The following is a 56,675-nucleotide window of genomic DNA, read 5'->3' as shown; positions in this document are numbered from 1 at the left end:
CGCCTCGATCAGCTCGGAGATCAGGTCTCCGTAGCTGAGGCCAGACGCGACCCAGCACTTCGGGAACATCGAGATCGGCGTGAACCCCGGCATGGTGTTCAGCTCGTTGACGACGAGTTCTCCGGAGGGCGTGAGGAACATGTCCACGCGGGCGAGGCCACGACCGTCCACGGCCTCGAACGCGCGGATCGCGGCGTCCTGGATCGCGGCGATCTCGGACTCCTCGAGCTCGGCGGGGCAGACCACATCCACACCGTCGCCACCGAGGTACTTGCCCTCGAAGTCATAGAATCCGCGCGAGGTGAGCACGATCTCGCCCGGGAGCGATGCACGCACGCCGTCTGCGCCCTCGAGCACAGCGACCTCGATCTCGCGGCCGACCACGCCGGTCTCGATCAGGACCTTGTCGTCCTCGGCGAAAGCGATCGCAAGAGCGGCATCGAGCTCGTCAGGCTGTTCGACCTTCGAGACGCCGACACTCGACCCTGCTCTTGCGGGCTTGACGAACAGGGGCAGTCCGAGCTCCGCGGCGGCAGCCCGGACGGCGGCCGCGTCCTGCGCCCACTGCCGCGCACGAACCGTCAGTCCGGCAGCCACGGAGAGCCCAGCGGCACGCAGCGCGATCTTCATGAAGTGCTTGTCCATGCACAGAGCCGAGTCGAGCACGCCACCGCCGGCGTAGGGAACCTCGAGCGTGTCGAAGTACCCCTGGATCGTGCCGTCCTCGCCGTGCGGACCGTGCAGGATCGGCAGCACGATGTCGATCTCGCCGAAGGTCTCGGTTCCGCCGTCGGGACGCACCACACGCAGGGTCCGGTCTCCGCCGGGCTCGGGCCAGAGCACGCGGGATCCGTTGTCCGCCACCTCGGGAAGATGCGCGGCATCCAGCGGGAACTTCGCCGGGTCGTCGTCTTCGAGAACGAATGCACCCTCACGGGTGATCCCCACAGGGATCACCGCGTAGCGGTCGCGATCAATCGCGCCCAGCACTCCGCCCGCCGTTGCGGAACTGATCGAATGCTCGCTGGAGCGCCCTCCGAAGAGCACCACCACCGTCTGCTTGTCCATGGTTGGTCCTCTCACCCTGAGGGGTGTCGTCGTCCGTCGTCAGGTGGGGTGCGATGTCGCGCGGGTTCATCTTCCCGTCGAGCACCATCTTCACCTGTTCGACGATGGGCATGTCCACCTCGGATTCGCGGGCGAGCTGCAGCACCGGCGCGACGGACGCGAGTCCCTCAGCGGTCTGCTGCATCTGCTTCACGACGTCCTGGAAGCTGTATCCCTGGCCGAGCAGGCGCCCGGCGGTGTTGTTTCGGCTGAGCGGCGACTGGCAGGTCGCGATCAGGTCGCCGAGGCCCGCGAGACCCTGCAGGGTCTCGGGGTGGGCGCCGTTCGCGACCGCGAAGTCCGTCATCTCGACGAGACCGCGCGTGATGATCGACGCCTTCGTGTTCTCGCCGTATCCGACGCCGTCGACGATTCCGATCGCGACGGCGATGAGGTTCTTCAGCACCCCGCCGAACTCCGTGCCGATCACGTCGGTGTTCACGAAGGTGCGGAAGTAGCTGTTGCGAGCAGCCCTGGCGACCTCTTCGGCCGTCTCCTGGCTGCGGGAGGAGATCACGGCGGCGGTCGGCTGCTCACGGGCGATCTCGAGAGCGAGGTTCGGGCCGGATGCCACGGCGATACGGTCGGGGTCGCAGCGCAGCTCCTGTTCGATCACCTGGCTCATGCGGAGCCCGGTGGTGCGCTCGACGCCCTTCATGAGGCTGACGATCTTGGCATCGTTGTCGGCCAGCAGCGGACGCAGGGCTTTCAGGTTCTCTCGCAGCGACTGGCTCGGCACCGAGAGGTAGACCTGGTCGACGTCACGCAGTGCGATCGCCAGCTCATGCGTCGCCGCCATCGTGCGCGGCAGATTGATGCCGGGCAGATAGCGGGAGTTGCGCTTGGCCTCGTCGATCTCGTGGGCGAGTTCGGCGCGGCGAGCCCACATAGTGACCTGCGCCCCACCGTCGGCGAGGATCTTTCCGAACGTGGTGCCCCAGCTGCCGGCACCGATCACCGCGACGCGTGGTCCTGCGGGAGCGTTGCGCTTAGGAGTCAAGGCGGCCCGTCTCCTTCTGTCCGTGGGTCGAGGGGTTCCAGCGCTCGGCGGGCGCCTTCTCGTCTCTCAGATCTTCGAGAAGCGCCGTGATCGCGTTCATCAGTCGGTTCGTCGCCTCGTTCAGCGCCGATGCCTCGCCTGCCCGTCCCCGAAGGTCGGAGACGTCGACGGGATCACCGATGATGACATCGACGGGCTTGCGCAACGGCCAGAGGCTCAGCCCCTTCTGGTAGCGACCCATGATCTCCTGGGTGCCCCAGTGGGCCATCGGGATCAGGGGGATGCCGTCGGTGAGAGCGAGCCGGACGGCGCCGGACTTGCCCCGCATCGGCCAGAGATCGGGATCGCGGGTCAGTGTGCCTTCCGGGTACACGATCACGCCCCGCCCGTGTTCGACGAGCTCGGCGGACTGTTTCAACGTCTGCTTCGCAGCCGAAGCGGACGACGAACGTGCCACCGGGATCATCCCCGTGCGACGGAGGATCCACCCGAGCACGGGCACCGTGAAGAGGCTCTCCTTGGCCATGAAGCGTGGAGCCCGACCGATGCGCCACACCGCGAGAGCGACCACGAGCGGATCGAACTCCGAGTAATGGTTCGGTGCGAGCACGTATGCACCGTCACGGGGGAGCTTCTCAGCCCCCGTGATCCGCACCTTCGCCACCAGCGAGATCAAGGGCACGGCGATCGCAGCGACAGGCCAGAAGAAGCTCGGTCGCGTGGTCTCCGTCGAGCGGGAACCCATCGGCGTCACCGGATGACGTCGAAGTCGGCGCCCACGGCATCGAGCTTGGCGAGGAACTTCTCGTACCCGCGGCTGAGGATGTCGACTCCGGACACCCTCGACTCGCCCTCAGCTGTCAGCGCCGCGATCACGTGGCTGTACCCGCCGCGGAGGTCCGGCACGACGATGTCTGCGGCGTGCAGCGGGGTGGGTCCGGTGATGACCGCGGCCTGCTCGAGGTCCCGGCGCGGAACGCGACGGGCTCCGTCCTGCAGTCCGCGGGGGTGCACGACGATGTCCGCGCCCATCTTGACGAGCGCCTCGGTGAAGCCCAGACGGTTCTCGTAGACCGTCTCGTGCACGACCGAACGGCCCTTGGCCTGAGTGAGCGCCACGACGAGAGGCTGCTGCCAGTCGGTCATGAATCCGGGGTGCACGTCGGTCTCGACGATGACCGGCTTGAGCTCGCCGTCGCGACGGAACAGAATCCCATCCTCCTGGATGTCGAACCATCCGCCGGCCTTGCGGAACACGTTGAGGAACGTGAGCATCTCCTGCTGCTTCGCCCCGCCCACGAAGATCTCGCCGTCCGTGGCGAGTGCGGCGGACGCCCAGGATGCGGCTTCGTTGCGGTCGAAGATCGAGCGGTGGTCGTATCCACGAAGCGTCTCGACGCCCTCGATGAGGATGACGCGGTTCGGCTCGTACGAGATGATCGCGCCCATCTTCTGCAGCACCGCGATCAGGTCCATGATCTCGGGTTCGATGGCGGCGTTGCGAAGCTCCGTGGTGCCCTCGGCGCGGACGGCGGTGAGCAGCACCTGCTCGGTCGCTCCGACGCTCGGGTACGGGAGGTGGATGTTCGCGCCGTGCAGTCGGGCCCCACCGGTCGAGAGGCGGATCCCACTGGGCAGCTTCTCGACGATGGCGCCGAACTTGCGGAGCGCATCCAGGTGGAAGTCGATGGGACGGTCGCCGATGCGGCATCCGCCCAGGTCGGGGATGAACGCCTGACCGAGACGGTGCAGCAGAGGTCCGCAGAAGAGGATCGGGATGCGGGACGCGCCGGCGTGGGCGTCGATCTCCTCGAAGTGAGCGGACTCGACGTCGCTCGGGTCGAAGACGAGTGCACCGGGCTCATCGCCGTCGGAGACGCGCACGCCGTGGACCTCGAGCAGCGAGCGGACGACCGCGACGTCGCTGATGGCCGGGACGTCGCGCAGCACGCTGACGGTCTCGCCGAGCAGGGAGGCCACCATCGCCTTGGTCGCGAGGTTCTTAGCGCCCTTGACGTCGACGCGGCCGCGCAGCGGGCGCCCTCCGCGAATGGCGAGGACGTCTCCGGTGAGTGGGGGAACTCCGTCCGGAAGAGCGTCGCGCACAGGTGTCGTCATTCGGAGCCTCACTTCATTCAACGGAATTCGGGGCGGGGTCGCCCTCGGCTCCCCCGCCCCGCCGTTCACTGCTGAACGGGAAGGGTCAGGGGCCGCCACGACTCGCGACGGGCCTCGAACTGCGCGATCTTGTCTTCGTTGCGCAGCGTGAGCCCGATGTCATCGAGCCCTTCGAGGAGCCGCCATCTAGTGTAATCGTCGATCCCGATGTCAGCCTGGATCTCACCGATCGACGCGGTGCGCGCCTCGAGGTCGACGGTGATGGATGCCCCGGGATTCCGGTCGATCTCGGCCCAGATCCGCTCGAGATCCTCTTCAGAGATCGTCGCAGCGAGGAGTCCCTGCTTGCCCGAGTTGCCCCGGAAGATGTCCGCGAAACGCGGGCTCAGGACCACCGAGAAGCCGAAGTCGCGCAGCGCCCAGACGGCATGCTCGCGGCTCGACCCGGTGCCGAAATCGGGGCCTGCGACGAGGACGGAAGCGCCCTGGAAGACGGGCTGGTTGAGCACGAACTCCGGATCCTGGCGCCAGCCGTGGAACAGCGCGTCCTCGAATCCGGTCTTCGTGACCCGCTTGAGGAACACCGCGGGGATGATCTGGTCGGTGTCGACGTTCGATCGCTTCAGCGGAGCGGCGATACCCGTGTGTGTGGTGAACTTCTCCATGGTCAGACCTCCGCCATCTCGTTCAGGTCGCTGGGGCTCGAGAGCGTGCCGCGGATCGCGGTCGCCGCAGCGACCAGCGGGGACACCAGGTGCGTGCGCCCGCCCTTGCCCTGTCGGCCCTCGAAGTTGCGGTTGGAGGTCGACGCGCAGCGCTCCCCCGGAGCGAGCTGGTCGGGGTTCATCCCGAGACACATCGAGCAGCCGGCGAATCGCCACTCGGCGCCGAAGTCCTTGATGATCTTGTCGAGCCCTTCGGCCTCGGCCTCCAACCGCACACGGGCGGAGCCGGGAACGACCATGACACGGACGCCGTCGGCTTTCTTCTTGCCTTCGACGATCGATGCGAAGGCGCGGAGGTCCTCGATGCGGCTGTTCGTGCACGAGCCCATGAAGACCGCGTCGACGGGAACCTCTTTGAGAGGCGTGCCCGGTGTCAGATCCATGTACTCGAGGGCCCGCTCGGCTGCCGCGCGCTCGTTCGGGTCGACGATCTCGGCGGGGTCGGGGACGGCGGCCGAGAGGGAGCTGCCCTGACCAGGGTTGGTTCCCCAGGTCACGAACGGCTCGAGCTCGTCGGCGTCGATGAAGACCTCGGCGTCGAACGTCGCCCCCTCGTCGGTGGGGAGCGTGCGCCAGTACGCGACGGCCTCGTCCCAGTCCTGACCCTTGGGGGCGTGCGGACGCCCCTTCAGGTACTCGAAGGTCGTCTCGTCGGGGGCGACCATGCCTGCGCGGGCGCCGGCCTCGATCGACATGTTGCAGATGGTCATCCGGCCCTCCATCGACAGCGCACGGATCGCACTGCCGCGGAACTCGAGGACGTAGCCCTGACCGCCACCGGTGGTGATCTTCGCGATGACCGCGAGGATGATGTCCTTCGCCGTGACACCGGGACGCAGGGTTCCTTCGACGTTGATCGCCATCGTCTTGAACGGCTTCAGCGGCAGCGTCTGGGTGGCCATCACGTGCTCGACCTCGCTCGTGCCGATGCCGAACGCCATGGCCCCGAAAGCGCCGTGGGTGGACGTGTGCGAGTCACCGCAGACCACGGTGATTCCCGGCATCGTGAGCCCGAGCTGCGGGCCGACGACGTGCACGATTCCCTGCTCGGCGTCGCCGAGCGAGTGCAGACGCACGCCGAACTCCGCGGCGTTGCGGCGCAGCGTTTCGATCTGCGTGCGACTGGTGAGGTCCGCGATGGGCTTGTCGATGTCCCAGGTCGGGGTGTTGTGGTCTTCGGTGGCGATCGTGAGATCGAGCCGACGCAGGGGGCGACCTTCGGAACGAAGGCCGTCGAAGGCCTGCGGGCTCGTCACCTCGTGCACGAGGTGCAAATCGATGTAGATGAGGTCCGGCTCGCCGTTCTCGCCCTTGACGACGAGGTGGTCGTCCCAGACCTTCTCGGCGAGGGTCCTGCGGCGTGCGGGAGCAGTGTCTGCTGCGGGCATGTTCATTGCGTGTCTCCTGAAGCTGGCGGTTCGGCCCACGATGGACTCCGCGACGAGGAGGGGCTCAGAACGAGGTCTCGTCGCGGCCGCTAAGAAGGAGCACGATCCGCATGACGTCAGATTACCACCGCTTCAGCGCGCCGAGTCGCCGCGTGACACGCTACTGTCACCCGCACCTTCGAGAGGCACCCGCATGACCGACGACACCACCGGCTTCGCCACCAGGGCCGTCCACGCCGCGAGGAATCAGGGTGCCGCATCGTCTCGGGCGACTCCCATCTATCTGACCGCGGGCTTCGAGTTCGACGATTTCGATCACGCGGCGAACCACTTCGGAACCGGTGCAGGCTTCGGCTACACGCGCACAGGCAATCCCACGATCCATGCCGTCGAACGCCAGCTCGCCGCGCTCGAGTCCGGAGCGGACGCGGTTCTCGTCGCCAGTGGCCAGGCAGCGGTCGTCACCGCACTCCTGACGGTGGCAGGAGCAGGCGACCACATCGTCTCGTCCACGCATATCTACGAGGGCACCCGCGGGCTCCTGCTCGACAATCTCGCCCGCCTCGGCATCGACGCCACGTTCATCGACGACATCGGCGACCCCGAGGCATGGCGACACGCCATCCGCCCGAACACCAGAGCGCTGTTCGCCGAGTCGATCGCGAACGCCCGCAACGACATCCTCGACATCGCCGCCGTGAGCGCCGTCGCAGACGACGCGGCGATCCCACTCATCGTCGACAACACCCTCGCCACGCCCTTCCTCGTGCGTCCTCTGGAGCACGGTGCCGCGATCGTGGTGCACTCAGCCTCGAAGTTCCTCGCCGGCCACGGCTCCGTCCTCGGCGGCGTCATCGTCGACGACGGACGCTTCGACGCCGAGAAGGCTGGCCACAACGCACCGCACCTCGTGCTCCCCGGGCGCGGGGGTCTTCCGAGCGTCGCCTCCCGGCACGGCGGCAAGGCCCGCATCGCCTATGCGCGCGAATCCGTGGCACCGCGCTTCGGGGCGTCGCCGTCTCCTCTCAACGCCTTCCTGATCGGGCAGGGCGCCGAGACGCTCGGCCTGCGGGTCGAGCGCCAGTCCCGCAACGCTCTCCAGGTCGCACGGTGGCTGGCGGCACAGGATGCCGTCGAGAGCGTCGACTACGTGGGCCTCGAGACCCACCCCGATCACGCGATCGCCCAGAAGTACCTGCACGGCGGCCACGGCTCGATCTTCACGTTCACGCTCCGCGGCGGACTCGACGCGGCGCGCGACTTCGTCGAGAGCGTCGACGTCTTCACACACATGACCCACATCGGCGATGTGCGCTCGCTCGTGTTGCATCCCGGGACGACGAGCCACGCGCACCGCACGCAGGAGGAGCGGGACCTCCTGGGCGTCAGGCCCGGGACTCTGCGCCTCTCGATCGGGATCGAGGACGTCGCCGACCTCATCTCGGATCTCACCCGTGTGCTCGAGCCCGCACGGGAGGCCGTCGTATGAGCAGGCCCCAGCACTTCGGCTGGTTCCTGGCGCGCGGCTTCGGACCGCAGGGCTGGGGATACCCGTCGCTGGACTGGGACTATGACTGGACCCGTCCCGAGATCTACCAGGAGGCCGCTCGGACACTCGAGCAGGCCGGGTTCGACCTCGTCATCATCGAGGATGCGCCCTCTCTCGGATCCGTCGAGACGATCGACCTGCGTGTGCGGCACGCGTTCGGCGGCCCGAAGCACGATCCGCTCCTCCTCGCTCCCTATCTCTTCCAGGCAACCCGCCATCTCGGGGTCGTGCCGACCGTCAACCCCGCGGCATACCTCCCCTATACCGCGGCACGACAGTTCTCGACGCTGCAGCACCTCAGCGAGCACCGGCTCGGGCTCAACGTCGTCACCGACACCGGAAGCGCGCGCCATTTCTCCGCCGCGGACCAGCTCGGCCACGACGCCGCCTACGACCGCGCCGAGGAGTGGCTCGACGGCATCCGATCGCTCTGGCGCAGCTGGGCCGAGGGCGCGCTCGTGCAGGACCGCGAGACGGGGGTGTTCGCCGACGGATCCAAGCTGCACGCCGTCAGGCACCGCGGCGAGCACTTCGCGTTCGACGGCCCCCTGAACGCCGTCCCCTTCACCGGTGGCGAACCGGCGATCGTCTCCCCCGGCGGCTCGGGCCGCGGACTCGGATTCGCGGGCGCCAACTCCGACGTGCAGCTCGCACTCGCGCCGCTGGACGAGACCTCGGTCCGCGCCTATCGGGCGAAGATCCATGAGGCGGCGATCGCTGCGGGCCGCTCCCCCGCCGACATCACCATCCTGTTCGCGATCCAGCCGGTCATCACGGCGTCGCCGGAAGAGGCGGATCGCATCGTCGCCGCATCCGCCCATCCCGACGACGCGGCCCTGATGCAGATCGCTCGCAAGCAGTCGAGCGATCTCGAGACAGATCTGACGGCGCTCGACCTCGATCGACCGCTCGACCGGTCGATCTTCGGAGAGCACGTCTCTCAGGGCAGCATCCGGCGGCTGATCGGCGACCGCGGCGACGATGCCCCGCTGCGCACGCATCTTACGGCTCTCGCCCGCACCGGGAGAATCGCCGACCGGTCAGGGTTCGTCGGAACGGCTGAGGAGTTCGCCGACCTCGTCGAGGAACTCGGCGACTGGGGCAACGACGGCGTGCTCCTGTGGGGCGACTTCCATCCCGTGTCGCTGCACCGCACGCTCGACGAGCTCGTGCCGGTACTGCGACGCCGCGGGATCCTGCGCCGTGAGTACGTCGACGGCGGACTGCAGGCGAATCTGCGCGCGTTCTGAGCGAACGGCGCCAGCGCATCGACTACCAGCCCATGGAGCCGGGCACGCCCTTGAACGGCCCGACGACCGAGGACGTCACCCACCCTCCGTAGAATCCGCCCGGTTGCGGGACGACGGTCTCGCCCCCGACCGTGCACTCGTCCATCGGGCCTGCATAGACTGCGACCCGATCCGCCAGCACCTCGAACCCGGCGGTGGGATTCGGATAGTTCCAGGCCGCTCCCGCAGCCACGAGGGATCCGCCGCGCACGTCGAAATACCGGGCAGCTCCCTTGAACTCGCAGAACGACGAGCCAGGGGCATCCGCGAGCGCTCCGTCGACGAAGTCGGCGATCGGCAGGTAGAACACGGGGGGATGACTCGTCTCGAGCACCCGAACCGCATCGTGTGTGTCGGCGATGAGTTCGCCGCCCAGTCGGATGGTCACATGCTCGGGCACCCGCTCGACCCTCGGCGGACGAGGATAGTCCCACACGGATTCCTGTCCGGGAGCAGGGGTGATCGGGTCGGGTCTGCGCATATCCTCACTGTACGGCGCTGTCCATCGCTCGGCGCCGCTCATCGATCGATGCTGTTCAGACGAGAGCGTGCGGTGTTGACTGAGGCCATGGTCGCTCTCCCCATGTTCCCGCTCGGCTCGGTGCTCTTTCCTCACACGCCGCTGCTGCTCCGGGTGTTCGAACCGCGGTATCTGACGATGATCGGACAGCTCCTCGATCAGGACGATCCGCAGTTCGGCGTCGTGCTCATCGACCGCGGTCACGAGGTCGGCGGCGGTGATCGCCGAAGCAGCATCGGCACGACGGCCAGGCTCGCCACCGTCTCGGCGGATGCCGACGTGCTGCACATCGTCGCCATCGGAACCGACCGCTTCACGGTCGAGCAGTGGATGGACGACGAGCCCTACCCCCGCGCCGAGGTCTCGCCGCTGTCGGAGCTGATCTGGAACGACGCGCTCGCCCCGCTGCGCACCGAAGCCGAGGCGATCGTGCGGCGCGTCCTCGCCCGTGTCGAGGGGCCGTGGGATCCCGAGACAGAGCTGTCGGACGACCCGCTCGCGGCGTCGTGGCAGCTCGCCGCCATCGCGCCGCTCGGAGAGTACGACCGGCACGTGCTGCTGAGGTCGACGACCGTCGGCGCACTGCTGCGTCAGGTCATCGACCTCACACTCGAGGCCGAGTTGCTCTGGTCGGCTGAGTGAGGGGCTCCGCTCCTACTCGACGATCGCCGCCTTCTTCGCAGACGACTTCTCGCGCGACGCAGCGATGAGGCTCGCCACGGTCGCGACCGTCATCGACACGACGATGACGCCGAGAGAGACGAGGTTGTCGATTTCGGGCACCCACTCGACGTGCTGACCGCCGTTGATGAACGGCAGCTCGTTCTCATGCAGCGCGTGCAGGATGAGCTTGATGCCGATGAATCCGAGGATCACCGCGATGCCGTAGTGCAGGTAGCGCAGGCGATCGAGCAGGTCGCCCAGCAGGAAGTAGAGCTGACGGAGACCCATCAGGGCGAAGATGTTCGCCGCGAAGACGAGGAATCCGTTGGTCGTGATCTCGAAGATCGCGGGGATGGAATCGATCGCGAAGATCAGGTCGGTGACGCCGATCGTGATGAACACGATGACCATCGGCGTCCACATGCGCTTGCCGTCGACGGTCGTACGGAGCCTGGCGCCGTCGTAGGTCTCGCTGATGTCGATACGGCGGCGCAGCAGACGCACGATGAAGTTCTCACGCTTGATGTCGTCTTCGTGCTCCCCCTCTGGCATCGCCTGCTTGATCGCGGTGTAGATGAGGAAGGCGCCGAAGATGTAGAAGATCGGCGAGAAGTGCTCGATCACGGCCACACCCACCAGGATGAACGCTCCGCGCAGGACAAGCGCGATGATGATGCCGAACATCAGCACCTGCTGCTGCAGGCGCCGCGGCACGGCGAACTGCGCCATGATGAGCACGAACACGAACAGATTGTCGATCGAGAGGCTGTACTCCAGCGCCCATCCGGTGATGAAGTCCCCTGCGTTGCGCCACCCCGCCACGTTCCCCAGAACCACCGCGAAGAGGAGTGCGAGGCCGACGTAGAACACGACCCACAGCGTCGACTCCTTCGTCGACGGGATGTGCGGACGGAGTCGGATCAGGAGCAGGTCGCCGATCAGGATGATCGTGAGCACGATCATCGAGGTGATCTCGAACCAGACAGGAATTTCCACGGGTGCTCTGCACCTTTCGGGAGGGGTCGGAAAAAGGCCGAAAGTCTCTCCCACGCATGGAATGCGTCGCACGACCGGAGCAGCGGTGACGGTGCTCGTGATGACGGTGGATGCGCTTGCGGGATACTCCCTCTCGCGTCACCGATTGTAGCGGAGCGAAGGCGGCATGGTGGAATGGTGGCGTGACCGCGACTCCCCCCTCTTCCACTGCAGAACACGGCCTCGCTCCCCTCGACACTCCGCCCCGCAATCCGTGGGCGCGGTCGATCGGATCGCTCATCTTCGTCAGCCGCTGGTTGCAGGCCCCTCTGTACATCGGCCTCATCGTCGCCCAGCTCGTCTACGTCGTCGTCTTCATGGTGGAGCTCTGGCATCTGATCGAAGGTGTCATCGGCGACATCTCGCATCTCGACGAGGCGGTCATCATGCTCGCCGTGCTCGGCCTGATCGACGTCGTGATGATCGCGAACCTGCTCATCATGGTCATCATCGGCGGTTACGAGACGTTCGTCTCGCGCATCAACGTCGACGGTCACCCCGACCAGCCCGAGTGGCTCTCGCACGTCAACGCCAACGTGCTCAAGGTCAAGCTCGCGATGGCCATCATCGGCATCTCCTCAATCCATCTGCTCAAGACGTTCATCGAGGTCGGCGGCATGAGCGAGAGCGGGATCAGCACGGACGGCGAGAAGTACACCCCGACCGGCGTCCTGTGGCAGGTCGTCATCCACATGGTGTTCATCGTCTCGGCCGTCGCGCTGGCGTGGATCGACCGCATGTCGCAGCAGACGCTCGCGAAGGCGCACGCCGCCCCCGCACACTGATCTGAGACGATGGGGCATCCGTCGACACTTCCCAGGTGAGAGACACCGAACGGAAACAGGATGCCCGTGCAGACGAGTGATCAGAAATGGGTGGCGCAGGCCGCGACAGGTGACGAGAGCGCCTTCCGCGAGCTGTACCGCGCACATGTCAGACCGGTCTACTGGATCGCCCACGGCCTGCTCGGCTCACCCGCCGATGCCGAGGACGTGACCCAGGAGACGTTCGTCACCGCGTGGCGCAAGCTGCCGGGGCTCGAATTGCAGAGCGAGTCCCTGCTGCCGTGGCTCGCGACGATCTGCCGATTCCAGGCCGCGAACCGGCTGCGACAACGCAGACGCGACCAGGCGAACACGACGGATGCCGTCGATGACACCATCCCCTCGACGATCAGCGTCGAGGAGCAGGTGATCACCGGAGCCCTGGCGGCGCGGATCGCGGCAGAGGTGGGCACCCTGAGCGATCTGGACCGCGAGATCTTTCGCCTCTGCGCCGCAGAGGGTTATGCCTACCAGGCCGCGGCCGAGGAGCTGGGCGTGAGCCACGCGATCGTCCGGAACCGTCTCTCCCGAGTCCGCACCCGACTGCGCGATGCCGTGAAGGAAGCGAGCGACGCATGAACGACAAGACCACCTCCGACGATCTCCCCGAGCTCTCGGATGCCGCGGTGACCCGCATCGAGCGCGCGGTGTTCGCGGAGATCGCGACCGAGCGCCCCCGTGAGACCCCCGCGGCCGCCCGCTCCCGAGCGCGACGCCGCCGCTGGCTGACAGGCACCGGGATAGCCGCGGCCTTCGTCGTGGGCGTCCTGGTCACTCCCCCGATCCTCGGCATCGTGGGGGGCAGCGCCATGAGCACTGCAGGGGGCGGAGAGATTCCCACCGGCGTCGCCCTGGAGGACTCGCGGTCCGACTCCGTCGATCAGAGCGCACCCGGAGCCGCATCCGACTCGGCGGAGTCCTCGAGCCTGGTGCCGGGTGCCGTCGACGTCATCGACCGCGAGATCATCGCGACGGCGAACGCCACGGTGCAGGTGAAGGACATCGGCGACGCCGCCGCCGCGATCTCCGCACTCGCCGAGTCTCGTGGCGGTTACGTCGAGAGCACCGAGATCGGCCAGAGCGTCGCCGTCGACGGCACCTCGGAGCCTGCGCCCTCCGACCCCGGGTACGGCTGGATCAGCGTCCGCGTGCCCTCGGCCGAGCTCGCCGCCGTCATCGACGACCTCGCCGACTCGGGCGACGTGCTCTCGTCGTCGATCTCGAAGCAGGATGTCACCTCCACGGCGATCGATCTGCGTGCGCGCGTGGATGCCACCAGGGCATCGGTGCAGCGACTCACCGAGCTGATGTCCCAGACCGGGACGGTCGCGGAACTGATCGAGGCCGAGGTCGCGCTCACGGATCGCCAGGCGCAGCTCGAGTCCTACGAGCAGCAGCTCGCCTCTCTCGACGACCAGGTCGCCATGTCGAGCCTGCAGGTGCAGCTCACCCGCACGACGCCGCCGACGACCGCCGATCCGGCCGGCTTCGCAGACGGCCTCCTCGCCGGCTGGAACGGCCTCGTGGTGTCGTTGAACGCACTGGTCGTGGCAGTCGGCTTCATCCTGCCGTGGCTCGCCCTCGCCGGCGCGGTCGTGCTGGTGATCTGGCTCCTCCGGCGAGCACGGCGCACTCGTCTGGCAGTCAGCGAACCGCCTGCCGAGGACTGAGTCGCATCCTCCGAAAGGGCCGCCGCTCCCAGTGAGAGGCGGCCCTTTCGTTGTCTTTCCGGGGTATACAAGAAGTCTTGTGGAGAGTCGGAACCGGTTCTACCGTTACGTTCATGGAAGACATCTCGGTGATCACGGCGGTGCACCACCCTCTGCGCCGCCGCATCTACGACTACCTGCTGCTCTACGGCACCTCGCAGGTCACCACGCTCGCACGATCGCTCGGGAGCCAGGTCGGGAGCATCAGCCATCACCTGAGGATGCTCGAACGAGCCGGGCTCGTCGAGCGCGTCGAAGACCCCTCCGGCGACCGTCGTACCAGTTGGTGGAAGCTCGCTCGACGCGGGCTCACCTGGTCGGCGGAGGACTACATCGACTCCCCCGCAGACGCCCTGCTCGCGCGGGAGGCGCAGCGCCAGGGCATCCGGATGCAGATCCATCGCCTTCAGCGGTGGCAGCGCCGTCATGATGATCCCGCCTATGCCGCGTACGACGCCTCGAACACCGAGACGACCGCCTGGGCGTCTCCTGACGAACTCCGGGATCTGAGCGCGCGCCTTCTGCGCACGATGGAGGAATGGCGGGCCTCCGTCGACCTCGAGGACGGGCAGGAGCGCACGCCGATCTTCTTCTTCGCGCACGCCTTCCCGACGATGCCATGAGCGCCACGGCCGAACCCGTGCAGCTGTCGGAGCCGCCACCCTTCCGACGAGACCGCCGTGTGCACGCCTGGATCGGCGTCAAGGCGCTCTCCGACGCCGGGGATGCCCTGTGGACGATCGCCCTGGCCTGGACGGCCGTGCAGACGGCCTCGCCCGCGGTCGCCGGGCTCATCGTCGCCGCAGGGACGATCCCCCGGGCTGTCGTGCTGCTCTTCGGCGGGGTGATCGCCGACCGCTCCGATGCCCGGCGGGTGATGATCCTCTTCAACGTCCTGCGGGTCGGAGTGCTGGTCTCCGTGGCCCTCTGGGTCCTCGCGACCCCGCCGACCGTCGGCGTGCTGCTGTTCGCGGCGATCGCCTTCGGAGTCTGCGACGCGTTCTACGAGCCGTCGGCGGGAACCGTCGCGCGCCAGCTCGTACGCCCGGGCGATCTCCCCTCCTACGGTGCGCTCGCCCAGACCGCGTCGCGCCTCGGCACTATGACCGGCGCGGCGATCGGCGGCGTGCTCGTCGCCTACACGGGGCTCGTGGGCAGCGCGGCCGTCAACGCCCTCACATTCAGTCTCGTCATCGCCTTCATCGCGGTCTGGCTCCGGCCGCGCTTCCTGCTCGCCCGTGCGGCGAAGGAGTCCACCCTGCACGGCATCGCCCGCGGATTCACCCATCTCGGCAGCCACCCGACGACCCGCACCCTCGTCATCGCGCTCTCAGGACTCAACCTCGCTGTCGGTCCAGCGGTGGGGATCGGGCTCGCGCTGCGCGCGCACGACGAGGGATGGGGCGCCCAGGCGGTGGGACTGTTCGAGGCGCTGCTCGGACTGGGTGCGGCGCTCGGCGCCGTCTCGGTCGTGAAGTGGCGACCGCGAAGAGAGGCGTTCGCAGGCTTCTGGGCGCTCGTCGTGCAGGGAGCAGGGATCATCGCGCTCGGCTGGGGACCGGCGTGGACGGTCGCGACAGCGGCCTTCGTCATCGGCGCGACCGCGGGGTACGCCTCGGTGCTCCTGAGCGCCACATTCTCAGCCACGGTCGACACCGCCTACCTCGGCCGGATGGGCTCGATCACCCGTCTCGGAGACGACTGTCTCATGCCCGTCGCCATGGCGGGATTCGGTCTGCTCGCCTCGATCACGGCGGTCTGGGTGCCGTTCGCTCTCTTCGGCGGCACGATGATGGCGCTCATGGTTCTGCCGCTGAGCAACCGCACGTTCCGGCGGCTCACCCTCTCGCCGACGACCTGACCGCGCGCCTGCGGTCGCTCCCGTCGACAGTCTCCCGTCAGCGCTAGAGTCATCGGCATGAGCAGCGCCGCCACCGACTCGACGACCCGCACCGTCCCTGCGGGTCGCGATCTCACCCTCGATCTGGCGCGCGTCGTCTGCGTCGTCCTGGTCGTCTTCGTGCACATCCTGTTCACGGGTGTCGGCCGCGCGCCGGATGGAACGCTGCTGATCGAGCGCACCGTCGAAGCCCAGTCCTGGTTCACTGCGGCGTCCTGGATCGCGAACATCATGCCGCTGTTCTTCGTCGTCGGCGGATACGCGGCACGTGCCGGATGGCGATCGGCGTCGGCACGCGGAGACTCCGCGGAGGACTTCGTGCGCGTGCGCCTGCTGAGGCTCGCGCGCCCCGCGCTCCCCCTGTTCGTCTTCTTCACCGTCGTTCTCGGTGCCACGCGGTTGATGGGGGTCGATCCCGCGCTCGTCGACACGGTCGCGATCGGCGTCGGATCTCCGCTGTGGTTCCTCGCCGCGTACATGATCGTCCAGGCACTCGCCCCGGCGCTGATGCGGCTGCACGAGAGATTCGGCGCGTGGGTGCTTCTCGGCCTCCTCGCGGGCGCCGTGCTCGTGGACACGTTCCGGTTCACCGTGATCGGCGGGTTCCTCGGCATCCAGCCTGTCGCCGGAACGGGCTACGGTCTCGGGCAGGAGCTCTTCGGCATCCCGAACATCGTGTTCGTCTGGCTGTTCGCTCAGCAGATCGGGTTCTTCCTGTTCGACGGCTGGTTCGGTGCGCGCCGCTGGTGGCAGCTGATGCTGCTCATCGGCGCCGGCTACGCGGCGCTCTGGGGCCTCGTGTCGATGGGCGGATACTCGTGGAACATGCTCGGCAATCAGTGGCCTCCGACCACAGCCATGGTCATGCTCGCCGTCATCCAGGCCGCCGCCCTCACGCTGCTGCACGCACCCCTGACGGCGCTCATGAGGCATCGAACGGCCCAGGGCGTGGTCTTCCTGATCGGCTCACGACTCATGACCATCTACCTGTGGCATCTGCCGATGATCATGGTGCTGATCGGCATCCAGCTCGCACTCCCCTTCCCGCTCCCGGCACCCGGAAGCGCCGCCTGGTGGTGGACTCGACCGTTGTTCCTCATCGTCGTCCTCGCCGCCGTCTGGGTCCTGTCGCTCTGGCTGATCCGGTTCGAGAAGGCTCCGGCCGCGGGCCCGGCTCGTTTCTCGTCGAAGGCCGCCGTGGTCGCCGCGGTGCTGGTGTTCATCGCACCGATCATCGCCATCACCGCGTACGGCCTCGACTTCCCGCTCGCCGCGATCGCGCTCGGGTGCACCGGTCTCGCGCTGTGGTTGACGGGGGCGCGCCCGGGCGCGATCTGACCTCCGCGGCGGCCATGCGCTCCGAATACGACGAAAGCCCTCGGAGAACCGAGGGCTTTCGTGTGTTGTGTGACCCCAGCGGGATTCGAACCCGCGTTACCGCCGTGAGAGGGCAGCGTACTAGGCCGCTATACGATGGGGCCGTCTGGCGGAACGTTTCCGTGCCGCGACAACTGTTCAAGTATGCCACGACGATTCTCGCGTCGCCAAATCGAGCCCGACCCTGCTCGATTCCCGGGCGTGGCGCGGCCACTCGACGGTTTGCCAGGGACGCCCTGAAGGAGTTGACTCATCCCATGCGCGTCACGAAATTCGAACATGCCGCTCTTCGCATCCAGCAGGGCGATGACATCCTCCTCGTCGATCCGGGTTCGTTCACCGCTCCCCTGAACGATCTCGCCGGGCTCGTCGCCGTCGTCATCACCCATGAGCACCCCGACCATTGGACACCCGAGCACCTCGACCGCATCCTCCGCGCGGCTCCCGGCACGCCGATCTACGCACCGGCCGGCGTCGCGCGCGGGGCAGACGGGTACGAGATCTCGGTCGTCGCGCCGGGAGACACCGTGGAGGTCGGAGCGTTCTCACTCCGCTTCTTCGGCGGCACGCACGAGGTCATCCACTCGTCTCTCCCGACTGTCGAGAACGTCGGGGTGCTGGTGAACGACGAGTTCTACTACCCCGGAGACTCCTACGCCGTGCCCGAGGGCATCGAGGTCGGCACCCTCGCGGCTCCCCTCGGCGCTCCGTGGCTCAAGATCGGCGAAGCGATGGACTACGTCCTGGCCGTGAAGCCGCGTCGCGCGTTCGGCACGCACGACATGACGCTCTCCGTGGCGGGAAAGACGATGCACCGTCAGCGACTGCAGTGGGCGACCGAGCAGGGCGGCGGCGAGTTCTCGGTGCTCGAGCCGGGCGAGTCGCTCGACATCTGAGCATGGGCGACTCTCCCTCGGCCGAGTACTCGCTCGACGAGGACGGCGTCCGCGCGCTGCTCCGCGCGGCGGCGCCGCAGCTGGCCGATCTTCCGCTCAGTCTCTTCGCCGAAGGATGGGACAACGCGATGTGGAGCCTGGGTGCCGATCTCGTCGTGCGGGTGCCCAGGCGCGCTCTCGCAGTGCCGCTCATCGCGAACGAGCAGCGCGCCCTGCCCGAGATCGGACCGGCGCTGGCGGTGCTCGGCATCCGGACTCCTGCTCCCGTGCTCGCCGGCGCTCCGAACGACGTGTTTCCCCGGCCATGGTCGGTGATCCCCTGGATCGAGGGGTCGAACGCTCTCGCGTCGTCGCGGGTCGAGAACGCGTCTTGGGCACCACGGCTCGCAGAGGCGCTTCGGGCCCTGCACGCTCCGGCCCCCGACGACGCCCCGGTCAATCCCGTGCGCGGTCGGGAGCTGACCACACGCGACGGCGCCATGCGTCCTCGCCTCGATGCCCTCCCGCCCCGGTCTGCGTTGCGCGATGCCTGGGCCGGAGGGCTGGCGGCGACGCCGAGTGTCGAACGGGTCTGGATCCACGGGGATCTCCACCCCGGCAACATCCTGGTGCGCGAGGGCTCACTCGAGGCACTCATCGACTTCGGAGACGTCAGCGTCGGCGACCCGGCCTATGACCTCGCGTCGGCATGGATGCTCTTCGATGCGCCGGGACGCGAGGCGTTCCGGGCTGCGACACGGTCCCGCTACGACGACGCGACATGGGTGCGCGCGCGAGCGTGGGCCGCCTACATCGCGCTCGTGCTGCTGACGCAGAGCGACGACCGACCCGACCACTTCGCCGTGGGTCAGAGCACCGCCGAAGAGCTCGAGTCCGACTGAGCCTGCGCTGCTCGCACTCGAAGGTCCCGGTCGAGGTGATCGCGCTGCTCGACGACGAGACGTCGCAGAGCCGCAGCTGCCGAGGCGTTGTCGGCGATCCAGGCATCCACCGGCGCAAGGCTCGGCGCGGCAGGGAACAGCCCCACCACCAGGCGCCGCGCCAGTTCGATGCTCCGCTCCGACCACGCGTCGCCGATCCTTGCGAAGTACTCGTCGTCTAAGCCCGCGATCAGGTCGCGTCGTCCACCTGCGCGGAATCCGCTGATGACCGCGTCGAGATGATCGTTGCTGAGCGACGCGTCGTTCCACGCGTGCTCCCAGGCCTCGGCGCGCACGGCGGCGTCCGGAACCGATGCGAGGGCGCGGCGCGCGGCGGTACGGCCGCTCCCGGTGTCATCGGCCTGCTGCTCCGCCGCGATCTCCGCCACGCCGGCATGACCCGTCGTCACGAGAGCGGTCAGCAGCTGCCACCGGAGGTCTGGATCGACGACGAGCCCCTCGGGCGTCTCACCGTCGAGAAGCGCGCGGATGTCCCCGGCGCGTGCGTCGTCGAAGGCGGATGCCGCTGCGAGAGCGCGTGCCCACGAGAGCTGCGCGTCGCTGCCGGCATCCGCCGACTGGAGCGCGCTCCACGCCGCCTCCACCCACTGCTTCTGCTCCTGTGCCCTGTCGTCCTCGGCGACATAGTGCCGGATCGCGAACAGCGCGTTCGCGATCACGCCGCCCAGGAGGCCGATGTTCGACTCATGAGGTGCATGCGCCCGCACGATCGACGTGTACCGCGTCGCGGCGAGCTCTCCGTCCCTCGTGGCGTTCCAGAGAGACGACCAGATGACCGCTCGCGCGAGCGGATCCTCGACGGCGGACAGCGAGTTCTGCACGGTCGCCAGCGATGCGCCATCGAGCCGCACCTTGGCGTAGGTGAGGTCGTCGTCGTTGAGCAGCACGAGGGAGGCGTCAGGCAGCTCCACTGGAGTCCGCTCGTCGTGGATGTCGAGCGCGATCTGGTCGCGGCGCACGACGCGGCCGTCGATGTCGTCGTAGAGACCGATGCGCAACCGGTGCGGGCGCGGGTCCGTCTGCACGAGCACGGATGCTCCGTCGGCATCCTTCTCGATCCAGAGCGTCGAGACTCCGGTGGTCTGCAGCCAGGCGCGCGACCACTCGGACATGTCGCGGCCGGACACCGCGCTGAGCTGCACGAGGAAATCGTCGAGTGTCGTGTTACCGAACGCGTTCTGGGCGAAGTACCTGCGCGCGCCGTCGAAGAACGCGCCATCGCCGACGAAGGCGACCAGCTGCTTGAGCACGGCCGCACCCTTGGCATAGGTGATCCCGTCGAAGTTCAGCTTCGCCGCTTCGAGGTCGGTGATGTCCGCGACGATCGGGTGGGTCGTCGGCAGCTGGTCCTGCTGGTACGCCCAGGCCTTGCGGTTGGCGGCGAACTTCACCCAGGCGTCGTGGAAGCGCGTCGCGACTGCGGACGCGTGTGAACCCATGTAGTCGGCGAAGGACTCCTTGAGCCACAGGTCGTCCCACCACTTCATGGTCACGAGGTCGCCGAACCACATGTGAGCCATCTCGTGCAGGATCGTGTTCGCCCGAGCCGCCCGCTGGGCGTCCGTCGCAGCGCCGCGAGAGAGATAGGCCTCGGTGAAGGTGACGAGTCCAGGGTTCTCCATCGCACCGAGGTTGTACTCGGGGACGAAGATCTGGTCGTACTTGCCCCAGGGATACGGGTACGCGAAAGCATCCGTGAAGAAGTCCAGGCCCTGACGCGTGATCTCGAGGATCTCGTCGGACTCGAGGTACTGCGCGAGCGACTGTCGCGCGAACACACCGAGCGCGATGCGCTGATCATCACGCGCCCACTCCCCCTCGACTCGGGCATACGGCCCGGCCGCCACGGAGGTGATGTAGCTCGAGATCGGCAGCGTCGGGGCGAACTCGACGCGCTGCACTCCGACGCCGGCGTCGACGGCTGCAGCGGACTGGTTCGAGAGGACCTCCCACCCTGCCGGCGCGTCGATCACGAACGTGTAGGGAGCCTTGATGTCGGGCTGCTCGAAGCACGCCATGACGCGCCGCGAGTCGGCCGGCTCGTACTGCGTGTAGAGATAGGTGCGGTCATCGACAGGATCGTGGAAACGGTGCAGCCCCTCACCCGACCGGCTGTAGGCCCCGACCGCCTCGACGCGGATCGTGTTCGAGTCCGCGAGATCGCGCACGGCGATCCGGGCGCCGTCGTAGACGACCTCCTGCTCGACGCCGTTGACGACGAGCCGCTCCACCCTCTCGCCGATGAAGTCGAGCCAGGTCGACGAGGTCGTCGATGCGAAGTCGAGCGTCGTGACCGTCGGGAACCCACTGCGAGCCCGCTCGGGCGCTCCGGTCAGATCGAGTTCGACGCGGATGCTGCGAACGGAGATGGCGGCGGATCGCGCCGCGGTCTCCTCTCGAGTGAGGTTGGCGGTGTGCATGTCTCCCATCCTTTCATCCGGCACCGAAGACCACGATCCACCGCGCCTGCGTTGCATTATGCAACAGACAGGTCTAGAGTTGCAGTATGCAACAATTCGACGAGACGGACGCACGAGGTCAGGGCAGCGCGACGGTACTGCGGTCCCTGCTGGCGATCACCCGCCGGGGTCTGGTCGATGCCCGGTCCGGAGAGACGCGACTCTCGATCACCGACCAGTCGATCGTGATGGCCATCGCCGATGAGCCGGGCATCCGCTCGACGGACATCGCGCAGATGTTCCGACTCAACCGTTCGACGGTGTCCCGGCAGCTGTCGTCCCTCATCGCCCTCGGGCTCGTGCAGGAGATGCCTGCGACGGCGGGACGCGGGCGCCCGCTCGCACTCACCCCCGGGGGCGAAGAAGCCTTCCGTGGAACGCTCGACACGCTGCAGCACGTGATCGACACCCATCTCGCGCACTGGTCGGACGCGGAGGTGTCGCGCTTCGCGCACGACCTGCAGCGCTTCGACCGCGGCGACGCCGCATCATGACCCCGGCCCACAAGGCCATCAGAGAAGGAAGAGAAATGAAGAACATCACCGTTCTCGGCACCGGCGTCCTCGGATCGCAGATCGCGTTCCAGACCGCCTTCCACGGATTCGACGTCGTCGCGTACGACATCGATCAGGCAGCGCTCGACCGTGCTGCCAAGCGTTTCGAAGCGCTCGCCGCGCGCTACGTCGCAGACGGCGTCGAGAACGCGGCTGACGGTGGCGCGCAGACGGCCGTCGGCCGCATCCGCCTCACCTCCGACCTCGCGGATGCCGCTGCGAAAGCCGACCTCGTGATCGAGGCCGTCCCGGAGAGCCTGGAGCTCAAGCAGGGCATCTACCGCACCCTTGCGGACGCGGCACCCGCGACGACGATCTTCGCGACGAACTCCTCGACTCTGCTGCCGAGCGCCCTGTCGGAGTCCACCGGCCGGCCGGATCGCTTCCTCGCACTGCACTTCGCGAACGAGATCTGGTCGCACAACACCGCGGAGGTCATGGGCACGCCCAATACCGACCCTGCCGTCTACGAGAAGGTCGTGGAGTTCGCCACGCAGATCGGCATGGTCCCGATCCAGATCAAGAAGGAGAAGGCCGGATACCTGCTGAACTCCCTCCTCGTGCCGTTCCTCGAGGCGGGCGCCGAACTCCTCGTCGACGGGATCGCCGAGCCTGAGGCGATCGACGCGACCTGGCGCATCGGCACCGGTGCTCCCGCCGGCCCGTTCGAGATCTACGACATCGTGGGTCTGACCACGGCCTACAACATCTCGCGCATGGGCGGCGAGAAGCAGCAGCGCTTCGCCGATCTGCTCAAGGAGCAGTACATCGACAAGGGCAAGCTCGGCGTCGCCACCGGCGAGGGCTTCTACACTTACCCGCGCGAGAGCTGAGCCGTCGTCAGCGCCCGAGCAGCCTGCGGATCGCGGTCTCGGGTGACACCGTGAGATCGAGGGTGCGGCCTCGCGCGTAGAGACGGAACACACGCGGGTCGATGTAGCTTCCTCGCGCCACCGCGAGGGTGTTGCCGAGCGCCGAGGCCGTGGCCTGCACTGCCAGGCGCTCGGCACGCCGCCGCTCGTTCTTCGTGTCGAGCCGACCGATACGCGCCAGCGCATCAGCGGCGAGGATGGTGCCGTGCAGCGTACGGAAGTCCTTCGCCGTGAAGGCGGCTCCCGCCACCTCGCGCAGATAGTCGTTGACCTCGCCCGACGTCAGGCGCACCCTCCGCCGCCCCTTCCGGTATGCCAGTAGAGGCGCGCGCGGGGACCCGACAGAGAACTCCGACAGAGCCTCGGCCAGCGGAGCGTCGGTGATCTCGATCGACGCCAGCTGCTTGCTCTTGGCGGGAAAGCTCAGGGCGACCGTGCTTCCGTCGATACGGACATCGCGGCGTCGAAGCGTGCTGAGGCCACGACTGCCGTGCTTCACGAGGTAGCGCTCCGAACCGATCCGCAAGGCGGCGTCGTCGAGCAGCCGGAAAGACACCGCGAGTGCGCGTCCGCGTGTGAGACCGGACTCCCCGATCGCGCGCGTCACCTTGGCCCTGGCCGCAGGCAGCGCCTCGGCCAGCCGCAGCGCGCGGGCGAACTTCCGCTGATCCCTCCCTGTCCGCCACAGCGGATGGTAGAGATACTGCCGCCTTCCCGCGTCGTCGGTGCCGACAGCCTGGATGTGCGCCAGCGGATCGGCGGCGATCCAGACATCCGTCCACGCCGGCGGGATCGCGAGGTCATGGATCCGCTCACGATCGGCCTCCGACACCGTCTCATCGCCGGCATCGAGGTAGCGGAAGCCCGACCCCGAACGTCGACGACGGATACCGGGTTCTTCTCCGGGCACGACTCTTCTGAGTGCCATCCGTCTGACTCCTGTCGGCAGTGTGGGCTCGTGTGCGACCACGATGCCGCGACCGACCCGGCGCGTGAAGGGCATGGCGCTGCGGGGAGGCGACCTGCTAAGCGAACCCCACGGATTGTCGACCGGTACATAGGTCTGCCATTCTCTTGACTATGACGATGTCACTCGAGGAATTCCGTGAGTCCCTGACCAGATCCGATCTGCGCGGCGCCCTCGGGTTACAGCTCACCGACATCGAGGCGCAGCAGGTCGCGGCCGATCCCGCGTCGACGCAGAGCTGGTACTCCTACTGGCTCACCACGATCCCGACTCCCCCGCCGCCTGCGCCGGCGTCGGACGAGACGCCGCCCCCGGCATACGACGCACCGCCTCCCGCGTACAACGCGCTGCCTCCCGCGTACAACGCACCGCCTCCCACATACAGCGCGCCGCCGCCCGCGTACGTAGGTGCTCCGGGTTCCGAGCAGGCTCAAGATCCTGCGTACGCCGCGACGGCTCCGTACCCGGGCTACGAGGGTGCCGCTGGCGCAACAGCGGTCTACCCCGGATTCGCTCCGGCGGCCGACGCCGAACCGCGCAAGAAGAGCAGGGTCGGGCTCTGGGTCACGCTGTCGATCCTCGGCGCCCTGCTGCTGATCGCTGCCGTCGTGGTCGTCGTGGCCTTCACGACCGCCCGGCACTGGACCAAGACCGACGTCCCCGAGAAGCCGGAGACGTTCCACAGCGAGGAGTACGAAACCGGACGCTACGACGTCTCGATGGACGCCGTGAACCCGTGCACGGTCAACCAGGACTGGACGGACTGCACGAACCTCATGGTCGCGACCTACACGGCAGCCTGCGTCGGCGTCGAGCTCACCGAGACGGCCACACTGCTCTGCACCGACTACAGCGGAGCGATCGACGAGATGAGGGCGCTGGACGGCGACGGATACTACGTGGCCACCCTCGGCAGCTACGGCAATCTCACCCGCACACCGGAGATGGACACACGCCAGGTCTCGAACGACGACTACGAGCCCGCGGTGACCCATGAGGCCGTGTGCTATCTCGAGTTCATCGGAGAGTGCGAGTAAGAAGCCTGCCGGATACGACAAAACCCCCGCTCTCGCGGGGGTTTTTGTCTTGCTGGGGTACCTGGACTCGAACCAAGAACAACGGAACCAGAAACCGCCGTGTTGCCAATTACACCATACCCCAAGGGCGAAACCGGAGCCTCGCACCGAGAGTCAAGCCTACCCGAGCCTCGGCCCGAATGCCAAAACGCCGCGCTCCGTCCGGGCGCGTCGCCCCTGATCGCCGCTGCTGCATGACCACCGCTATCACGACCGCAAGAGGGAGAGCACCCTTTCGGAGGCTCTCCCTCTTCACTGCCGCTCGACCTCAGTTCGCGAGGAACTCCGAAAGAGCACGAAGTCGTCGCAGAGACTCGTCCTTGCCCAGCAGCTCCATCGACTCGAACAGCGGCGGCGAGATCCGACGGCCGGTGATCGCGACGCGCGGCGGACCGTAGGCGATCCGCGGCTTGAGCTCGAGCTTCTCGACCAGAGCCTCGGCGAGGGCCTCCTGGACCTTCTCCGGAGTGAAATCGGCCACCGGCTCGAGCGCTGCGACACAGGCGTCGAGCACCTCGGCCGCGTTGGCGGGGAGCCCCTTGAGCGCGTCGGCGTCATAGGACACGTCGTCGGTGAACAGGAAGCCCACCATCCCGGGCACCTCACCCAGCAGCTGAACGCGCTCCTGCACCAGCGGTGCGACGCGGAACGCCATCACGAGCTGCTCGTGCGTGGGCTCGTCGAAGAGTCCTGCGGCCGCGAGGTACGGGATCGTCCGCTCGGCGAAGTCCTTCTCCCCCAGCGTGCGGATGTGGTCGCCGTTGATCGACTCGGCCTTCTTCTGGTCGAAGCGGGCCGGATTCGGGTTGACGTTCACGATGTCGAACGCCTCGGTGAACTCCTCGAGCGAGAACACGTCGCGATCGGGACCGATCGACCAGCCCAGAAGGGCCAGATAGTTCAGCAGCCCCTCGTGGATGAAGCCGCGGTCGCGGTGCAGGAAGAGGTCTGCCTGCGGGTCGCGCTTGGACAGCTTCTTGTTGCCGGTCTCCCCCAGCACCAGCGGCATGTGGGCGAAGCGCGGCACGAACGTGGTGACGCCTGCCTCGATGAGCGCGGCGTAGAGCGCGAGCTGACGCGCCGTGGACGGCATCAGGTCTTCACCGCGGAGCACGTGCGTGATGCCCATGAGGGCATCGTCGACCGGGTTAACGAAGGTGTACAGCGGGATGCCGTTGGGCCGCACGACCACGAAGTCGGGGAACGACCCGGCCGGGAAGGTCACCTCGTCACGGATGAGGTCGACGTAGGTGAGGTCTTCTTCTGGCACGCGGAGACGAAGCGCGGGCTGACGTCCCTCGGCCCGGAATGCGGCCTTCTCCTCGTCGGTCAGGGTGCGATCGAAGTTGTCGTAACCGAGCTGCTTCGCGCGGCCGGCGGCCTCGTTGCGGGCGTCGATCTCCTCGGCCGTCGAGTAGCTCTCATAGAGCGCACCGGTGGCGAGCAGCTTGTCGATGACGCCGCGATAGATGTCATGACGCTCGGACTGCCGGTACGGGGCGTGCGGTCCGCCGACCTCGACGCCCTCGTCCCAGTCGATCTTGAGCCACGTGAGCGCATCGACGAGCTGGCGGAAGCTCTCCTCGCTGTCGCGGGCGGCGTCGGTGTCCTCGATGCGGAACACCATCTTCCCGCCCGTGTGGCGGGCGTAGGCCCAGTTGAAGAGCGCGGTGCGGACCATGCCGACATGCGGCAGTCCGGTCGGCGAGGGGCAGAAGCGGACGCGGACGTCGGCGCCGCTGGCGGTCGTGGTGAGGGGGTGCGGAGTAGCCATATCCCTCCGATTCTAGTTGCCGGTGCGGCACTCCACAGGGGCTCACGGCGGGGGCGGTGAAAGGCGCGACCGGGGGTCACTGTGGGTAACAGTCACTCACCGTGGGAAACAACCCGCGTTCCGTCCCGACCTGCTCCTATCGTTGCCGCAACGCCGGAGGACGGGCGGACACCGAACCCACACGGAAGGGCAACAACGTGACATTCACGGATGCAGTGACGACGGATGCAGTGACGGAAGGTCTCGGCTATCGATGGCGGGACGCAGCAAGACCACAGAGCAGCGCCGACTGGCTCGACCGAGCACAGGAGGTGGCGGACATCCTCGCAGCGGACGCCATCGACCGTGATCGGGCGAACGCGACGCCACGAGCCGAAGTCAGGCTGTTGAAGGAATCGGGGTTGGTGACGCTGTTGGGTCCCCGGGCGCACGGCGGCGCCGGTGAGAGCTGGGACACGGCGTACCGGGTGATCCGCACCGTAGCGAGAGGCGACGGCTCGATCGGTCAGCTGCTCGGCTACCACTACCTGTGGGCATGGGCCGCGCGGCTCGTCGCCACGGACGACCAGATCGCCGCCGTCGAAGAGCTGTACACGACGAACGACTTCCTCTTCGGCGGCGCCGTCAACCCTCGGGATTCCGATCTCGTGATCCGAGAAGACGGCGACGACCTGATCTTCTCCGGACGCAAGTCGTTCTCAACGGGCGGGCAGGTCTCGGATCTCACCGTGCTCGAAGGCATCCTCGAGGGCACCGACACCCACGTCTTCGCCATCGTCCCCACCGTGCAGGAGGGGATCGTGTTCGCGGATGACTGGGACAACCTGGGTCAGCGCCTCACGGAGTCGGGCTCGGTCGAGATCCGCGACGTGCGCGTCCCCTGGGCGTCCGCTGCGGGATTCGTCGACAAAGAGTTCCAGCCGCTCACCTACAACACGTTGAACGTACCGGCCATCCAGCTCGTGTTCGCGAATTTCTATCTCGGCATCGCACAGGGCGCTCTCGAGACGGCGTCGGCCTACACGCGCACCACGACGCGCCCCTGGCCCTACGGCGGAGACGACAAGCAGCACGCGACGGACGAGTGGTACCTGCTCGAGGGCTATGGCGAGCTCGCGTCGAAGCTGTGGGCCGACGAGGCGCTGCTGGACGCCGCGGGTGCGGAGATCAGCGCCGTACTGCATGCGCCCCGCGAAGATCTCACAGCGCGACGACGCGGTGAGATCGCTGTCCGGATCGCAGCGGGAAAGCTCCGGATCGTCGACGACGGCTTGGAGGTCGCCACGAAGGTCTACGAGTTGACCGGGGCACGCGCATCGGCGAATGCGGTCGGACTCGACATCTTCTGGCGCAACCTGCGCACGCACAGCCTTCATGATCCGATCGCGTACAAGAAGCGCGAGGTCGGCACGTACGTGCTGAAGAACGAGGTGCCCGAGCCCACCTGGTACACCTGAGCGGTCTGACTTCTCACCCTCGGTGTCGCGCCGACACAGGCGGACGCGGCACCGGGGAGTCCGTACGTCACCGCATACTTCAGCGGTTCAGAGGCTCGGCCGCATCGCGTCGGGCGGGTCTCAGCGACGCGAGCGGATCGCCATGGCAGCGGAGTGCTCCAGCGGGACGCGACCGTCGACGGTCCGCTCGGAGCACACCGCGTCGAAGGCCGCTCGGAACGCGGCGCGGTTCGACCCGTCGAGCGCACGGTAGAACTGGCCGGCTCCCCCGACACCGCCTTCTGCGGAGACCCACAGGGCTTCGACACCGGCGGACCAGGTCCACGTGATCTCCGACACTCGAGTGCCCCTCCAGCCCGCGTCGTCCAGCATCCGTGCGAAGCCGTCCACCGTCCGCTCGAAGTCCTGCTCCGGGGGCAGTCGCTCCCCCGCCGACGGTGTGAGTCCCGCCCGGTCGCAGACCTCACGCCACAGCCACGTCGGCGAGTTCGTCCAGACGGTCGCCACCACGACGTCGGCCGACACTCGCGAGAGCTCTCGAGCCGCCCTCCGCGGTTCGGCGACGTGATTCAGCACGAAGTTGGCGACGACCGCGTCGAAGACGCCGTCGTGAAACGGCAGCTGCGGCAGCGCACCGTCGACCACGGGGATCCCCGCGTGCTCGTGTACCGCAATCTCCCGCATCGTCGGCTCCGGCTCGCATCCGGTGACGTTCCAGCCGGCGCCCGCGAACGCCGCGGAGAGCGATCCTGTGCCGGACCCCACATCGAGAAGGGAGCGTCCACGCGCTTCCCCGAGCTCGTCGAGCACGAAGCCTGAAGTCCCGACACACAACGCGGCGTATGAGTCCGCGTATGCGCGCCCCGTGCCCGCCCAGTCCTTCATCGCGCTCGGGAGCGGGCGAGCGGCGAGAGCGCGACGATCGCGATCACCAGCACGGATGCCGCGATGCCGAGGCCCGCGTACTGATAGTTCGACAGGATCACTCCGGCGAGCACCGCGCCCGCCGCAGCCGACAGGCTCATCAGAGAGTCGCTCCGACCCTGTCGTCGTGTGCGCAGCTCGGGCGCGCTCGATTCGGTGAGAAGCGCCGCCCCGGCGACCGTGGCCGCACTCCATCCCAGGCCCAGCAGGATCAGCGCGACCATCACGCCCCACTCCTGATCGTTCACGAAGACGGCGAAGGCGAGAGCGCCGCCCAGGAGCGCCTGTCCCAGCAGCACCACCCGCAACCGTCCCCAGCGGTCCGCGAGGATGCCGAAGAGCGGAGAGAGCGCGTACATGCCGCCGACGTGCAGAGCGATCGTGATGCCGACGAGTGCCGAGACATCAGCCGGCGTGGGTGCCATGCCCTCGCTGCCATGCGCCATGTGCGCGAGGTGCACGGGAGTCATCGCCATGACGGATGCCATCACGACGTGCGAGCCGGCGACCGCGAAGATCGCGTATCGAGCCACCAACGGACGATCGACCGACACCTGCCCGGTCACCGCTGCCGCTGCTCTGGCGAGGCCTTGAGCTGCGAGAAGCGGATCGGGCCGCAGCGCGATCAAGTAGAGGATGAGCGCCGCGCACTGGGCGACGAACGAGAACACGTAGGAGCCGGTCTGCGGCGGCATGCCGATGGCCTCGCCGACGATCTCCCCCGGCCCCAGCAGCAGTGGTCCTGCCACGCCTCCGATCGTCGTCGCCCACACGACGATCGAGAGATCGCGCCCTCGGTGCTGCGGGGCGGCGAGATCCGTCGCGGCGAAACGGGACTGGAGGTTTCCGGCATTGCCCGCGCCGATCATCAGGATGCCGACCAGCAACAGCGGGAACACGCGCAGCGACGCGGCCAGGATCACCACGGCGATACCGACGAGGGCGAACAGGTTGCCGAGGGACAGTGCGCGCCGTCTGCCGACCCTGGCGGCCAGACGGGCGAGCGGGATCGCACACAGCGCCGCACCGAGGGTGACCGACGCCGTGGCGAGGCCCGAGAGCGCGTCGCTCCCCGAGAGGTCGGCGGCGAGCAGCGCGCCGAGCGACACGGTCGCTCCGAAGGCGATCCCGCCGAGCACCTGTCCGAGTGACAGCACCAGGACGGTGCGTCGCTGGACGGCTGCCTGCTGGGTCGCCGTCAGCGCGACCACGGTCATGAAGCGCGCACGGCGTCGCGCACGGTGTTGCGCAGGATCCCCAGTCCGGTGATCTCGACCTCGACCGTGTCACCGGCGTCGAAGGTGCCGACACCCGCGGGCGTGCCCGTCAGGATGACGTCGCCGGGCAGCAGGGTGAACACGGCTGACGCATGCTCGATGATCGCTGCGACGGAGTGGATCATGTCGGTGAGCGGCGCCTTCTGGCGGACCTCTCCGTTCACCCTGGTCTCGATCGTCGCGACCGACGGGTCGAAGTCCGTGCTGATGGTGGGGCCGAGGGGGCAGAACGTGTCGAAGCCCTTCGCACGCGACCACTGGCCGTCCTTGCGCTGCAGGTCGCGGGCCGTGACGTCATTGGCGATCGTGTACCCGAGCACGTGGTCGAGAGCATTCGCCTGGTTCACGTTCTTGGCCACCTTGCCGAGTACGACGGCGAGCTCGCCCTCGTACTCGGTCTGGTCCGAGATCGACGGGCGCACGATCGCATCGCCAGGGCCGATCACCGCGGTGTTGGGCTTGAGGAACAGCAGGGGCTCCTCAGGGGCCGCTCCCCCCATCTCGGCGGCATGGTCGTGATAGTTCTTGCCGACGCAGACGATCTTCGAGCGCGGGATCACCGGCGCCAGGATGACCGCGTCCGCGATCGGCACGCGATCGCCCGTCGGCTCGTACCCGGCGAAGAGCGGATCGCCCGAGAGGACGACGAGGTCGGTGTCATCGACGATCCCGAAGAGGATGGCGTCGTCATGGCTGAATCGGGCGATCTTCATGGCATCCAGCCTAGCCAGCGTCACGGACGACGAGACCCCGTCGTGCGGAGTTGGCGCGACGGGGTCTCGAGAGTTCGCTGAGGCGGTCAGGCGTCGAGGCGCAGGAGCCAGCCGTGCCTGTCTTCGCGACGGCCGTACTGGATGTCCGTGAGTTCTTCACGCAGCGACAGAGCGAGCTCGCCCAGCGGCTGCGGCTCGTCGAATCCTTCGCCCACCAGGGCGCCGATCGGCGTCACGACAGCGGCGGTGCCGCAGGCGAAGACCTCGACGATGTCGCCGGACGCCACGCCCTCGCGCCACTCGTCGATCGAGATCGGACGCTTCTCGACCGTGTAGCCGCGGTCTTCCGCGAGCTGCAGCAGGGAGTCCCGCGTGATGCCCTCGAGGATGCTGTCGGACTCGGGCGTGACGACTCGGCCATCCTTGAAGACGAACACGACGTTCATGCCGCCGAGCTCCTCGACATTGCGCTCCTCGTTGAGGAACACGACCTGGTCGCAGCCTTTCGACGACGCCTCGCTCTGAGCCAGCAGACTCGACGCGTAGTTGCCACCCGTCTTGGCCTTGCCTGTGCCACCCTTGCCCGCACGCGCGTAGTCCTCGGAGAGCCAGATGCGCACGGGCTTCACGCCGCCGCTGAAGTAGGCGCCTGCGGGGCTCGCGATCACGTAGTAGGCGACCTTCTGCGCCGCGCGGACACCGAGGAAGGCCTCCTTGGCGAACATGAAGGGGCGGAGGTACAGGCTCTGATCCTCACCGGACGGCACCCAACGTCCGTCGACCTTGACGATCTCACGCAGGGACTGGATGAAGTACTCGGTCGGCAGCTCCGGCAGCGCGAGGCGGCGGGCGCTGGCCTGCAGACGGGCGGCATTGCGATCGGGACGGAAGGTGTGAATCGATCCGTCGGCGTGACGGTAGGCCTTGATGCCCTCGAAGATCTCCTGCGCGTAGTGCAGCACGGATGCTGCGGGGTCGAGCGGGATCGGTCCGTACGGCTGCACGCGCGGGCGGTGCCATCCGCCCTTGACGGACCAGCAGATGTCGACCATGTGATCGGTGAAGACCACACCGAAGCCCGGGTTCTCGTGAACCTCGGCAACGCGACCGGGCGTCGCAGCGGTCAAGTTCTTCGTCACAGCGAACTCCAGCGGAGCCACGGTGGTCTCGGCGTCGATGGTCGTCATCTCATCATCCATTCCTCGTGCGGCGCGCAACCTCGCGCCGTCTCAGCCTACGCCTGTCGCTCAGAGCAGAGCGGTGATCGCGGAGCCGACCTCCGCTGTGGTGCGCGCCCCTGTGCGAGACGCGATGTCGGACTCGACGGCGGCGCTCACGCGAGCAGCCTCTTCGGTGAGCCCGAGGTGGTCGAGCAGCAGCGCCACCGACAGGATCGCGGCGGTGGGGTCGGCCTTCTGCTGCCCCGCGATGTCGGGGGCCGATCCGTGCACCGGCTCGAACATCGACGGGAACGCGCCTGCGGGGTTGATGTTGCCCGAGGCGGCGAGTCCGATTCCGCCGGTGACCGCTCCCGCGAGGTCGGTGAGGATGTCGCCGAACAGATTGTCCGTGACGATCACGTCGAAACGAGAGGGGTCGGTGACCAGGAAGATGGTCGCCGCATCGACGTGCAGGTAGTCGACGGCGACGTCGGGGTGCTCGGACGCGACCTCGTTCACGATGCGCTGCCAGATCGCCCCCGCGTGCACGAGCACGTTGGTCTTGTGCACGAGCGTGACCTTCTTGCCGCGCCGCTCGGCGAGGTCGAAGGCGTAGCGCACGACCCTCTCGACGCCGAAGGCGGTGTTGACCGACGTCTCATTGGCGACCTCGTGAGGGGTGCCCTTGCGGATCGCGCCGCCGTTGCCGACGTAGGGGCCTTCAGTGCCCTCTCGGACGACGACGAAGTCGATGTCTCCCGGGTTCGCGAGTGGCCCCGCAGCTCCGGTGAAGAGCTTCGAGGGACGCAGGTTCACGTAGTGGTCGAGCGTGAAGCGGAGCTTGAGCAGCAGCCCGCGCTCGATGTTCGCGTCCTTGAGCCGGGGGTCGCCGGGCGTGCCCCCGACGGCTCCGAGCAGGATCGCGTCGTGCTCCGAGATCGCCTGAAGGTCATCGTCGGTGAGGGTGTCGCCCGTCTCGAGGTACCGAGCGGCGCCGAGCGAGAAGCGGGTCTTGTCGAATGTCACCTCACTGGATGCGGTGACCGCATCGAGGACCTTCTCGGCCTCGGCGACGACCTCTGGGCCGATTCCGTCACCGGGGATGACAGCCAGCTTCACGACACGCGACATGACACTCCTTGCATCGGGATGAACCGGCCAGCGCTCGGGCTGATGCCGAGCGGGCCGGTTCTCCCAGCGTACTGGTCAGTGCGTGGGGGTCTTGCTCAGTGTGACGGCCGCGATCAGGCCCGCCAGCACGACGAGCCCCGCGCCGATGAGCGAGGTCACCAGGACGCCCGAGCCGAAGGCTGCGGATGCGGCATCCCAGAGCGCATCGCCGAGCTGTGCCGGCAACTCCTGGGCGGCGGTGTAGGCGCCGGCGAGCGTCTCCTTCGCCGCGTGCGCCGCATCTGCCGGTATGCCCGGCGGAATGACCAGCGCCCCGCGGTAGAACGCGGTGATCAGGCCGCCGAGCACCGCGGTGCCGAGCACAGCACCGAGCTCGTACGCCGTCTCGGACACCGCGCTCGCGGCCCCCGCCTTCTCTGCGGGCGCGCTGGAGAGGATCAGCTCGTTCGAGATCGTCTCCGCCGCGCCGATGCCGATGCCGAGTACCACGAAGGCGATGATCAATGGCGCGACACCGTGATCGGAGGTCGTGAACGCGACGAGCAGGTATCCGGCGAGGGAGAAGACGAGCCCTGCCGGCACCAGGATGTGCGGGCGCACCCGACGCGAGACGGGCACCACCGAGAGTCCGGCCACGATCATCGCGATCATTCCGGGCACGAGTGCTGCGCCGGCCGCCATCGGCGAGAGACCGAGGACCAGCTGGAGATGCTGCGACACGAAGTAGAGGAAGCCCACGAGCGCGACGACGCTCAGCAGGTTCACGAGAATCGCTCCCGAGAAGGAGCCCCGGCGGAACAGCGCCATGTCGAGCATCGGCACCTCGGCATGCAGCTGTCGCCGCACGAACAGGTAGCCCATCACGATGCCGAGCAGCGCCCAGGCGCCGGCCGTGAGGCTCGGTCCTTCGACCGCGAGCGACTTGATCGCGTAGACCACGGGGATCATCGCGGCCATCGACAGCACGATGCTGACAATGTCGATGCGACCGGGGTTCGGGTCGCGACTCTCGGGCACGAGCAGCGGCGCGGCGATGAGAAGCGGGATGAGCACGGGCACGGCGATCAGGAACACCGATCCCCAGTCGAAGTGCTCGAGCAGGAACCCGCCCACGATCGGCCCGAGAGCGGAACCGGCGGAGAACGCCGACGCCCACACGGCGATCGCGAGGCGACGCTGGTCCCGGTTCTGGAAGATCGAACGCAGGAGCGACAGAGTCGACGGCATCAGCATCGCGCCGAAGAATCCGAGAAGGGCGCGGGCGGCGATCAGCAGGCCGGCGGTCGGGGCGAAGGCCGCGAGGGCCGACACCGCGGCGAAGCCGGTCGCGCCGATCAGCAGCATCCGCCGACGTCCGAAGCGGTCGCCGAGGGTGCCCATGGTCACGAGGAGTCCGGCCAGCACGAGCGGGTAGACGTCGATGATCCACAGCTGCTCGGCGCCCGTGGGCGCGAGCGCGATCGATATCTCGGGGAGCGCGAAGCTCAGCACCGTGTTGTCCACCGACACCAGGAGCACCGGCAGCATGAGGACGACGAGCGCCGCCCAGCCTCGGGCTCCGACGCGGGGAGCATCCGTCTCTGTCGTCGGGATCGACGCAGTACGGGTCATGGAACACCTCTCAGGATCACGGCGGCTTCGTTACTAAACCGTCCAGATGGTATAGTAACAGAATCGTCACACTGCCGCGCTACTGTGATGCAAGACGAACAGAGGACCCCGATGCCCCGACCTCCCCTGGCCCGAGAACGCGTTCTCGACGCCTTCGAAGCGATCGTCATCGAAGACGGTGAGCGCGCAGCCACCCTCGACGCGACAGCCAAGGCCGCCGGCGTCTCGAAGGGCGGGCTGCTCTACCACTTCGGATCGAAGGAAGATCTTGCCGCAGGGCTGATCGAACGCCTCGACGCGCTCACGACGGCGGATCTCGAGCGCATGACGACGGCCGAAGAGGGGCCGGTGGCGTACTACGTGCGCACCTCCGTCATGGAGGACGACGCGCTGGATCGCGTGCTGATCGCTGCGACGCGACTCGCCCAGGGTGGCTCAGCCCCGGCAGCCGACGCGCTCCGCAGGAACCGAGACCGGTGGGAGGACACGATCCGCCCCCATGTGCGGGATGCCGCGAGCCTCGACCTCGTGATGCTGCTGAGCGACGGGCTCTACTTCAACAACTCGCTCGACGTGCACGGACCGGAGCGACTGGTCCCCCGCAGCGACGAGCTCTCGGACCTGATCGCTCTCGTGCTCCGCGCGACGGCACCCTGACTCCCGGCTCCACACGCAGAAAGCGGGAGGGCCGCCTTTCGGCCTGCCCTCCCGCTCCGCTGATCCGGGTCTGCGCTGCTCAGACCTCGGTGATCTCGATCTGACGGAAGAGATCTGCGTCGATGGATCCGCGCAGGTCGTCGAGCAGGTCGTCCGGCACCGGCGAGTCCAGCGTGAGCACGCTGAGCGCCTGGTCTCCGGCGCCGAGACGCGAGATCTGCATGCCGGCGATGTTGATACCGGCGTCACCGAACTTCTGACCGTAGACCGCGACGATTCCGGGGCGGTCGGTGTAGAGCATCACGACGTGGTGCTTCTCGATCGGCAGCTCGAGCGCGTGGTCGTTGATGGCGACCAGCTTCTCGGCCTGCTTCGGGCCGGTGAGCGTGCCGGACACCGAGAGCTGCGAACCGTCGGAGAGAGCACCGCTGAGGGTGATGACGTTGCGGTACTCGTCGCTGACGTCGTCCTTGAGGAGGCGCACTGCGATGCCTCGCTGATCCGCGAGCAGCGGTGCGTTGACGTACGAGACCGTCTCGCTGACGATGTTCGTGAAGACGCCCTTGAGGGCGGCGAGCTTGAGAACGCTCACGTCATAGTCGTTCAGTTCACCGTGCACCTCGACGTCGAGGCTCGTGAGCGGCGACGTCGCGAGAGCGGCGAAGATCTGCCCGAGCTTCTCGACGAGCGAGATACCGGGGCGGACGTACGGGTCGATCACGCCACCCGCCACGTTGACGGCATCCGGCACGAGGTCACCGCCGAGAGCCAGGCGCACCGAACGGGCCACGGAGACGCCGGCCTTCTCCTGCGCCTCCTCGGTGCTCGCTCCGAGGTGCGGGGTGACGACGACGTTCGGAAGGTCGAGGAGCGGACGCGCCGTGCCGCCCTCGGCCGGGGGCTCGGAGGTGAAGACGTCGAGGCCGGCACCGGCGATCTCACCCGCGACGAGGGCTGCGTGCAGTGCCTCCTCATCGATCAGTCCGCCACGAGCGACGTTGACGACGAACGCCGTCGGCTTCATGGCCTTGAACTGCTCGGCACCGATCATCCCGGTGGTCTCGGGCGTCTTGGGCATGTGGATCGTGAGGAAGTCGGACTCGGCGACGAGCTCGTCGAGCGTCAGCAGCTGGACACCCAGCTGCTGGGCACGCGCCGAGGTGACGTAGGGGTCGTAGGCGACGACGCGCATGTCGAAGGCGGCGAGGCGCGCGGCGACGAGAGCGCCGATGCGGCCGAGGCCGACGATGCCGACGGTCTTCTCGATGAGCTCGGCCCCGGTGAAGGAGCTGCGCTTCCACTGACCTGCCGACAGCGACGCGTGCGCGGCGGGAATGCGACGGGCGAGGCTGAGGATGTGACCGACGGTGAGCTCTGCGGCGGAGACGATGTTGGACGTCGGCGCGTTGACGACCATGACACCGGCGGTCGTCGCCGCCTTGATGTCGACGTTGTCGAGGCCCACACCTGCGCGGGCGACGACCTTCAGCTTCGGCGCGTGGGTCAGCGCCTCCTCGTCGATCTGCGTCGCCGACCGGATCAGCACGGCGTCGGCATCCGCGAGCGACGCGAAGAGCGCCTCGCGGTCGGTGCCGTCGACGGTGCGAACGTCGAAGTCGGGACCGAGGGCCTCGATCGTGGCGGGTGAGAGAACTTCGGCGAGGAGCACGACGGGCTTCGGCACAGGGATCCTTCGGGGCAGCGCGACAGGGGGCCGATGCGCCGCACACCGTGGGGGCGCGATCACCTCAACTGTACCCGAGCGGCTCCGCTGCTCCGTGCCGTGTGACGTCGAGCGACCGCAGAATCGCTAGGACCCTGCGAGTGTCAGGCTGTATGCGAGCAGGCTCAACCAGAACACCGCGACGACGCCGAGGCCCGCCAGGAGCACGAGTGCGAGCTCCCCTGCCGACCGCCGTCTTCCGATGAGGTAGGCGAACACGAACACGATCGCCGGGAAGACGACGCCGAAGAGCAGGGTGGCCCAGCCGACGCCGCTCAGCCCGACCTGCGCCATGGTGATCAGGTGCGCCACGGCGTTCCAGATCGCGTAGGCGTAGAAGAGCCCCGCCAGCCCGAGGACGAGCCCGGTGAGCCATCGAGGCGATACCGCCGGGGTCGACTGTGACATCTGCATCTCGCTCATAGTCCGATCGCTCCCACCGTCACGAAGGGCCAGGGCACGAGGAGCACGACTCCGAGGAGGAGCGCGGACACTCGAATCCACCCGGCCCTGCCACGCGTGAGCACCCAACTTGCAAGGAACCACAGCAGAGGTGCCGCGACGGCGAGGACGAACCAGGGTAGGAACATCGCGTCCGCGACGAAGAAGTTCGCGAGCGGCTTGAGGCGCAGCCCGCCGACGACCCAACCGACACTGTAGAGGAGGTAGACACCCCCGACGATGCCCAGGATCAGCAGCATCGCGGTGCTCAACGGCTGGTGTTCCTCATCGTCGTCGTCGCCGGGGCGTACGACCGCAGCGCTCCCCTTGCCGACGGCATTCCAGCCCTCCGGCAACGCGGGGTCGTCAGCCGAGCGCTCGGCCTGACCGGCCGCCGCCGGCGCCGAGCGCGGCTGTGCGGGCTTCTTAGGAGCACGCCCCGTGGGAGCACCGCCCTCGTCGCCGTCCCAGCTCAGGGCGTCGTCGGAATCGGAAGTCATGTCCCCAGCGTAGGACACGGCGTCCACTATGCTCGGGGGCATCTGGGCCAGAAGCGGCCCCGGCCTGGAGGGACCACCGTGGCAGAGCAGAACGAGAACGTCGCCAAGAGCACACCGAGCGGCTCTGTCGACGAGCCCGCCGCAGGGTGGAAGCCGACCGCCGCCGCAAAGTCGAAGGCGGCCACCTTCCGCTGGATCGCCGTCGCGCTGTGGGTCATCGCGATCGCCGCCGAGGCCGTCGGCATCTTCTGGCTGCTCCGCCAGCGCGAGTACGTGGGCGAGGACGGCACCCTCGTGCGCGACCCCGACACCGGACTCCTCGAGGAGCAGGGTGTCACTGCCCAGTTCCCGCAGTGGGCGTTCATCACGCTTCTCGTGCTGCTCGTCGTCATCGCCGCGCTCGCCATCACGGGCTCGATCCTCTGGAAGAAGGCCAACCGCCTGGATCCGGCCCGGAAGTCCGAGACTCTCCGGTTCTTCGTGCAGAACCAGTTGGGCGCGATCATCGCGATCATCGCCTTCCTCCCGCTGATCATCCTGATCTTCCTCAACAAGGACATGGACAAGGGGCAGAAGGCGACCGCCGGCATCGTCGGCATCGCCCTCGCCGTCCTCGCCACGGTCATCGGCGTGGACTTCACCCCGCCGTCCGTCGAGCAGTACACCGCCGACCAGTCCGCGGTGATTCAACTACTCGGCAAGGACGAGGTGGTGTGGGTCGACGGCGGTGCGGTCTACCACGTGTGCGACGAGGTCTCCGATATCCAGACCGGCAGCGAGAAGCGCACCGGCACCACAGCCGAGGCCGTGGAGGCCGGAAAGAGCCGCCTGACCCTCAAGTTCGCGTCGGAGCTCAGGGCCTGCGGTCTGGCAGTGCCCGAGAATGCCGACGAGATCGAGGACGCACTGCGTGAGATCCAGGGCGGTGCCGTAGACACGCTGCTTCCCGCTCCCGTGTGGGCAGACCCCACCGACGCGCCGATCGAGGTCGAGGACGCCGCTCCGTCGGAGTGATTCCTCGCGGATGTCGAAGGGGGCCCGGTGCGATTCGCACCGGGCCCCTTCGTGCGATGCGACGGGTTCAGATGCCGGATGCCGTGAGCACGGCGACCGAATCGGAGCGCAGTCCTGCAGGCACGATGGCCACTCCTTCGGCGCCGGGAACCACGACCGTCTCCGCCACGCTGCCGTCGGACCAGCGCAGATCCGCTCCGGCGAACTCTGCGGGCAGCTCGACCTCGCCGACCGCCGGGTCGAGCAGGTGAAGGTGCACAGCGTCGGCAGACCGGGTGTAGCGGCGAGGCGCCCCGCCCTGCTCCCCCATTCGGATCCACGGACGGGTTCCGTAGATCGCGTCTCCGTTCGCGCGCAGCCATGCTCCGAGCTCGCGCATCGCGGTGCGCTGAAGTTCGGGGATGGTTCCGTCGGATGCAGGACCGACGTTGATGAGGAGGTTGCCGTTCTTCGCCACGACGTCGACCAGGAGCCGGATGAGCGACGCCCCTGACAGAGAGTGCCGGGAGTCCTCATCCTGATTGAACCCGAACGAGTATCCGAGCCCGCGCGTGGACTCCCACGGCTCCGCGATGATCTCGGGGATGTCGGTGTACTCGCGCGTCAGGAAGCCGTGATACGGCACTCCCCATCGATCGTTCACCACGCCGTCGGGCACCGCGTCGAAATACCGATGCAACAGCGCGGCGACCGCGAAGTCGTCACCGGCCTTGCCGCCGTCCGGCCACTCGATGTCGTTCCAGAGCAGGTCGGGCGAGAAGCGCTGCACGAGTTCGTCGAGCTGAGCGGCGGAGTATCGCGCGAAGTGCTCGTCGTTGCGCCGGTACCGGAAGAGGTCGGTGTCGGACTCGATGGGTGGGAAGTCGCTGACGTGCCAGTCGAGGGCTCCGGAGTAGTACACGCCGAACTTGGCGCCCGCCCTGCGCGTCGCGTCATGGAACTCGGAGATGAGGTCGCGCCGAGGACCACGGGCGACCGCATTGAATCCGGTGGTCTCGGTGCCCCACAGGCAGAACCCCTCATGGTGCTTGGTCGTCGGCACGATGTACCGAGCGCCCGCGTCGACCAGCTCGCCGACGAAGGCATCCGCGTCGAACGCCGACGCGTCCCATCGGTCGGCGAGGTCCTCATACGACGTTCCCGGACCGTACAGACGCTGATGCCGCTCCCACGTCGGGCTGCCGGTGATGCGCACGGTGTTTCCGTACCACTCCGCATACTGGTGCCACGCGTAGGCGTTCTCGGTGGGGATGTTCACACCCTCGCCGTGCTGCACGGCCCAGGCCGGTACCGAGTAGAGGCCCCAGTGCACGAAGAAGCCGAGCTTCGCGTCGCGGTACCACTCGGGCACGCCGTGGGTCGGATAGGAAGGAGCCGCGGTGCCGAGGTCCGGCCCGGTCCGCTTCTCGAAGTTCATCATGCGCTTATCTCCTCGGTGTCGCCGCGTCGTCCCACCACGGCGGTGAGATCCGGCGAGCCGGATCGATCGAACGGGTACACACCGGCGCGCAGCCGGTGGTGCCCGAGACGGAGCAGGTCCTGGTCGACGCCTCCGGGCGTGAGCGCCAGGGTCCACCCTTCGGCGAGATCGTAGAGCTCAGGCTCGAGATACCCGATCTTGACGACCACGACGTCCGCGGTCGTGGGCTCCAGTCCCAGCATGCGGAAATCCTCGAGGCGGTGGAAGGGCTTGCGACGCTCGGTGATGATGGCGTGCAGCCCGCCCACCGCGATCACGACCTGCGTACCGGCATCAGGGTCCCCGCCGGTGAGGGAGAAGACCGTCCCGGTGATATCGACAGGCGGATGCGGACCGTCGTCCACGCGCGCCCCCACCGACAGCGACACCGTGGCACCCACTCCCGCAGTGACCGCCTGCGAGACCGCATCGGGGTCGAACACCGAAGCCACCAGCGTCGTGATCGTGCCGTCGGTGATGTCCGGCCGCTCGAGCAGCTGTGCGAGCGTCCAGGTGACGTCTCCCGCGCCGCCGGCCGTCGGGTTGTCGCCCGAGTCGGAAATCAGGTACGGTCGCGCGGCTCCCGGCGTCAGGGCCTTCGCGAGGGCCTCATCGAGCGAACCGGTCTCGGCGACGAACACGAAGTCCTCTCGAGCGTCCCAGAACATCCGCGCGACACGCTCGGCCTCGCGGGTGATGACCGCACGATCGTCCCCCGTGACCACGACGTACGCCTGGCAGCGCGGCTCGTCTGCCCAGGCGTATCCGATCCACACCGAGGCGTCGACGACACCGGGCAGCGCTTCGATCCCCGGAAGCTCGGCGTAGATCCCCCGAGCTGGCTCGAGGCGGGTGCTCGTCTTCTCACCCGGGAGCAGGACGGGCACTGGCACCCACGCGACGAGGGGTCGCCGACCGAGCGGATCGCCGCCATGAGGCCCCCGCAGTCGGGCCAGCAGGTTCCAGACCGCACGCTCCTTGGTGTTGAGCCAGTCCTCGTGCGGTGCCATGCGGTAGCAGGTGAGGAGATCGACGGCATCGCGAAGCACCTCCGACACGTTGCCGTGCAGATCCATCGAGGTGGACACCAGCGCGTCGGGGCCGAGCGCCTCGCGCACCGCAGTGGCGAGATCGCCCTCGGCGTCATCGAGGCCCACGACGCTCATCGCGCCATGGATGTCGAAGAAGAAGCCGTCGAACGGGCCGTGAGCGCGGATGCCGTCGACGATCGCGGTCTTCATCCGCCGATAGGTATCCGGATCCACCGCACCGCCGGGCAGCGATCGGCCATGGGTGAGCGGCACCCACTCCGCCGCCTCTGCGAGTTCACGCCCCTCCGTGAGGAACGGATAGTAGGCGCGCAGTTCCGATCCCGTCCGCACCGTGAATGCCTCGTCTCCCGAGACGTGCGGGGAGAACGTGCTCGACTCGATCGAGATGCCGGCGATCCCGATCCTCGGTCGGGCGAGACCGCCGGTCTGCAGGCCCGGAAGGGCGCCCATCCAGATCTCACTCGCCTCTGGTCGTTCTGTCACTGCCCGTTCCTCCTCGTGGGTCATCATCGCGCCGCCTTCGGCGCCAGGGTGCGGCGTGCCGCTTCGATCGCTCCGAGGGCCACGGCATCCGAGCCGAGCCTCGCCGGGGTGATGACGATCGGCAGACCGGACACGGGCGCATCCGTGAGCAGGGTCGCCTGTATCGCCGGTTCGAGCAGATCCCAGGCTGCCGCCACTCCCCCGCCCACGATCGCTCGAGGCAGGTCCAGGAGCGTCGCGGCGCTCGCACACGCCAGCGCCACCGCGCGGCCGGCGGCCGCGAAGACGGCCACGGCGTCAGGGTCTCCGGCGCGCGCGCGATCGGCGACCACGCGGGCATCCGATTCAGGATCACCCGAGCGCTCCGCGTATCGTCGCCCGATCGATGTCCCTGACGCGAGGGTCTCGAGGTGGCCGACCTGCCCGCAGGTGCAGACGAGGTCGCTGTAACCGGGCGTGTGGCCGATCTCCCCGGCCGCGCCGTTCGGGCCATGTCTCAGGTCGCCATCGATGATGACCGCGCCTCCGACCCCCGTTCCCAGCATCACGCCGAGCACGTCGTCGTCGGCGCGTCGATCGGCGGCCACTTCACCGAGGAGGAAGGCGTTCACATCGTTCTCGACGCTCACCGGAACCGAGAGCCTCGACACGAGCGCGTCAGCCAGCGGGAAGCCGGCCCAGCCCACGAACGTCGCCGAGGCCGCCCGGATCGTCCCGGTGGCGTGGTCGACGACTCCTGCCGCGCCCACGCCGACCGCGACGATCTGAGCGGAAGCCTCGGATGCGAGATCGAGCGCGAGCCGAGCCGCGGCGTCCGCCATCGCGTCGCCGCCCAGGTCGGCCGGGGCACGGACACTCCCTCTGGCAAGCACCGTGCCTGTTCCGTCGACGAGGAGCCCGGCGATCTTCGTGCCGCCGATGTCGATGCCGACGATGCCCTCCGACGATCCGGGCGGATCCGCATCCGGCGTGTTCGTCCTCTGTTCCTGACCGATCATCGTCATCGTCCGCCGAGCCCCGCCATCGCGATCCCCTTGACGAGGTGCTTCTGCAGAATGATCACGAGCAGCGTCGTCGGGATCATCGAGATGATCGCTGCAGCCATCTGCAGGTCCCAGCGGGTGCCCGTGAGGCCGGCGAAGCTCGCGAGACCGACCGGCAGCGTTCCGTGCGCGTTGTAGTCGACGGTCACGATGAGCGGCCACAGGTAGCTGTTCCAGAAGGTGAGGAAGGTGAACACCGCGAGCACGGCGACCGCCGACTTCGACAGCGGGAGGATGATCTGCAGGAACGAGCGGATGGGGCCTGCACCGTCGACCCTGGCTGCCTCCTCGAGCTCGTAGGGGATGCCCCGGAAGAACTGCCTCATGAGGAAGGTGCCGAACGCGCCGAACGCGAACGGCAGCACGAGCGCCTGGTACGTGTCCACCCAGTCGAACCACTGCATGACCTGGAACATCGGGATGACGAGCACTTCGGCGGGCACCATCAGTGTCGCGAGGAAGAGGATGAAGACCGCGTCCCGCCCCTTCCAGCGCAGGCGACCGAACGCGTACCCCGCCGTCGTCGAGACGACGAGCACGACGAGGGTGCCGAGGATCGCGACGATGAACGAGTTCGCGATGTAGGTGACGAAGGGGCCGTATGCGAAGACGTCGACGAAGTTGCTCCACCGAAGCTCCGACCCGATGAGCGTGGGCGGCATCGAGAACATCTCGGTGTTCGGCTTCAGCGCCGAGAAGAACGCATAGATGATCGGCGAGACGAACACGAGCGCGGCGATGTAGATGCACACGTGCGCGATCACGAGGCGGACACGTGCTGCCGGAGTGGTCGCGGCGCCGCGCGCGCGGCGCAGTTCTCGCGGCGTCCGCATAGCGGATGTGGGCGTGGTGAGGGTCTCAGTGCTCATAGTGCACCCACTTCTTCTGTGCGGCGAACTGCAGGCCGGTGATCGCGATGATGATCGCGAACAGGATCCAGGCGGCCGCGGCGGCGAGGCCGAGGTCGCCGAAGGTGAAGCCCTGCTCCCAGATGAACATCACGAGGGGCTTGGTGGCGTTGCCCGGGCCTCCGCCGGTCAGCAGCTGCGGTTGGACGAACACCTGCAGCGAGGTGATCATGGTCATGATCGTCGCGAAGAAGATCGACGGAGAGATCATCGGGATGACGATGCTCCACACCCGACGGAACCCTTGGGCTCCGTCGATGCTCGCGGCCTCCAGCACACTCTCCGGGAGCTGTTCGAGGGCGGCGGAGAAGATCAGCATGTTGTAGCCGAGTCCCTGCCAGACGCTCATCGCGACGACCATGATCATCGCCCACGAGGGGTCGGCGAGGAAGTTGGGGAGTTGGATGCCGAACCAGGTCTCGGACAGACCGTTGAACAGCCCCTGAGGCTGGAGCATCATCTTCCAGACCAGCACGTTCGCGACCATCGGAGTCACGACAGGGATGAAGAACAGCACGCGCAGGGCGCCCCGGCCGCGGATCCGCGGCCCGAGCCCGAGAGCGAGCACGAGCGAGAGGGCGACGCTGAGCGGTACATAGAGCAGGGTGTACACCGCGGAGTTGCGCAGGGCCGGCCAGAAGTCGGGACTGCTGGTGAACAGTTTGATGTAGTTGTCCACACCGTTGAAGCTTCGCTCGCCGAAGGTCGGCCAGTCGAAGACGCTCATCACGATCGAGAGCCCCACGGGCACGATCGTGAACAGGGCGAGCCCCACCAGGGCTGGGCTGGCAAATCCCAGCGCCTGGCGGGCCTCGACCTTGGCGAGCGATCCTCGACGTCTCGTCGTGATCGTCATCTCAGTTTCTTTCGTCGATTACTGCTGCAGTGACCCGAACCGGGTCACTCGCCGAACTGCGCCTGCGCGTTCGAGAGCAGCTCCTCCATAGACATCTGGCCGTTGTAGACGCTCACCAGGTTGGGCTGGATGTAGCTGTCGAGCTTCTGCCAGTTCTGTGTCATGTACAGCGGCACAGTGTCGCCGAAGGCGGCCTCGAACACCGACTTCACCTGGTCGCGGTACTGCTCGTCGATCGACTCGAAGTAGAGCGGCTGCGACGAGATGCGGGCCGGGTAGGAGCGACCGGACGACGCGATGTAGTCCTGGGCGTCCTCACCGAGAAGCGAGCCAAGGACCTTGAGCGCGGCCTCGGGGTTCTCGCAGTTGGCCGAGATGCCGTAGCCGGAGCCGAGGATCGGACCGGGGTTGCCGTCGACACCTGCCGGAAGCGGCGCCATTCCGGCCGCGAAGCCCGACTCGTTGTTCAGGTAGGTGACGGCGTTCCAGGTGCCGTCGACCGCCATCGCGGCGTTGCCGCCCGAGTACTGGTTCTCGCCCCACCCGGTGTCGGATGCGGATGCCACGGGTGCAGCGACCTTCTTGTCGTCCACGAGTCCCGCGTACCAGGAGGCCGCGTCGACGAAGGCCTTCTCGTCGATGTGAAGGGTGCCGTCCTCGGATGCCGGCTGCGTCGCCGAGTACGCGATCGGCATCGACATCCACTGATAGCCGCCCATACCCATGGCGAAGCCGTACTTTCCGTCCTTCGTCGCATCGGCCGCGATCGTGTCGAAGTCGTCGAAGGTCCAGCCGACCTCCGGAGTGGCCGCACCGGAGGCGGTGAGCATGTCCTGGTTGTAGTACACGAGCATCGTGGCGACGTCGAACGGAACCCCGTAGACCTTGCCCTCGAAGCTCAGGATGCCGTCGGCGCTCGGGTTGAACTCGGACCAGTCGATCCCCGCGGTCTCGAGGTCGTCCGCACTCAGCTCGCGGAACCCCTGCGTGTATCCACCGAGCTGAGCACCGCTCATCCCGGTGATGCAGGCCATGTTGCCGCTGGCCATGTTGGTCGTGAGCTTCGTGAAGAAGTCGCTCCACGGCGACGTCTGCAGCTTGATCTCGATGTCCGGGTTCTGTTCCTGAGCGAAGGCGATCTGCGCCTCCAGCGCGTCGACGTCGGACTCGCTGCCCGCCCACATGTCGACGACGATCGCGTCTCCGTCGGCCGATCCACCGGCGTCACCGCTTGCACAACCGGTCATCGCCACCGCGACGCCGGCGACAGCGATGGCTGCCCCCACACGCAACTTCTTCATTGAATGACTCCTCGGGAAGGATGCGGTTATTTCGAGTATCGAAACAACCTAGTAGGATTTCGTATGAAGTGAGGCTGTCACACTTCGCAATGCCCCGCAAGCCGAACATCCGATGTTTATCGGAGCTTGATATTTCGTAATGAGCCGGAAACGCACGGTCGCACCGATACGCTGACCTTGCTTCGACCACGAAGGAGCTTCATGCCCGACACCTCGCCCCACCTCGCCGAGGACACCCACGCACGACGCATCCTCGATCTCGTCGCCCGTGGCGAGGCGAGGTCACGGAGCGAGCTGGCCGCAGCGCTCGGTGTCGCGGCGTCGACCGTGGGGATCAAGGTGCAGTCACTCCTCGACGCGGGTGTACTTCAGGAGGCAGGCGACGGAACGTCGCGCGGAGGGCGGCGACCACGGGTGCTGCAGATCGCCGGCGACGGAGTGGTGCTCTCCGCCGATATCGGCGGCCGGCACGCCCGCATCGGGCGCCACACTCTCAGCGGCTCCCTGCTCGGCACCGAGTCACTCGCCATCGACCTCACCGACGGGCCCGAGGCCACGCTCGAGCGAATCTCCGCCGCGTTCGTCCGCCTCGCTGCAGACGCCAGGATCCAGGCGATCGGGGTGAGCCTCCCCGGGCCCGTGGACACCGTCACCGGCTCGGTGGATCAGCCTTCCCGCATGCCGGGGTGGCCCGGCTTCCGAGTCGGCGAGCATCTGGCAGCGCGCTTCGACACCCATGTCTCGGTCGACAACGATGCGAACCTCGCAGCCCTCGGCGAGCATCGCGAGCAGTTCGGACACACGCATCACAGCATCACCGTGAAAGCCGGCACCGCGATCGGCAGCGGAGTGATCGTCGACGGACGCATCCACCGGGGCGCGACGAGCGCCGCCGGCGACATCACGCACACCCGGATCGACGGAAGCGGCGACATCCCGTGCTCGTGCGGGAACACCGGATGCCTCGAGACGGTCGCCAGTGGCGCGAGCCTCGTCCGCCAGATGCGGGAGCGCGGTGGAGATTCCGTGCGCACGACCTCTGACGTGCTGATGCTCGCGAGGGACGCGGATCCGCTCGCCACGACACTCGTGCGCACCGCCGGCACTCATCTCGGACAGGCGCTGTCCGGCGTGGTGAACTTCTTCAACCCGCACGCGGTCTTCCTGACCGGGAGCATGAGCGCCTCCGAACCTTTCATCGCCGCGGTGCGCAGCCGGGTCTACGAGGCGTGCCATCCGCTCGCCACCCAGCACCTCCGCATCGAATCCGCGTCCACGGGCGCCGACGCCATCCTCCGCGGAGCGGCACGGCTCGCCCTCGAGGGCATGGATGTGGCAGCGGCCTGAACCGCCGCCACATCCGCTACTCCCCCGCGAGCGTCAGCTCGATCACCGGGATCAGCACGTCCGGGCGCCGCACCGGCAGGTGCACGGTGAGCGTCCCCTCGGCTTCGCCCGCCGGGGTCATCAGGTCTGCCTGCTGCTGCGGATCCGACCTGCTCGTCTTGAGCCAGGAGCCGTCGTTCAGCAGGCGCGCATAGGTGACCCTCCCTGCGAGATCAGGAAGATGCACGAAGCCCATCGGCCACGAGAACAGACTCAGATAGAGGCGGTCGCCCCGTCGTGTATAGACGCCCTCCCGGGGAGGCGTGAGGTCGGCATGTCCTGCCCCGATCACCGCATCGCGGTGCAGCCGCATCCATTCGCCGATCTCGCCGAGCGTCACCGCATCTCGCGGCGCGATCGCTCCCCGCCCGTCGGGGCCGATGTTGAGGAGCATGTTGCCGCCCATCGACACGGAGTCCACGAGCATCTGCGTCAGGAGCGTCGCCGACTTCTGGTCCGTGTTGTCGCGGTCGTAGCCCCACGACCCGTTGAGCGTCTGACACGCCTCCCATGTCAGGGCGACACCATCCCGGACGATGGGCGCCGTGGGCTGATACTGCTCCGGCGTGACGAAGTCCGCGGGGATGCCCAGCCGATCGTTCACCAGCATGTTCGGCTGCAGCTCGCGGCACAGCGCGAGAAGACCGGTCGCGTCCCAATCATCGGGTCCCTTCCCCGCCCAGCCGTCCTTCTCCTCGGGATACGTGAAGTCGAAGAACAGGTAGTCGATGTCGCCGTACCCCGTCAGCAGCTCGCGCACTTGCGCGTGCAGATACTCGCGGTACACGCCCATATCCCTGCCCACGTTGAGCTCGTGCGCATCGGCGTCGTCCCGTCGCGGATGATTCCAATCGACGGTGAAGTGCGGGTGATGCCAGTCGATGACCGAGTGGTAGAAGCCCACCTTGATCCCCTCCGCGCGCAGCGCGTCGACATACTCGCGCACGAGGTCGCGCCCCGTCGCGGCGACCGACGTGAAGTCCGTGCGCTGAGAGTCCCAGAGACAGAACCCCTCGTGGTGCTTCGTCGTGAGCACGACGTAGCCCATGCCGGTCTCCTTCGCGGTGCGCGCGAGGGCTGCGGCGTCGAAGAGATCCGGGTCGAAATGCTCGAAGTACTGGCGGTAGTCGTCGTCGGTCAGTCGCTCGTAGTTCTGCACCCATTCATGTCTGGCGGCCCCGCTGAACAGACCGAAGTGCACGAACATGCCGAACCGGGCGTCGTCAAACCATTCCTGTCGCATGCCTCCATCCTGGCACAGACATCGGATGTCTAGCGCGAGCGAAGCAAGGATATACAGCAGAACGGGCACCCCCGGAGGGATGCCCGTTCTTTCGAGTATCGAATCAGCGTCAGCGCAGCGCACTGACGTCGGATCGAGTCAGCGTCAGCGCGCAGCGCTGCCGTCGACGTAGTCCTCGTCCTGCTGCTTCCATGCGAAGAGCGAACGCAGCTCCTTGCCGGTGGCCTCGATGGGGTGCGTCTCCTCCTTGGCACGCAGCGCGAGGAACTCCTCGGCGCCGTTGTCCTGGTCGTCGATGAAGCGCTTCGCGAAGGCGCCGTTCTGGATGTCGGCGAGGATCGCCTTCATCGACTCCTTGACCTCGGGGGTGACGACGCGGGGGCCCGAGACGTAGTCGCCGTACTCGGCGGTGTCGGAGACCGACCAACGCTGCTTGGCGATGCCACCCTCCCACATGAGGTCGACGATGAGCTTGAGCTCGTGCAGAACCTCGAAGTAGGCGATCTGCGGCTGGTAGCCCGCCTCGGTCAGGGTCTCGAAGCCGGCCTGCACGAGGTGGCTGACGCCACCGCAGAGCACTGCCTGCTCGCCGAACAGGTCGGTCTCGGTCTCTTCGGTGAACGTGGTCTTGATGACGCCGGCGCGCGTGCCACCGATGGCCTTCGCGTACGAGAGCGCGGTCGCCCAGGCGTTGCCGGATGCATCGCGCTCGACGGCGATGATGTCCGGGATGCCGCGACCGGCGACGAACTCACGACGCACGGTGTGACCGGGGGCCTTCGGAGCGACGAGGATGACGTCGACGCCCTCGGGTGCGTCGATGTAGCCGAAGCGGATGTTGAAGCCGTGCGCGAAGGCGAGCGTCTTGCCCTCGGTGAGGTTCGGCGCGATCGACTCGCTGTAGATGGTGCGCTGGTGCTGGTCCGGCGCCAGGATCATGATGAGGTCAGCCCACTGCGTGGCCTCGGCGACGGTCTTGACCGCGAATCCGGCTTCCTCCGCCTTGGGCGCCGACTTCGACCCCTCCTTGAGGGCGATCGCGACCTCGACACCCGAGTCGCGAAGGTTCTGCGCGTGCGCGTGACCCTGCGAGCCGTAGCCGACGATGGCGACCTTCTTGCCCTGGATGATCGACAGATCGGCGTCTGCGTCGTAGAAGATCTCGGTGCTCACTGGTTTTCTCCTTGATTGATGTTCGTGTACGTCTGTGATGTCTGGGTTCAGCCGCGCAGTACGCGCTCGGTAATGCTCTTGCCGCCGCGACCGATGGCGAGGAGGCCCGACTGCGCGATCTCCTTGATGCCGAACGGCTCGAGGGCGCGCAGCATGGCGTCCACCTTGCCCCGGTCCCCCGTGACCTCGATCACCAGCGCGTCGGACGCGTAGTCGACAACCGATGCGCGGAACAGGTTCGCCACCTCGATGACGTTCGAGCGGGTCGCGTTGTCGGTGCGCACCTTGACGAGCATGTGCTCGCGCTGCACCGACGTCGGGAAATCGAGCTCGACGATCTTGATGACGTTGATCAGCTTGTTGAGCTGCTTGGTCACCTGCTCGAGAGGGAGGTCCTCGAGGTCGACGACCACCGTGATGCGCGAGATTCCCGGCACCTCGGTCACGCCCACCGCGAGCGAGTCGATGTTGAAGCCGCGGCGGGCGAAGAGCCCTGCGACTCGGGTCAGCAGACCCGGGGTGTTCTCCACGAGGAGGCTCAGCACGTGAGTCGACATGGTCAGTCCTCCTCGTCGAATGCGGGCGCGTGCTCGCGGGCGTACTGGACGTAGCTGTTGCTCACGCCCTGGGGAACCATCGGCCAGACCATGGAGTCCGCGCTGACGACGAAGTCGATGACCACGGGGCGGTCGTTCGTCTCGAGGGCGAGCTTGATCGCGGCATCAACCTCCTCTTCCTTCTCCACGCGGATGGCGAGGCAGCCGTAGGCCTCCGCCAGCTTCACGAAGTCGGGGATGCGCACGGTTCCGTGCCCCGTGTTGAGGTCAGTGTTCGAGTGACGTCCGTCGTAGAACAGCGTCTGCCACTGGCGCACCATGCCGAGCGACGAGTTGTTGATGATCGCGACCTTGATCGGGATGTTGTTGATCGTGCAGGTGGCGAGCTCCTGATTCGTCATCTGGAAGCATCCGTCACCGTCGATCGCCCACACGACGCGGTCGGGCTCCGCCACCTTCGCGCCCATGGCGGCCGGGACGGAGTAGCCCATCGTTCCCGCTCCCCCGGAGTTCAGCCAGGCGTTGGGACGTTCGTACTTGATGAACTGCGCGGCCCACATCTGGTGCTGTCCGACGCCTGCGGCGTAGATGCCCTCGGGGCCCGTCAGCTCGCCGATCCGCTGGATCACGTACTGCGGCGCGAGCAGACCGTCGGTCGTCGGCGCGAAACCCAGCGGGAACTCGTTGCGGAGTCCGTCGAGGTACGACCACCATTCCTCGGTGTCGGGCGTGGTCGTGGTCGTCGCCGTGCGGAAGGCGGACTCCAGGTCGACGAGCACATCGCGGACGTCTCCCACGATCGGCACGTCGGCCGTGCGGATCTTCGAGATCTCTGCGGGGTCGATGTCGACGTGCACGACCTTGGCGTTCGGGGCGAACAGAGCGGCCTTGCCGGTCACACGGTCGTCGAAGCGAGCGCCGAGCGACACGATGAGGTCGGCCTCCTGCAGCGCGAGCACTGCGGGGACGGTGCCGTGCATACCCGGCATGCCGAGGTGCTGCTGGTGCGAGTCCGGGAACGCGCCGCGCGCCATGAGAGTCGTCACGACGGGCGCGTTGGTCGTCTCGGCGAGGGTGAGCAGCTCCGCCGATGCGCGACCGCGGATCACTCCGCCGCCGACGTACAGCACCGGCTTCTTGGCTTCGGCGAGCAGCGCGGCGGCGGCCTGGATCTGCTTGCCGTGCGCCTTGGTCACCGGGCGGTAGCCCGGGAGGTCGAACTTCGCCGGCCAGATGAACGGTGCCATGGCCTGCTGAGCATCCTTGGTGATGTCCACGAGCACGGGGCCGGGGCGACCGGTCGAGGCGATCTCGTAGGCGGCAGCCAGGGCGCCGGGGATCTCAGAAGCATCCTTCACGAGGAACGAGTGCTTCGTCACCGGCATCGTGATGCCGACGATGTCGGCCTCCTGGAACGCGTCGGTGCCCATCAGCGTCGAGAACACCTGGCCGGTGATCGCGAGCAGCGGCACCGAGTCCATGTAGGCATCCGCGATGGCCGTCACGAGGTTGGTCGCACCAGGACCCGAGGTCGCGATGCACACGCCGACCTTGCCGGACGAGGAGGCGTACCCCTCGGCCGCGTGGCCGGCGCCCTGCTCGTGACGCACCAGGATGTGCCGGAGCTCGGAGGCGTCCATGAGCGGGTCGTAGACGGGCAGGATCGCGCCGCCGGGGAGGCCGAAGACGTCCTTGACGCCGAGGAGCTCGAGCGTGCGGACCACGGCCTCGGCTCCGGAGATCTCCGGTGCGGCGGACTTGGGTGCGGGCGGCCTCGGCACAGCCGAGACGGTGTCAGCAGTCATGACACTCCTTCTGATGGTCTGTAGGCGACGTCGGAGGCGGATGCCGGAGCCGACGCGGATCAGCCGGTCGTCGCGCCCTCGGCGGCGGACCGCACGAGACGCGAGTACTTGGCAAGAACGCCACGGGTATAGCGCGGGGGTAGCGGCTCCCAGCCAGAGCGGCGGGAGGCGAGCTCCGCCTCGTCGACGAGTAGGTCGAGAGAGCGAGCTGCGATATCGACCCGTATCAGATCACCATCGCGCACGAAGGCGATAGGACCTGCGTCCACCGCTTCGGGTGCTATGTGGCCGATGCACAGGCCGGTTGTGCCGCCTGAGAATCGTCCGTCAGTCAAGAGTAGTACATCTTTTCCGAGCCCAGCGCCCTTGATGGCCGCGGTGATCGCGAGCATCTCGCGCATACCCGGTCCGCCCTTGGGGCCCTCGTAGCGGATCACGATGACCGTGCCGGCCTCGATCTCGCCGTTGGCGACGGCATCCATGGCCGCGCGCTCGCGCTCGAAGACGCGGGCCGAGCCCTCGAAGACCGCAGCGTCGAAGCCCGCGGTCTTGACGACGGCGCCCTCGGGAGCCAGCGACCCGTGCAGGATCGTCAGGCCGCCGGTCGCGTGGATCGGGTTGTCGAACGTGTGGATGACCTCGCCGTCGATCGGCTGAGGATCGAGGTCTGCGAGGTTCTCGGCGAGCGTCTTGCCTGTGACGGTGAGAGCGTCGCCGTGCAGGAGACCCTCGTCGAGCATCGCCTTCATGATGACCGGGATGCCACCGTGTCGGTCGACGTCGTTCATGACGTACTTCCCGAACGGCTTCATGTCCGCGACGTGCGGAACCTTGTCGCCGATGCGGTTGAAGTCGTGCAGGCTCAGCTCGACCTCGGCCTCGCGAGCGATGGCGAGGAGGTGCAGCACGACGTTCGTCGAGCCACCGAGGGCCATCGCGAGCGCGATCGCGTTCTCGAACGCCTCCTTGGTGAGGATGTCGCGGGTCGTGATGCCCTGACGGAGCAGGTTGACCACGGCCTCACCCGAGCGGTGGGCGAAGTAGTCACGACGACGGTCAGCCGCGGGCGGCGCAGCCGAGCCCGGAAGGCTCAGGCCCAGGGCCTCGGCGACAGATGCCATCGTGTTGGCGGTGTACATGCCACCGCAGGCGCCCTCGCCCGGGGCGATCGCGCACTCGATGCGCTTGAGGTCCTCCTCGCTCATGAGGCCGGCACGGCACGCGCCCACGGCCTCGAACGAGTCGATGATCGTGACGTCCTTCTCGGTGCCGTCCGAGAGCTTGACCCATCCGGGTGCGATGGAGCCGGCGTAGAGGAACACGCTCGACAGGTCGAGGCGGGCGCTGGCCATCAGCATCCCCGGGATCGACTTGTCGCATCCGGCGAGCAGCACCGAACCGTCGAGGCGCTCGGCCATCATCACGGTCTCGACCGAGTCGGCGATGACCTCGCGCGACACGAGCGAGAAGTGCATGCCCTCGTGGCCCATCGAGATGCCGTCGGAGACGGAGATGGTGCCGAACTGCAGCGGGTACCCGCCGCCGGAGTGCACTCCCTCTTTGGCGCCCTGGGCGAGTCGGTCGAGGCTCAGGTTGCAGGGGGTGATCTCGTTCCAGCTGGAGGCGATGCCGATCTGCGGCTTGTCCCAGTCGGCGTCGCCCATACCGACGGCACGGAGCATGCCTCGGGAGGTCGTCGCCTCGATACCGTCGGTGACGACGCGGCTGCGGGGCTTGATGTCGATGGGCGCGCTGGTGGAGGGATCATGCGAGGACATGACGGAAGTCTATTCCCGCTGAGAGGTGCGCTCGTCCGCGAGGGCCTCCAGAAGCTGAGCCATCTCTTGTGGATTCTCCACACGGAGCACGGCGGCGCTCTCCCCCGGGCCGACACGCACGCCGAGATCGCCGTCTGTGAGCACCCGCATCGCGTCCTCATCCGTGACGTCATCGCCCGCGAACAGGATGCCGGTGGCGTCGAAATGCTCACGGAGCGCCGCCATCGCGGCATCCTTGCCCTCGTTCCTCGACGAGAACTCGAGCACGCGGTGGCCCGCACGTCGGCGCCAGTGCGGGAAGCGTTCGGCGACGAGAGCGTCGATCTCGGCGAAGACCTCCTTCTCGACCTCGCGCGTGGCCGTGCGGGTGTGCACGCCCATCCCGAACGTCTTGGGCTCGAACTCCGCACCCTCGTGTCGGTCGATGATCGGCCGCGCCGCCGCCCACAGCTCCTCTCGGTCACCCTCTGCCGTGTCGGGTCCGGTGGCGTCCGAGTCGCCGATTCCGGGGTACCAGTACTGGGCGCCGTGCGAACCGGCCAGAGCGATCGGCGAATCGTCCGTGTGCTCGGTGATCACGCGGAGGTCGTGCATGCTGCGTCCGGAGACGTACGCGACGACCGTGTCGGGAAGAGCTGCGAGCCGTGCGACCTGAACCGCAACCTCGGGCAGAGCCCGTGCGGCCATGGGATCCGGAACGAGCGGGGATGCCGTGCCGTCGAAATCGAGGGCGACGACCAGTCTCGGGGTCGCAGCGATGGCGCTCAGCGCCGCGTCAGCGGATCCGGGGGTCCAGGTGCGGGTCACAGGGGTCTCCAATCGAGGCGGGTTCCCTCCCAGTATGACCGCCCCGATCAGCGCTTGCGGACCTCGTCGAGGGCGCGCAGGAACGACGACGACCACGCGTCGACGTCGTTCTCGAGCACTCGACGCCGCAGCGACCGCATGCGCTTGCCCTGCTCCGCGGGCGGCATCGCGACCGCCGTCATGATCGCGTCCTTGAGTCCCGCGATGTCGTGCGGATTCACCCGCACCGCCTGGCGCAGCTCGTCCGCGGCACCTGTGAACTCACTCAGCACGAGCACTCCGCGGTTGTCGGCGCGGGTGGCGACGTACTCCTTCGCGACGAGGTTCATGCCGTCTCGGAGCGCCGTGACGAGCATGACGTCCGCGGCGAGGTACAACGCGACCATCTCTTCACGCGGGTAGCCCTGGTGCAGGTACCGGATCGCCGTGTGCCCCATGGTGTCGTGGTCGCCGTTGATGCGCCCGACCGCGAGCTCGATCTCGTCCCGGAGGTGCACATAGGCGTCCACGCGCTCGCGGCTCGGACTCGCGACCTGCACGAACGTGACGTCCTCGACGCTCAGCTGGCCGTCTTCGAGAAGCTCACCGTAGGCCTTGATGCGATGACGGATGCCTTTGGTGTAATCGAGCCGGTCGACGCCCAGGAGGATCTTCTTCGGGTTGCCCAGGCTCGCCCTGATCTCGGCGGCCCGGGCGCGCACGTCCGGCCGAGCTGCGAGCTCGAGGTACGGGGCCGTGTCGATCGAGATCGGGAACGCTCGGGCTACGGCGGTGCGTGTGCCGCCGTCGTCGGTCGGGATCGTGACGGCGGAGCCCTTGACGTCATGACGCAGACGACGGCGCACGGCAGTCAGGAAGTACGTGGCGTCCTGTGCACGCTGGAATCCGATGACGTCGGCGCCGAGGAGTCCTCGGAGCACCTGATCGCGCCAGGGCAGCTGCGCATACAGTCCGTGGGCGGGGAAAGGGATGTGGTGGAAATAGCCGATCGTCACGTCGGAACGCAGCTCACGGATCATCTGCGGGACCAGCTGCAGCTGGTAATCGTGCACCCAGACCGTGCCGTTCGGAGCCGCGACCGCCGCGGCGGCCTCGGCGAAGCGCCGGTTCACCTTGACGTACGCCTCCCACCACTCGCGGTGGTACTGCGGGGGTGCGATCACATCGTGGTAGAGCGGCCAGATCGTGTCGTTGGCGAAGCCCTCGTAGTAGTCCTCAACCTCGTCGGCGCTCAGTGACACCGGCACCAGATCGATGCCGTTGATCTCGAACGGCTCGAGCTCGACGTCCGGCTGACCGGGCCACCCCACCCAGGCACCGCGCGCGCTGCGCATCATGGGCTCGAGAGCCGCGACCAGTCCGCCGGGAGAGGTCCGCCACTCCTCTTCCCCGTCAGGCCCCACGACGCGGTCGACGGGGAGTCGATTGGCGACGACGACGAAATCTGCGTCTGACATGGGTGGGTGCTCCTGA

Annotated in this window: 51 protein-coding genes and 2 tRNA genes (1 of these 53 only partly in view); 18 read left to right on the top strand and 35 right to left on the bottom strand. The window is 67.6% G+C overall.

Annotation, left to right across the window (positions count from 1 at the left end; all coding sequences use genetic code 11):
• The 6 genes from RQG77_RS03455 to leuC form a co-directional block, all read right to left on the bottom strand.
• Positions 1-1,068, bottom strand: partial view of a D-alanine--D-alanine ligase family protein gene (locus tag RQG77_RS03455; RefSeq protein ID WP_311243437.1) — the 5' portion only. Its footprint begins 33 nt before the window's first position; 1,068 of the gene's 1,101 nt are visible here — the first part of the coding sequence; its start codon is at positions 1,066-1,068; its stop codon lies beyond the left edge, outside the window.
• Entirely contained in the window at positions 974-2,107 is a 1,134-nt protein-coding gene (locus RQG77_RS03450; RefSeq protein ID WP_311243436.1) for an NAD(P)H-dependent glycerol-3-phosphate dehydrogenase, read from the bottom strand. The genes RQG77_RS03455 and RQG77_RS03450 overlap by 95 nt, the downstream gene beginning before the upstream one ends.
• Positions 2,097-2,717 (bottom strand): lysophospholipid acyltransferase family protein, encoded by a 621-nt coding sequence (locus RQG77_RS03445; RefSeq protein ID WP_311243435.1) that lies wholly within the window; start codon positions 2,715-2,717, stop codon positions 2,097-2,099. Before RQG77_RS03445 ends, RQG77_RS03450 begins: the two co-directional genes overlap by 11 nt.
• 140 nt (positions 2,718-2,857) lie before the next feature.
• Complete coding sequence (gene murA, locus RQG77_RS03440) at positions 2,858-4,225, bottom strand: UDP-N-acetylglucosamine 1-carboxyvinyltransferase (protein ID WP_056307987.1); 1,368 nt, start codon at positions 4,223-4,225, stop codon at positions 2,858-2,860.
• Positions 4,226-4,290: 65 nt separating this feature from the next.
• Complete coding sequence (gene leuD / locus RQG77_RS03435; RefSeq protein WP_311243434.1) at positions 4,291-4,890, bottom strand: 3-isopropylmalate dehydratase small subunit; 600 nt, start codon at positions 4,888-4,890, stop codon at positions 4,291-4,293.
• Positions 4,891-4,892: 2 nt separating this feature from the next.
• A complete protein-coding gene (gene leuC, locus RQG77_RS03430; RefSeq protein WP_311243433.1) occupies positions 4,893-6,344 on the bottom strand; it encodes a 3-isopropylmalate dehydratase large subunit in 1,452 nt (483 codons plus the stop codon).
• A 187-nt stretch (positions 6,345-6,531) separates the two neighbouring features.
• Between leuC and RQG77_RS03425 the strand changes: the two genes are divergently transcribed.
• Together RQG77_RS03425 and RQG77_RS03420 are read left to right on the top strand one after the other, a co-directional pair.
• A complete protein-coding gene (locus RQG77_RS03425; RefSeq protein ID WP_311243432.1) occupies positions 6,532-7,827 on the top strand; it encodes a PLP-dependent transferase in 1,296 nt (431 codons plus the stop codon).
• Positions 7,824-9,137 carry an LLM class flavin-dependent oxidoreductase gene (locus RQG77_RS03420; RefSeq protein WP_311243431.1) on the top strand — a complete coding sequence of 438 codons (1,314 nt, stop codon included), beginning with the start codon at positions 7,824-7,826 and terminating at the stop codon, positions 9,135-9,137. Before RQG77_RS03425 ends, RQG77_RS03420 begins: the two co-directional genes overlap by 4 nt.
• A 22-nt stretch (positions 9,138-9,159) precedes the next feature.
• On the opposite strand, the gene RQG77_RS03415 is transcribed toward RQG77_RS03420, so the two are convergent.
• Positions 9,160-9,657, bottom strand: coding sequence for a DUF427 domain-containing protein (locus RQG77_RS03415; RefSeq protein ID WP_311243430.1), 498 nt, complete (start codon positions 9,655-9,657; stop codon positions 9,160-9,162).
• 87 nt (positions 9,658-9,744) lie between these two features.
• On the opposite strand from RQG77_RS03415, the gene RQG77_RS03410 reads away from it, so the two are divergent.
• Positions 9,745-10,338: an LON peptidase substrate-binding domain-containing protein gene (locus tag RQG77_RS03410; protein WP_311243429.1), complete on the top strand. Its 594-nt coding sequence runs from the start codon at positions 9,745-9,747 to the stop codon at positions 10,336-10,338.
• A gap of 12 nt (positions 10,339-10,350) precedes the next feature.
• Here RQG77_RS03410 and RQG77_RS03405 read toward each other — a convergent pair whose 3' ends face one another.
• Positions 10,351-11,355, bottom strand: a complete 1,005-nt coding sequence (locus RQG77_RS03405; RefSeq protein ID WP_311243428.1) for a TerC/Alx family metal homeostasis membrane protein — start codon at positions 11,353-11,355, stop codon at positions 10,351-10,353.
• Between the two features lie 182 nt (positions 11,356-11,537).
• On the opposite strand from RQG77_RS03405, the gene RQG77_RS03400 reads away from it, so the two are divergent.
• The 6 genes from RQG77_RS03400 (at position 11,538) to RQG77_RS03375 (ending at position 17,165) form a co-directional block, all read left to right on the top strand.
• A complete protein-coding gene (locus tag RQG77_RS03400; protein WP_311243427.1) occupies positions 11,538-12,179 on the top strand; it encodes a TIGR00645 family protein in 642 nt (213 codons plus the stop codon).
• A 60-nt stretch (positions 12,180-12,239) separates the two neighbouring features.
• A complete protein-coding gene (locus RQG77_RS03395; RefSeq protein WP_311243426.1) occupies positions 12,240-12,797 on the top strand; it encodes an RNA polymerase sigma factor in 558 nt (185 codons plus the stop codon).
• On the top strand, positions 12,794-13,888 hold the full coding sequence (locus RQG77_RS03390) for a DUF4349 domain-containing protein (protein WP_311243425.1): 1,095 nt from the start codon (positions 12,794-12,796) through the stop codon (positions 13,886-13,888). The genes RQG77_RS03395 and RQG77_RS03390 overlap by 4 nt, the downstream gene beginning before the upstream one ends.
• A 113-nt stretch (positions 13,889-14,001) precedes the next feature.
• The gene (locus RQG77_RS03385) at positions 14,002-14,550 is read left to right on the top strand and encodes a helix-turn-helix domain-containing protein (RefSeq protein ID WP_311243424.1); all 549 of its coding nucleotides are present in this window, start codon (positions 14,002-14,004) and stop codon (positions 14,548-14,550) included.
• Positions 14,547-15,788, top strand: a complete 1,242-nt coding sequence (locus RQG77_RS03380) for an MFS transporter (RefSeq protein ID WP_311243423.1) — start codon at positions 14,547-14,549, stop codon at positions 15,786-15,788. The genes RQG77_RS03385 and RQG77_RS03380 overlap by 4 nt, the downstream gene beginning before the upstream one ends.
• Positions 15,789-15,845: 57 nt before the next feature.
• Positions 15,846-17,165 (top strand): acyltransferase, encoded by a 1,320-nt coding sequence (locus RQG77_RS03375; RefSeq protein WP_311243422.1) that lies wholly within the window; start codon positions 15,846-15,848, stop codon positions 17,163-17,165.
• Between the two features lie 70 nt (positions 17,166-17,235).
• Here the strand turns inward: RQG77_RS03375 and RQG77_RS03370 are convergent.
• Positions 17,236-17,308, bottom strand: a tRNA-Glu gene (locus RQG77_RS03370).
• 153 nt (positions 17,309-17,461) lie between these two features.
• Between RQG77_RS03370 and RQG77_RS03365 the strand changes: the two genes are divergently transcribed.
• A complete protein-coding gene (locus tag RQG77_RS03365; protein ID WP_311243421.1) occupies positions 17,462-18,100 on the top strand; it encodes an MBL fold metallo-hydrolase in 639 nt (212 codons plus the stop codon).
• A 2-nt stretch (positions 18,101-18,102) separates the two neighbouring features.
• Positions 18,103-18,981 (top strand): aminoglycoside phosphotransferase family protein, encoded by an 879-nt coding sequence (locus RQG77_RS03360; protein ID WP_311243420.1) that lies wholly within the window; start codon positions 18,103-18,105, stop codon positions 18,979-18,981.
• Here the strand turns inward: RQG77_RS03360 and pepN are convergent.
• Complete coding sequence (pepN, locus tag RQG77_RS03355; protein WP_311243419.1) at positions 18,948-21,461, bottom strand: aminopeptidase N; 2,514 nt, start codon at positions 21,459-21,461, stop codon at positions 18,948-18,950. The genes RQG77_RS03360 and pepN overlap by 34 nt on opposite strands.
• A gap of 86 nt (positions 21,462-21,547) precedes the next feature.
• Here pepN and RQG77_RS03350 point away from each other — a divergent pair, with 86 nt between their 5' ends.
• Both RQG77_RS03350 and RQG77_RS03345 read left to right on the top strand, forming a co-directional pair.
• The gene (locus RQG77_RS03350; RefSeq protein WP_311243418.1) at positions 21,548-21,994 is read left to right on the top strand and encodes a MarR family winged helix-turn-helix transcriptional regulator; all 447 of its coding nucleotides are present in this window, start codon (positions 21,548-21,550) and stop codon (positions 21,992-21,994) included.
• 35 nt (positions 21,995-22,029) lie between these two features.
• Complete coding sequence (locus tag RQG77_RS03345) at positions 22,030-22,887, top strand: 3-hydroxyacyl-CoA dehydrogenase (RefSeq protein WP_311243417.1); 858 nt, start codon at positions 22,030-22,032, stop codon at positions 22,885-22,887.
• Positions 22,888-22,894: 7 nt separating this feature from the next.
• Here the strand turns inward: RQG77_RS03345 and RQG77_RS03340 are convergent, their stop codons facing one another.
• On the bottom strand, positions 22,895-23,854 hold the full coding sequence (locus tag RQG77_RS03340; RefSeq protein ID WP_311243416.1) for a DNA topoisomerase IB: 960 nt from the start codon (positions 23,852-23,854) through the stop codon (positions 22,895-22,897).
• Between the two features lie 158 nt (positions 23,855-24,012).
• Between RQG77_RS03340 and RQG77_RS03335 the strand changes: the two genes are divergently transcribed.
• A complete protein-coding gene (locus RQG77_RS03335; protein ID WP_311243415.1) occupies positions 24,013-24,930 on the top strand; it encodes a hypothetical protein in 918 nt (305 codons plus the stop codon).
• 52 nt (positions 24,931-24,982) lie between these two features.
• Here RQG77_RS03335 and RQG77_RS03330 read toward each other — a convergent pair.
• Positions 24,983-25,054: transfer RNA gene (locus RQG77_RS03330), tRNA-Gln, on the bottom strand.
• Positions 25,055-25,237: 183 nt separating this feature from the next.
• Positions 25,238-26,743, bottom strand: coding sequence for a glutamate--tRNA ligase (gene gltX, locus RQG77_RS03325; RefSeq protein WP_311243414.1), 1,506 nt, complete (start codon positions 26,741-26,743; stop codon positions 25,238-25,240).
• Positions 26,744-26,940: 197 nt separating this feature from the next.
• On the opposite strand from gltX, the gene RQG77_RS03320 reads away from it, so the two are divergent.
• Positions 26,941-28,200, top strand: a complete 1,260-nt coding sequence (locus RQG77_RS03320; protein WP_311243413.1) for an acyl-CoA dehydrogenase family protein — start codon at positions 26,941-26,943, stop codon at positions 28,198-28,200.
• Between the two features lie 120 nt (positions 28,201-28,320).
• On the opposite strand, the gene RQG77_RS03315 is transcribed toward RQG77_RS03320, so the two are convergent.
• The 6 genes from RQG77_RS03315 to RQG77_RS03290 all read right to left on the bottom strand — a co-directional run bounded on the left by RQG77_RS03315 (position 28,321) and on the right by RQG77_RS03290 (position 35,016).
• Complete coding sequence (locus RQG77_RS03315) at positions 28,321-29,085, bottom strand: methyltransferase domain-containing protein (RefSeq protein ID WP_311243412.1); 765 nt, start codon at positions 29,083-29,085, stop codon at positions 28,321-28,323.
• A complete protein-coding gene (locus tag RQG77_RS03310) occupies positions 29,082-30,341 on the bottom strand; it encodes an MFS transporter (protein WP_311243411.1) in 1,260 nt (419 codons plus the stop codon). The genes RQG77_RS03315 and RQG77_RS03310 overlap by 4 nt, the downstream gene beginning before the upstream one ends.
• On the bottom strand, positions 30,338-31,114 hold the full coding sequence (locus RQG77_RS03305; RefSeq protein WP_311243410.1) for a fumarylacetoacetate hydrolase family protein: 777 nt from the start codon (positions 31,112-31,114) through the stop codon (positions 30,338-30,340). Before RQG77_RS03305 ends, RQG77_RS03310 begins: the two co-directional genes overlap by 4 nt.
• Positions 31,115-31,200: 86 nt before the next feature.
• Entirely contained in the window at positions 31,201-32,301 is a 1,101-nt protein-coding gene (locus RQG77_RS03300; RefSeq protein ID WP_120493376.1) for a branched-chain amino acid aminotransferase, read from the bottom strand.
• 60 nt (positions 32,302-32,361) lie between these two features.
• The gene (locus RQG77_RS03295; RefSeq protein WP_311243409.1) at positions 32,362-33,405 is read right to left on the bottom strand and encodes a 3-isopropylmalate dehydrogenase; all 1,044 of its coding nucleotides are present in this window, start codon (positions 33,403-33,405) and stop codon (positions 32,362-32,364) included.
• Between the two features lie 75 nt (positions 33,406-33,480).
• The gene (locus RQG77_RS03290; RefSeq protein WP_311243408.1) at positions 33,481-35,016 is read right to left on the bottom strand and encodes an MFS transporter; all 1,536 of its coding nucleotides are present in this window, start codon (positions 35,014-35,016) and stop codon (positions 33,481-33,483) included.
• A gap of 111 nt (positions 35,017-35,127) precedes the next feature.
• Between RQG77_RS03290 and RQG77_RS03285 the strand changes: the two genes are divergently transcribed.
• The gene (locus RQG77_RS03285) at positions 35,128-35,673 is read left to right on the top strand and encodes a TetR/AcrR family transcriptional regulator (protein WP_311243407.1); all 546 of its coding nucleotides are present in this window, start codon (positions 35,128-35,130) and stop codon (positions 35,671-35,673) included.
• A gap of 79 nt (positions 35,674-35,752) precedes the next feature.
• On the opposite strand, the gene serA is transcribed toward RQG77_RS03285, so the two are convergent.
• From serA to RQG77_RS03270, 3 genes are all read right to left on the bottom strand, one after another.
• Positions 35,753-37,357: a phosphoglycerate dehydrogenase gene (serA, locus tag RQG77_RS03280; protein ID WP_311243406.1), complete on the bottom strand. Its 1,605-nt coding sequence runs from the start codon at positions 37,355-37,357 to the stop codon at positions 35,753-35,755.
• Between the two features lie 126 nt (positions 37,358-37,483).
• Positions 37,484-37,819 (bottom strand): hypothetical protein, encoded by a 336-nt coding sequence (locus RQG77_RS03275; protein WP_311243405.1) that lies wholly within the window; start codon positions 37,817-37,819, stop codon positions 37,484-37,486.
• A complete protein-coding gene (locus tag RQG77_RS03270) occupies positions 37,816-38,337 on the bottom strand; it encodes a hypothetical protein (RefSeq protein WP_311243404.1) in 522 nt (173 codons plus the stop codon). Before RQG77_RS03270 ends, RQG77_RS03275 begins: the two co-directional genes overlap by 4 nt.
• Positions 38,338-38,415: 78 nt before the next feature.
• Here RQG77_RS03270 and RQG77_RS03265 point away from each other — a divergent pair, with 78 nt between their 5' ends.
• Positions 38,416-39,351 carry a hypothetical protein gene (locus RQG77_RS03265; RefSeq protein ID WP_311243403.1) on the top strand — a complete coding sequence of 312 codons (936 nt, stop codon included), beginning with the start codon at positions 38,416-38,418 and terminating at the stop codon, positions 39,349-39,351.
• Between the two features lie 67 nt (positions 39,352-39,418).
• Here the strand turns inward: RQG77_RS03265 and RQG77_RS03260 are convergent, their stop codons facing one another.
• Genes RQG77_RS03260 through RQG77_RS03235 form a run of 6 tightly spaced genes read right to left on the bottom strand, consistent with a single transcriptional unit; the run spans position 39,419 to position 46,453 of the window.
• Positions 39,419-40,771, bottom strand: a complete 1,353-nt coding sequence (locus RQG77_RS03260) for an alpha-L-fucosidase (RefSeq protein ID WP_311243402.1) — start codon at positions 40,769-40,771, stop codon at positions 39,419-39,421.
• A complete protein-coding gene (locus tag RQG77_RS03255) occupies positions 40,768-42,312 on the bottom strand; it encodes a M81 family metallopeptidase (RefSeq protein WP_311243471.1) in 1,545 nt (514 codons plus the stop codon). The genes RQG77_RS03260 and RQG77_RS03255 overlap by 4 nt, the downstream gene beginning before the upstream one ends.
• A gap of 56 nt (positions 42,313-42,368) precedes the next feature.
• Positions 42,369-43,343, bottom strand: coding sequence for an ROK family protein (locus RQG77_RS03250; protein WP_311243401.1), 975 nt, complete (start codon positions 43,341-43,343; stop codon positions 42,369-42,371).
• Between the two features lie 2 nt (positions 43,344-43,345).
• On the bottom strand, positions 43,346-44,257 hold the full coding sequence (locus RQG77_RS03245; RefSeq protein WP_311243400.1) for a carbohydrate ABC transporter permease: 912 nt from the start codon (positions 44,255-44,257) through the stop codon (positions 43,346-43,348).
• Positions 44,247-45,152, bottom strand: a complete 906-nt coding sequence (locus tag RQG77_RS03240) for a sugar ABC transporter permease (RefSeq protein WP_311243399.1) — start codon at positions 45,150-45,152, stop codon at positions 44,247-44,249. Before RQG77_RS03240 ends, RQG77_RS03245 begins: the two co-directional genes overlap by 11 nt.
• A gap of 44 nt (positions 45,153-45,196) precedes the next feature.
• Positions 45,197-46,453, bottom strand: coding sequence for a sugar ABC transporter substrate-binding protein (locus RQG77_RS03235; RefSeq protein ID WP_311243398.1), 1,257 nt, complete (start codon positions 46,451-46,453; stop codon positions 45,197-45,199).
• 201 nt (positions 46,454-46,654) lie between these two features.
• On the opposite strand from RQG77_RS03235, the gene RQG77_RS03230 reads away from it, so the two are divergent.
• Entirely contained in the window at positions 46,655-47,800 is a 1,146-nt protein-coding gene (locus tag RQG77_RS03230; protein ID WP_311243397.1) for an ROK family transcriptional regulator, read from the top strand.
• A 16-nt stretch (positions 47,801-47,816) separates the two neighbouring features.
• Here RQG77_RS03230 and RQG77_RS03225 read toward each other — a convergent pair whose 3' ends face one another.
• The 7 genes from RQG77_RS03225 to RQG77_RS03195 all read right to left on the bottom strand — a co-directional run bounded on the left by RQG77_RS03225 (position 47,817) and on the right by RQG77_RS03195 (position 56,659).
• Positions 47,817-49,082 (bottom strand): alpha-L-fucosidase, encoded by a 1,266-nt coding sequence (locus RQG77_RS03225; RefSeq protein ID WP_311243396.1) that lies wholly within the window; start codon positions 49,080-49,082, stop codon positions 47,817-47,819.
• Positions 49,083-49,226: 144 nt separating this feature from the next.
• On the bottom strand, positions 49,227-50,255 hold the full coding sequence (ilvC, locus tag RQG77_RS03220; protein ID WP_056509566.1) for a ketol-acid reductoisomerase: 1,029 nt from the start codon (positions 50,253-50,255) through the stop codon (positions 49,227-49,229).
• A gap of 47 nt (positions 50,256-50,302) precedes the next feature.
• The gene (ilvN, locus tag RQG77_RS03215; RefSeq protein ID WP_056278631.1) at positions 50,303-50,812 is read right to left on the bottom strand and encodes an acetolactate synthase small subunit; all 510 of its coding nucleotides are present in this window, start codon (positions 50,810-50,812) and stop codon (positions 50,303-50,305) included.
• Between the two features lie 2 nt (positions 50,813-50,814).
• Positions 50,815-52,617, bottom strand: coding sequence for an acetolactate synthase large subunit (locus RQG77_RS03210; RefSeq protein WP_056308051.1), 1,803 nt, complete (start codon positions 52,615-52,617; stop codon positions 50,815-50,817).
• Between the two features lie 59 nt (positions 52,618-52,676).
• Positions 52,677-54,395 (bottom strand): dihydroxy-acid dehydratase, encoded by a 1,719-nt coding sequence (ilvD, locus tag RQG77_RS03205; protein ID WP_053095858.1) that lies wholly within the window; start codon positions 54,393-54,395, stop codon positions 52,677-52,679.
• Positions 54,396-54,404: 9 nt separating this feature from the next.
• On the bottom strand, positions 54,405-55,202 hold the full coding sequence (gene otsB, locus RQG77_RS03200) for a trehalose-phosphatase (RefSeq protein WP_311243395.1): 798 nt from the start codon (positions 55,200-55,202) through the stop codon (positions 54,405-54,407).
• Between the two features lie 47 nt (positions 55,203-55,249).
• Positions 55,250-56,659 (bottom strand): trehalose-6-phosphate synthase, encoded by a 1,410-nt coding sequence (locus RQG77_RS03195; protein ID WP_311243394.1) that lies wholly within the window; start codon positions 56,657-56,659, stop codon positions 55,250-55,252.
• Positions 56,660-56,675 lie beyond the last annotated feature (16 nt).

Source organism: Microbacterium sp. WCS2018Hpa-23 (genome assembly GCF_031843845.1).
Classification (GTDB): domain Bacteria; phylum Actinomycetota; class Actinomycetes; order Actinomycetales; family Microbacteriaceae; genus Microbacterium.
The sequence above is the reverse complement of the archived record's forward strand: the minus strand, read 5'-3'. Positions and strand labels throughout refer to the sequence as shown.

Bases quoted from the DNA above. Each gene is read 5' to 3' on its own strand.
- murA (WP_056307987.1), bottom strand. From the start codon at position 4,225: ATGACGACACCTGTGCGCGACGCTCTTCCGGACGGAGTTCCCCCACTC.
- leuD (WP_311243434.1), bottom strand. From the start codon at position 4,890: ATGGAGAAGTTCACCACACACACGGGTATCGCCGCTCCGCTGAAGCGA.
- leuC (WP_311243433.1), bottom strand. From the start codon at position 6,344: ATGAACATGCCCGCAGCAGACACTGCTCCCGCACGCCGCAGGACCCTC.
- RQG77_RS03425 (WP_311243432.1), top strand. From the start codon at position 6,532: ATGACCGACGACACCACCGGCTTCGCCACCAGGGCCGTCCACGCCGCG.
- RQG77_RS03420 (WP_311243431.1), top strand. From the start codon at position 7,824: ATGAGCAGGCCCCAGCACTTCGGCTGGTTCCTGGCGCGCGGCTTCGGA.
- RQG77_RS03415 (WP_311243430.1), bottom strand. From the start codon at position 9,657: ATGCGCAGACCCGACCCGATCACCCCTGCTCCCGGACAGGAATCCGTG.
- RQG77_RS03410 (WP_311243429.1), top strand. From the start codon at position 9,745: ATGGTCGCTCTCCCCATGTTCCCGCTCGGCTCGGTGCTCTTTCCTCAC.
- RQG77_RS03395 (WP_311243426.1), top strand. From the start codon at position 12,240: ATGCCCGTGCAGACGAGTGATCAGAAATGGGTGGCGCAGGCCGCGACA.
- RQG77_RS03390 (WP_311243425.1), top strand. From the start codon at position 12,794: ATGAACGACAAGACCACCTCCGACGATCTCCCCGAGCTCTCGGATGCC.
- RQG77_RS03385 (WP_311243424.1), top strand. From the start codon at position 14,002: ATGGAAGACATCTCGGTGATCACGGCGGTGCACCACCCTCTGCGCCGC.
- RQG77_RS03380 (WP_311243423.1), top strand. From the start codon at position 14,547: ATGAGCGCCACGGCCGAACCCGTGCAGCTGTCGGAGCCGCCACCCTTC.
- RQG77_RS03375 (WP_311243422.1), top strand. From the start codon at position 15,846: ATGAGCAGCGCCGCCACCGACTCGACGACCCGCACCGTCCCTGCGGGT.
- RQG77_RS03365 (WP_311243421.1), top strand. From the start codon at position 17,462: ATGCGCGTCACGAAATTCGAACATGCCGCTCTTCGCATCCAGCAGGGC.
- RQG77_RS03360 (WP_311243420.1), top strand. From the start codon at position 18,103: ATGGGCGACTCTCCCTCGGCCGAGTACTCGCTCGACGAGGACGGCGTC.
- pepN (WP_311243419.1), bottom strand. From the start codon at position 21,461: ATGCACACCGCCAACCTCACTCGAGAGGAGACCGCGGCGCGATCCGCC.
- RQG77_RS03350 (WP_311243418.1), top strand. From the start codon at position 21,548: ATGCAACAATTCGACGAGACGGACGCACGAGGTCAGGGCAGCGCGACG.
- RQG77_RS03345 (WP_311243417.1), top strand. From the start codon at position 22,030: ATGAAGAACATCACCGTTCTCGGCACCGGCGTCCTCGGATCGCAGATC.
- RQG77_RS03340 (WP_311243416.1), bottom strand. From the start codon at position 23,854: ATGGCACTCAGAAGAGTCGTGCCCGGAGAAGAACCCGGTATCCGTCGT.
- RQG77_RS03335 (WP_311243415.1), top strand. From the start codon at position 24,013: ATGTCACTCGAGGAATTCCGTGAGTCCCTGACCAGATCCGATCTGCGC.
- gltX (WP_311243414.1), bottom strand. From the start codon at position 26,743: ATGGCTACTCCGCACCCCCTCACCACGACCGCCAGCGGCGCCGACGTC.
- RQG77_RS03315 (WP_311243412.1), bottom strand. From the start codon at position 29,085: ATGAAGGACTGGGCGGGCACGGGGCGCGCATACGCGGACTCATACGCC.
- RQG77_RS03310 (WP_311243411.1), bottom strand. From the start codon at position 30,341: ATGACCGTGGTCGCGCTGACGGCGACCCAGCAGGCAGCCGTCCAGCGA.
- RQG77_RS03305 (WP_311243410.1), bottom strand. From the start codon at position 31,114: ATGAAGATCGCCCGATTCAGCCATGACGACGCCATCCTCTTCGGGATC.
- RQG77_RS03300 (WP_120493376.1), bottom strand. From the start codon at position 32,301: ATGACGACCATCGACGCCGAGACCACCGTGGCTCCGCTGGAGTTCGCT.
- RQG77_RS03295 (WP_311243409.1), bottom strand. From the start codon at position 33,405: ATGTCGCGTGTCGTGAAGCTGGCTGTCATCCCCGGTGACGGAATCGGC.
- RQG77_RS03290 (WP_311243408.1), bottom strand. From the start codon at position 35,016: ATGACCCGTACTGCGTCGATCCCGACGACAGAGACGGATGCTCCCCGC.
- RQG77_RS03285 (WP_311243407.1), top strand. From the start codon at position 35,128: ATGCCCCGACCTCCCCTGGCCCGAGAACGCGTTCTCGACGCCTTCGAA.
- RQG77_RS03275 (WP_311243405.1), bottom strand. From the start codon at position 37,819: ATGAGCGAGATGCAGATGTCACAGTCGACCCCGGCGGTATCGCCTCGA.
- RQG77_RS03270 (WP_311243404.1), bottom strand. From the start codon at position 38,337: ATGACTTCCGATTCCGACGACGCCCTGAGCTGGGACGGCGACGAGGGC.
- RQG77_RS03260 (WP_311243402.1), bottom strand. From the start codon at position 40,771: ATGATGAACTTCGAGAAGCGGACCGGGCCGGACCTCGGCACCGCGGCT.
- RQG77_RS03255 (WP_311243471.1), bottom strand. From the start codon at position 42,312: ATGGGCGCCCTTCCGGGCCTGCAGACCGGCGGTCTCGCCCGACCGAGG.
- RQG77_RS03250 (WP_311243401.1), bottom strand. From the start codon at position 43,343: ATGATCGGTCAGGAACAGAGGACGAACACGCCGGATGCGGATCCGCCC.
- RQG77_RS03245 (WP_311243400.1), bottom strand. From the start codon at position 44,257: ATGAGCACTGAGACCCTCACCACGCCCACATCCGCTATGCGGACGCCG.
- RQG77_RS03240 (WP_311243399.1), bottom strand. From the start codon at position 45,152: ATGACGATCACGACGAGACGTCGAGGATCGCTCGCCAAGGTCGAGGCC.
- RQG77_RS03235 (WP_311243398.1), bottom strand. From the start codon at position 46,453: ATGAAGAAGTTGCGTGTGGGGGCAGCCATCGCTGTCGCCGGCGTCGCG.
- RQG77_RS03230 (WP_311243397.1), top strand. From the start codon at position 46,655: ATGCCCGACACCTCGCCCCACCTCGCCGAGGACACCCACGCACGACGC.
- RQG77_RS03225 (WP_311243396.1), bottom strand. From the start codon at position 49,082: ATGCGACAGGAATGGTTTGACGACGCCCGGTTCGGCATGTTCGTGCAC.
- ilvN (WP_056278631.1), bottom strand. From the start codon at position 50,812: ATGTCGACTCACGTGCTGAGCCTCCTCGTGGAGAACACCCCGGGTCTG.
- RQG77_RS03210 (WP_056308051.1), bottom strand. From the start codon at position 52,617: ATGACTGCTGACACCGTCTCGGCTGTGCCGAGGCCGCCCGCACCCAAG.
- ilvD (WP_053095858.1), bottom strand. From the start codon at position 54,395: ATGTCCTCGCATGATCCCTCCACCAGCGCGCCCATCGACATCAAGCCC.
- RQG77_RS03195 (WP_311243394.1), bottom strand. From the start codon at position 56,659: ATGTCAGACGCAGATTTCGTCGTCGTCGCCAATCGACTCCCCGTCGAC.